The organism is Halorubrum pallidum (genome assembly GCF_055380345.1).
This window is the reverse complement of record NZ_AP043945.1, coordinates 1885395-1941717: the sequence shown is the minus strand read 5'-3', so window position 1 is coordinate 1941717 and position 56323 is coordinate 1885395. Positions and strand designations below refer to the sequence as shown.

At 62.4% G+C, this 56323-nt stretch carries 54 protein-coding genes, 1 tRNA gene and 1 pseudogene (2 of these 56 only partly in view); 24 read left to right on the top strand and 32 right to left on the bottom strand.

Annotation, left to right across the window (positions count from 1 at the left end; all coding sequences use genetic code 11):
- The 12 genes from ACZ45C_RS11540 to ACZ45C_RS11485 form a co-directional block, all read right to left on the bottom strand.
- A protein-coding gene (locus ACZ45C_RS11540) for an IS5 family transposase (protein WP_464374304.1) crosses the window boundary here: on the bottom strand, positions 1-735 show its 5' portion. 81 nt of this gene lie to the left of the window's left edge; only the first 735 of its 816 coding nucleotides appear in the window; the start codon lies at positions 733-735; its stop codon lies beyond the left edge, outside the window.
- A gap of 433 nt (positions 736-1168) precedes the next feature.
- Entirely contained in the window at positions 1169-1537 is a 369-nt protein-coding gene (locus ACZ45C_RS11535; protein WP_460561829.1) for a hypothetical protein, read from the bottom strand.
- Positions 1538-1703: 166 nt separating this feature from the next.
- Complete coding sequence (locus ACZ45C_RS11530) at positions 1704-2519, bottom strand: IS5 family transposase (protein ID WP_128906796.1); 816 nt, start codon at positions 2517-2519, stop codon at positions 1704-1706.
- A gap of 72 nt (positions 2520-2591) precedes the next feature.
- Entirely contained in the window at positions 2592-4160 is a 1569-nt protein-coding gene (locus tag ACZ45C_RS11525) for a sulfatase-like hydrolase/transferase (protein WP_460561892.1), read from the bottom strand.
- A gap of 370 nt (positions 4161-4530) precedes the next feature.
- Entirely contained in the window at positions 4531-5544 is a 1014-nt protein-coding gene (locus tag ACZ45C_RS11520) for a hypothetical protein (RefSeq protein ID WP_460561890.1), read from the bottom strand.
- A 15-nt stretch (positions 5545-5559) separates the two neighbouring features.
- Complete coding sequence (locus ACZ45C_RS11515; protein WP_464374320.1) at positions 5560-6327, bottom strand: FkbM family methyltransferase; 768 nt, start codon at positions 6325-6327, stop codon at positions 5560-5562.
- A gap of 118 nt (positions 6328-6445) precedes the next feature.
- Positions 6446-7474, bottom strand: a complete 1029-nt coding sequence (locus ACZ45C_RS11510) for an alkaline phosphatase family protein (protein WP_460561885.1) — start codon at positions 7472-7474, stop codon at positions 6446-6448.
- A gap of 64 nt (positions 7475-7538) precedes the next feature.
- Entirely contained in the window at positions 7539-8288 is a 750-nt protein-coding gene (locus tag ACZ45C_RS11505) for a 3-deoxy-manno-octulosonate cytidylyltransferase (protein WP_460561883.1), read from the bottom strand.
- Positions 8289-8361: 73 nt separating this feature from the next.
- The gene (locus ACZ45C_RS11500; RefSeq protein WP_460561881.1) at positions 8362-9360 is read right to left on the bottom strand and encodes a C-terminal binding protein; all 999 of its coding nucleotides are present in this window, start codon (positions 9358-9360) and stop codon (positions 8362-8364) included.
- 87 nt (positions 9361-9447) lie between these two features.
- On the bottom strand, positions 9448-10722 hold the full coding sequence (locus tag ACZ45C_RS11495; protein ID WP_010890432.1) for an IS4-like element ISH8B family transposase: 1275 nt from the start codon (positions 10720-10722) through the stop codon (positions 9448-9450).
- A 147-nt stretch (positions 10723-10869) separates the two neighbouring features.
- Positions 10870-11679 carry an SDR family NAD(P)-dependent oxidoreductase gene (locus tag ACZ45C_RS11490; RefSeq protein WP_460562509.1) on the bottom strand — a complete coding sequence of 270 codons (810 nt, stop codon included), beginning with the start codon at positions 11677-11679 and terminating at the stop codon, positions 10870-10872.
- Between the two features lie 463 nt (positions 11680-12142).
- Positions 12143-13939, bottom strand: coding sequence for an ABC transporter ATP-binding protein (locus ACZ45C_RS11485; protein ID WP_460562512.1), 1797 nt, complete (start codon positions 13937-13939; stop codon positions 12143-12145).
- Positions 13940-14049: 110 nt separating this feature from the next.
- Here ACZ45C_RS11485 and aglF point away from each other — a divergent pair, with 110 nt between their 5' ends.
- Complete coding sequence (gene aglF / locus ACZ45C_RS11480) at positions 14050-14805, top strand: UTP--glucose-1-phosphate uridylyltransferase AglF (RefSeq protein ID WP_460562514.1); 756 nt, start codon at positions 14050-14052, stop codon at positions 14803-14805.
- 9 nt (positions 14806-14814) lie between these two features.
- Here aglF and glmS read toward each other — a convergent pair whose 3' ends face one another.
- The 3 genes from glmS to glmU all read right to left on the bottom strand — a co-directional run bounded on the left by glmS (position 14815) and on the right by glmU (position 19213).
- The gene (glmS, locus tag ACZ45C_RS11475) at positions 14815-16713 is read right to left on the bottom strand and encodes a glutamine--fructose-6-phosphate transaminase (isomerizing) (RefSeq protein WP_460562516.1); all 1899 of its coding nucleotides are present in this window, start codon (positions 16711-16713) and stop codon (positions 14815-14817) included.
- 2 nt (positions 16714-16715) lie between these two features.
- The gene (locus ACZ45C_RS11470) at positions 16716-17891 is read right to left on the bottom strand and encodes a sugar phosphate nucleotidyltransferase (RefSeq protein ID WP_460562518.1); all 1176 of its coding nucleotides are present in this window, start codon (positions 17889-17891) and stop codon (positions 16716-16718) included.
- 113 nt (positions 17892-18004) lie between these two features.
- Positions 18005-19213 (bottom strand): bifunctional sugar-1-phosphate nucleotidylyltransferase/acetyltransferase, encoded by a 1209-nt coding sequence (gene glmU, locus ACZ45C_RS11465; RefSeq protein ID WP_460562520.1) that lies wholly within the window; start codon positions 19211-19213, stop codon positions 18005-18007.
- Between the two features lie 585 nt (positions 19214-19798).
- Between glmU and ACZ45C_RS11460 the strand changes: the two genes are divergently transcribed.
- The 6 genes from ACZ45C_RS11460 to ACZ45C_RS11435 are packed head-to-tail and all read left to right on the top strand — an operon-like array spanning position 19799 to position 26323.
- Positions 19799-20983, top strand: coding sequence for a substrate-binding domain-containing protein (locus ACZ45C_RS11460; protein WP_460562522.1), 1185 nt, complete (start codon positions 19799-19801; stop codon positions 20981-20983).
- A gap of 43 nt (positions 20984-21026) precedes the next feature.
- Positions 21027-22151 (top strand): phosphate ABC transporter permease subunit PstC, encoded by a 1125-nt coding sequence (gene pstC / locus ACZ45C_RS11455; RefSeq protein WP_460562524.1) that lies wholly within the window; start codon positions 21027-21029, stop codon positions 22149-22151.
- Positions 22148-23716, top strand: coding sequence for a phosphate ABC transporter permease PstA (pstA, locus tag ACZ45C_RS11450; protein WP_460562526.1), 1569 nt, complete (start codon positions 22148-22150; stop codon positions 23714-23716). The genes pstC and pstA overlap by 4 nt, the downstream gene beginning before the upstream one ends.
- A complete protein-coding gene (pstB, locus tag ACZ45C_RS11445; protein ID WP_460562528.1) occupies positions 23713-24627 on the top strand; it encodes a phosphate ABC transporter ATP-binding protein PstB in 915 nt (304 codons plus the stop codon). Before pstA ends, pstB begins: the two co-directional genes overlap by 4 nt.
- A 5-nt stretch (positions 24628-24632) precedes the next feature.
- Positions 24633-25301 carry a phosphate signaling complex protein PhoU gene (phoU, locus tag ACZ45C_RS11440; RefSeq protein WP_460562530.1) on the top strand — a complete coding sequence of 223 codons (669 nt, stop codon included), beginning with the start codon at positions 24633-24635 and terminating at the stop codon, positions 25299-25301.
- 2 nt (positions 25302-25303) lie between these two features.
- Positions 25304-26323 (top strand): AbrB/MazE/SpoVT family DNA-binding domain-containing protein, encoded by a 1020-nt coding sequence (locus tag ACZ45C_RS11435; RefSeq protein WP_460562532.1) that lies wholly within the window; start codon positions 25304-25306, stop codon positions 26321-26323.
- 127 nt (positions 26324-26450) lie between these two features.
- On the opposite strand, the gene ACZ45C_RS11430 is transcribed toward ACZ45C_RS11435, so the two are convergent.
- Entirely contained in the window at positions 26451-27401 is a 951-nt protein-coding gene (locus ACZ45C_RS11430) for a halo transducer protein (RefSeq protein WP_460562534.1), read from the bottom strand.
- Positions 27402-28042: 641 nt separating this feature from the next.
- Positions 28043-29368, bottom strand: a complete 1326-nt coding sequence (glmM, locus tag ACZ45C_RS11425; RefSeq protein ID WP_460562536.1) for a phosphoglucosamine mutase — start codon at positions 29366-29368, stop codon at positions 28043-28045.
- Between the two features lie 714 nt (positions 29369-30082).
- On the opposite strand from glmM, the gene ACZ45C_RS11420 reads away from it, so the two are divergent.
- The gene (locus tag ACZ45C_RS11420) at positions 30083-31282 is read left to right on the top strand and encodes an orc1/cdc6 family replication initiation protein (RefSeq protein WP_460562538.1); all 1200 of its coding nucleotides are present in this window, start codon (positions 30083-30085) and stop codon (positions 31280-31282) included.
- Between the two features lie 323 nt (positions 31283-31605).
- Here ACZ45C_RS11420 and ACZ45C_RS11415 read toward each other — a convergent pair whose 3' ends face one another.
- Positions 31606-32100, bottom strand: a complete 495-nt coding sequence (locus ACZ45C_RS11415; RefSeq protein ID WP_460562540.1) for an NUDIX domain-containing protein — start codon at positions 32098-32100, stop codon at positions 31606-31608.
- A gap of 262 nt (positions 32101-32362) precedes the next feature.
- On the opposite strand from ACZ45C_RS11415, the gene ACZ45C_RS11410 reads away from it, so the two are divergent.
- Entirely contained in the window at positions 32363-33682 is a 1320-nt protein-coding gene (locus ACZ45C_RS11410) for an RNA-guided endonuclease InsQ/TnpB family protein (RefSeq protein ID WP_460562704.1), read from the top strand.
- 59 nt (positions 33683-33741) lie between these two features.
- On the opposite strand, the gene ACZ45C_RS11405 is transcribed toward ACZ45C_RS11410, so the two are convergent.
- Positions 33742-33993 carry a HalOD1 output domain-containing protein gene (locus tag ACZ45C_RS11405; RefSeq protein WP_460562542.1) on the bottom strand — a complete coding sequence of 84 codons (252 nt, stop codon included), beginning with the start codon at positions 33991-33993 and terminating at the stop codon, positions 33742-33744.
- 79 nt (positions 33994-34072) lie between these two features.
- Positions 34073-34561 carry an Lrp/AsnC family transcriptional regulator gene (locus tag ACZ45C_RS11400; protein WP_460562544.1) on the bottom strand — a complete coding sequence of 163 codons (489 nt, stop codon included), beginning with the start codon at positions 34559-34561 and terminating at the stop codon, positions 34073-34075.
- Between the two features lie 211 nt (positions 34562-34772).
- On the opposite strand from ACZ45C_RS11400, the gene ACZ45C_RS11395 reads away from it, so the two are divergent.
- Entirely contained in the window at positions 34773-35204 is a 432-nt protein-coding gene (locus tag ACZ45C_RS11395) for a hypothetical protein (protein WP_460562546.1), read from the top strand.
- Between the two features lie 220 nt (positions 35205-35424).
- Here ACZ45C_RS11395 and ACZ45C_RS11390 read toward each other — a convergent pair whose 3' ends face one another.
- Entirely contained in the window at positions 35425-37146 is a 1722-nt protein-coding gene (locus tag ACZ45C_RS11390; RefSeq protein WP_460562548.1) for a tRNA uridine(34) 5-carboxymethylaminomethyl modification radical SAM/GNAT enzyme Elp3, read from the bottom strand.
- A gap of 87 nt (positions 37147-37233) precedes the next feature.
- Here ACZ45C_RS11390 and ACZ45C_RS11385 point away from each other — a divergent pair, with 87 nt between their 5' ends.
- A complete protein-coding gene (locus tag ACZ45C_RS11385) occupies positions 37234-38751 on the top strand; it encodes a DUF790 family protein (protein ID WP_460562550.1) in 1518 nt (505 codons plus the stop codon).
- A 158-nt stretch (positions 38752-38909) separates the two neighbouring features.
- Here ACZ45C_RS11385 and ACZ45C_RS11380 read toward each other — a convergent pair whose 3' ends face one another.
- Entirely contained in the window at positions 38910-39506 is a 597-nt protein-coding gene (locus ACZ45C_RS11380; RefSeq protein WP_460562705.1) for an NUDIX hydrolase, read from the bottom strand.
- Between the two features lie 186 nt (positions 39507-39692).
- On the opposite strand from ACZ45C_RS11380, the gene proS reads away from it, so the two are divergent.
- From proS to ACZ45C_RS11365, 3 genes are all read left to right on the top strand, one after another.
- The gene (proS, locus tag ACZ45C_RS11375; RefSeq protein WP_460562552.1) at positions 39693-41168 is read left to right on the top strand and encodes a proline--tRNA ligase; all 1476 of its coding nucleotides are present in this window, start codon (positions 39693-39695) and stop codon (positions 41166-41168) included.
- A 112-nt stretch (positions 41169-41280) separates the two neighbouring features.
- A complete protein-coding gene (locus ACZ45C_RS11370) occupies positions 41281-42543 on the top strand; it encodes a DUF7096 domain-containing protein (RefSeq protein ID WP_460562554.1) in 1263 nt (420 codons plus the stop codon).
- A 114-nt stretch (positions 42544-42657) separates the two neighbouring features.
- On the top strand, positions 42658-43923 hold the full coding sequence (locus tag ACZ45C_RS11365; protein ID WP_460562556.1) for a DUF7345 domain-containing protein: 1266 nt from the start codon (positions 42658-42660) through the stop codon (positions 43921-43923).
- Positions 43924-43933: 10 nt separating this feature from the next.
- Here the strand turns inward: ACZ45C_RS11365 and ACZ45C_RS11360 are convergent, their stop codons facing one another.
- On the bottom strand, positions 43934-44068 hold the full coding sequence (locus ACZ45C_RS11360; protein WP_464374319.1) for a rubrerythrin-like domain-containing protein: 135 nt from the start codon (positions 44066-44068) through the stop codon (positions 43934-43936).
- Between the two features lie 184 nt (positions 44069-44252).
- On the opposite strand from ACZ45C_RS11360, the gene ACZ45C_RS11355 reads away from it, so the two are divergent.
- The 3 genes from ACZ45C_RS11355 (at position 44253) to ACZ45C_RS11345 (ending at position 46526) form a co-directional block, all read left to right on the top strand.
- Positions 44253-44813: a pyruvoyl-dependent arginine decarboxylase gene (locus ACZ45C_RS11355; protein ID WP_460562560.1), complete on the top strand. Its 561-nt coding sequence runs from the start codon at positions 44253-44255 to the stop codon at positions 44811-44813.
- 134 nt (positions 44814-44947) lie between these two features.
- Positions 44948-46099 carry a methionine synthase gene (locus tag ACZ45C_RS11350; protein WP_460562562.1) on the top strand — a complete coding sequence of 384 codons (1152 nt, stop codon included), beginning with the start codon at positions 44948-44950 and terminating at the stop codon, positions 46097-46099.
- A 49-nt stretch (positions 46100-46148) separates the two neighbouring features.
- Positions 46149-46526: a DUF5811 family protein gene (locus ACZ45C_RS11345; protein ID WP_460562706.1), complete on the top strand. Its 378-nt coding sequence runs from the start codon at positions 46149-46151 to the stop codon at positions 46524-46526.
- 17 nt (positions 46527-46543) lie between these two features.
- Here ACZ45C_RS11345 and ACZ45C_RS11340 read toward each other — a convergent pair whose 3' ends face one another.
- Positions 46544-47458, bottom strand: a complete 915-nt coding sequence (locus ACZ45C_RS11340) for a M14 family metallopeptidase (protein ID WP_460562564.1) — start codon at positions 47456-47458, stop codon at positions 46544-46546.
- A gap of 111 nt (positions 47459-47569) precedes the next feature.
- On the opposite strand from ACZ45C_RS11340, the gene ACZ45C_RS11335 reads away from it, so the two are divergent.
- Positions 47570-47773 carry a hypothetical protein gene (locus ACZ45C_RS11335; RefSeq protein WP_460562566.1) on the top strand — a complete coding sequence of 68 codons (204 nt, stop codon included), beginning with the start codon at positions 47570-47572 and terminating at the stop codon, positions 47771-47773.
- 15 nt (positions 47774-47788) lie between these two features.
- On the opposite strand, the gene ACZ45C_RS11330 is transcribed toward ACZ45C_RS11335, so the two are convergent.
- Both ACZ45C_RS11330 and ACZ45C_RS11325 read right to left on the bottom strand, forming a co-directional pair.
- Positions 47789-48208 (bottom strand): universal stress protein, encoded by a 420-nt coding sequence (locus ACZ45C_RS11330; RefSeq protein WP_460562568.1) that lies wholly within the window; start codon positions 48206-48208, stop codon positions 47789-47791.
- 73 nt (positions 48209-48281) lie between these two features.
- The gene (locus tag ACZ45C_RS11325; protein WP_460562570.1) at positions 48282-48803 is read right to left on the bottom strand and encodes a CinA family protein; all 522 of its coding nucleotides are present in this window, start codon (positions 48801-48803) and stop codon (positions 48282-48284) included.
- Positions 48804-48861: 58 nt separating this feature from the next.
- Between ACZ45C_RS11325 and ACZ45C_RS11320 the strand changes: the two genes are divergently transcribed.
- The 3 genes from ACZ45C_RS11320 (at position 48862) to ACZ45C_RS11310 (ending at position 50074) form a co-directional block, all read left to right on the top strand.
- Positions 48862-49509, top strand: coding sequence for a transcriptional regulator FilR1 domain-containing protein (locus tag ACZ45C_RS11320; protein ID WP_460562572.1), 648 nt, complete (start codon positions 48862-48864; stop codon positions 49507-49509).
- Between the two features lie 40 nt (positions 49510-49549).
- Positions 49550-49810: a DUF6199 family natural product biosynthesis protein gene (locus ACZ45C_RS11315; protein ID WP_460562574.1), complete on the top strand. Its 261-nt coding sequence runs from the start codon at positions 49550-49552 to the stop codon at positions 49808-49810.
- A gap of 69 nt (positions 49811-49879) precedes the next feature.
- Positions 49880-50074, top strand: a complete 195-nt coding sequence (locus ACZ45C_RS11310; protein ID WP_460562576.1) for a hypothetical protein — start codon at positions 49880-49882, stop codon at positions 50072-50074.
- Positions 50075-50147: 73 nt separating this feature from the next.
- Here ACZ45C_RS11310 and ACZ45C_RS11305 read toward each other — a convergent pair whose 3' ends face one another.
- The 3 genes from ACZ45C_RS11305 to ACZ45C_RS11295 form a co-directional block, all read right to left on the bottom strand.
- A complete protein-coding gene (locus ACZ45C_RS11305) occupies positions 50148-50609 on the bottom strand; it encodes an HVO_A0114 family putative DNA-binding protein (protein WP_460562578.1) in 462 nt (153 codons plus the stop codon).
- Entirely contained in the window at positions 50602-50904 is a 303-nt protein-coding gene (locus ACZ45C_RS11300; RefSeq protein WP_460562580.1) for a toxin-antitoxin system TumE family protein, read from the bottom strand. The genes ACZ45C_RS11305 and ACZ45C_RS11300 overlap by 8 nt, the downstream gene beginning before the upstream one ends.
- Before the next feature lie 163 nt (positions 50905-51067).
- Positions 51068-51141: transfer RNA gene (locus tag ACZ45C_RS11295), tRNA-Lys, on the bottom strand.
- Between the two features lie 207 nt (positions 51142-51348).
- Between ACZ45C_RS11295 and ACZ45C_RS11290 the strand changes: the two genes are divergently transcribed.
- Both ACZ45C_RS11290 and ACZ45C_RS11285 read left to right on the top strand, forming a co-directional pair.
- A complete protein-coding gene (locus ACZ45C_RS11290) occupies positions 51349-52812 on the top strand; it encodes a DHH family phosphoesterase (protein WP_460562582.1) in 1464 nt (487 codons plus the stop codon).
- Positions 52813-52982: 170 nt separating this feature from the next.
- A complete protein-coding gene (locus tag ACZ45C_RS11285) occupies positions 52983-53195 on the top strand; it encodes a hypothetical protein (protein ID WP_460562584.1) in 213 nt (70 codons plus the stop codon).
- Here the strand turns inward: ACZ45C_RS11285 and ACZ45C_RS11280 are convergent.
- Together ACZ45C_RS11280 and ACZ45C_RS11275 are read right to left on the bottom strand one after the other, a co-directional pair.
- The gene (locus ACZ45C_RS11280) at positions 53192-54166 is read right to left on the bottom strand and encodes a sugar phosphate nucleotidyltransferase (protein WP_460562586.1); all 975 of its coding nucleotides are present in this window, start codon (positions 54164-54166) and stop codon (positions 53192-53194) included. The two genes, ACZ45C_RS11285 and ACZ45C_RS11280, sit on opposite strands and share 4 nt — an antisense overlap.
- 78 nt (positions 54167-54244) lie before the next feature.
- Positions 54245-54538 (bottom strand): annotated as a pseudogene (locus tag ACZ45C_RS11275) (DUF5779 family protein); the annotation flags it as partial.
- A gap of 79 nt (positions 54539-54617) precedes the next feature.
- Here ACZ45C_RS11275 and ACZ45C_RS11270 point away from each other — a divergent pair.
- The gene (locus tag ACZ45C_RS11270; RefSeq protein WP_460562588.1) at positions 54618-55328 is read left to right on the top strand and encodes a DsbA family protein; all 711 of its coding nucleotides are present in this window, start codon (positions 54618-54620) and stop codon (positions 55326-55328) included.
- A gap of 51 nt (positions 55329-55379) precedes the next feature.
- Here ACZ45C_RS11270 and truA read toward each other — a convergent pair whose 3' ends face one another.
- Positions 55380-56323: the 3' portion of a tRNA pseudouridine(38-40) synthase TruA gene (gene truA / locus ACZ45C_RS11265; RefSeq protein WP_460562590.1), read on the bottom strand. It continues 16 nt past the right edge of the window; the window shows 944 of its 960 coding nt (coding positions 17-960); its start codon lies off the right edge, out of view; its stop codon occupies positions 55380-55382.

The following is a 56323-nucleotide window of genomic DNA, read 5'->3' as shown; positions in this document are numbered from 1 at the left end:
TAGCTTCTCGCCGTCGTCTTCCTTCAACTGCGAGAAGCCCGTTTCACTCATCCAGCGCTGGTTGTAATCCTCATTCATCCGGGCGTTGTGAGCCTTCTGTAGCGGTGTTTGCTCTCTGTGCTTGATCAGTGGTCGCGTTGAGTTGGAGCGACACTCCTCACGGAGATCGCTCCATGAGTAGTTTGCGTCGGCAGATAACACGCGCAGGTCTTCCGCGTTCCGGCGGAAGACCTGCATCCCAATATGACCGTCCCATGCCTTCTGCGTCGTGAAATGAACGTCCTTGATCGCTAGCGAATTCACGTCGATCAAAATCGTCGTCTTCATCGACTGAAACGAGAAGTCTGCGCGGTCGCGGTAGTGGTAGCTGGTTTGATCGCGTTGAAAGCCGCTTGCGTCAATTGCGGCTTCACCACTCCAGCCCGCCTGCTCCGCCGAAGCGCGGAGCAGGCGGCGGAGTTCACGCATTCGGTACTCCTTTTCCCACCGACAAAACGAGCTGTAGTGCGGTGCGTCGTCAAGATCAAACACGGCGAGGACGCCGGGCATTTCGTTGAGGTAGTCTTCGGTCTCACGGAGACTCTTCTCCAGTTCGACGCGGTACAGGATCAACGCGATCTGCACCCACTCGGCGTACCCGTCCGCGCCGTCCGGCGCGGCGGGTACGTCCGGATCATCAACATGCTGTTTGGCAAGATCTCGACACATCCAAGCAAGCCGTCTGAGCGATGCCATATCGCCAGACGGCGTCCATTTCCGGGTTAATCTAACGGAATATTACAGTAAGAGCGTCTGAGAACGTCGTCACTAGGCGGCAAAACAAGGCATGTTAACAGCTAACCGCACATTAATCGTGGCGCGCATGAGACATCTCCCGGGGAAGACACTAGAGGGTCCCTTCGTAGGGAGTCAGCTGCTACTGAACTCTAGAAGGCTTTGTGACACGATCAAGAATCGTACGCCGAAGTTGATCCCGACGACACCGATATGATCGAAACCGTCGGGCTAATTGATGAACTAACTGACAACCCGGAAACGAAAGAAGCCCTATTAGACGAAGTAGCTGATCGAGTCGCTGATCGGATCGCCGACAACGGATAGCTGGTCAAATCAGGTTAGCGGACTCATCGACTTCCATCTCCGGAACGACATTTTGATTGGAAAATATTCATTTGTAACCAAGCGCTTCTAAACGTTCTAATTCCTCGTCCGTAATTTGTCTTCTGTCGTCTATTTCCGTCTTGCTGGACACAGTATTATTTTCAAGAAAATGAGCAGTTTGAGTCCACAACTTATTCTTCATATCCTTAGAAATATCATCACTTCTCTCATTATAGTTCCCATTCCGAACCTCCTTTATTATATAGTATTCAGTGAAGTCTGGGTCAGAAATAACTCCGTTATTAATCGGCCTTTGTGGCTTTTCAATTTTAAAATGATAAATAGCCTTAATACCCTTGATTTCTACCGAAATCCGGTACCAATCAGCGTGCCTTGTTGAACGCAAGACTGCGTCGGGGTAGGGTCGATAACTCACGGTTTCACGATGTCAGAGACTGGTTCTTACACTCAGAAGATGTAGTAGCCGCCGCTGGCGGTGGTCGTCAAAGGGTCAAAACTATGGTATCTTACTTCCTTGATCAGGTGACGACGGCGATGCCTCTCCCAAATACGTCCGGAGAAGGGAGAGCAGGCGGCGAGCCCTAACTCGCCGCCTGCGTCAGGTTATGGATGATGCACTTCCGCGTGAGCTCCCGGAACTGGCCGTGCCAGCTCCGGGAGCGGAGCTTCTCGCCGTCGTCTTCCTTCAACTGCGAGAAGCCGGTTTCACTCATCCAGCGCTGGTTGTAATCCTCGTTCATCCGGGCGTTGTGAGCCTTCTGTAGCGGTGTTTGCTCTCTGTGCTTGATCAGTGGTCGCGTTGAGTTGGAGCGACACTCCTCACGGAGTTCGCTCCATGAGTAGTTCGCGTCGGCAGATAACACACGCAGGTCTTCCGCGTTCCGGCGGAAGACCTGCATCCCAATGTGGCCGTCCCACGCCTTCTGCGTCGTGAAATGAACGTCCTTGATCGCTAGCGAATTCACGTCGATCAAGATCGTCGTCTTCATCGACTGAAACGAGAAGTCTGCGCGATCGCGGTAGTGGTAGCTGGTTTGGTCGCGTTGAAAGCCGCTTGCGTCAATTGCGGCTTCACCACTCCAGCCCGCCTGCTCCGCCGAAGTGCGGAGCAGGCGGCGGAGTTCACGCATCCGATACTCGTTTTCCCACCGACAAAACGAACTGTAGTGCGGTGCGTCGTCGAGATCAAACACGGCGAGGACGCCGGGCATCTCGTTGAGGTAGTCTTCGGTCTCACGGAGACTCTTTTCGAGTTCGACGCGATACAGGATCAACGCGATCTGTACCCACTCAGCGTACCCGTCCGCGCCGTCCGGCGCGGCGGGTACGTCCGGATCATCAACATGCTGTTTGGCAAGATCTCGACACATCCAAGCAAGCCGTCTGAGCGATGCCATATCGCCAGACGGCGTCCATTTCCGGGTTAATCTGGCGGAATATTACAGTAAAAGCGTCCCAGACCGTCGTCACTAGGCGGCAAAACAAGGCAAATCAGCGGCAAGTCTTTCAGTAATCCGCTGTGTTGATTTTTCTTTTTCTTGAAGCGGAATCCCTTGCACATTCGGTGATATATCTGCATTTATCGATTTAGCGATAGTCGGGAACAAATCAATCGTATCTACTTCATCAGGAATATCCCACGTTTCGCCTTCTGGTGGTTTAATCAACATGAACGGGCGGATGTTTTGATCATATAAACTACCATGAGTACCATAGGCCCTTTCACAGAATTCCTCTCCGTGATCACCAGTGATAATTATATATGATTCTTGGTAAATGTCTTTATGCTTCAGATGCTCTATAAATCTGTCAAGTTGATTTGCAGTATATTCAACTGACCTTTTATAGTACTGCTTGATTTGTTCAATTCGTTCAATTCCAAATTTTTCACGTCGTTTTTCAAAAGTACTAGGATCTATCTTTTCACCATCACTGAGCGGGCCCACAGGATGAATAGAATCACCCCAACTATGATACCATTCATCATATTCCTTGATTAGTTCCAGATCGACATTTTCGATCTCGTCATCCGGAAGTGGAGGCAAATATGGAAAATGAGGATCAAATAAATGGGTGAAATAAAATAAGTTCTTTGACCCGGACATCGTATCTTCATCCACCCATTTAATCAACTCATTTATATTATCTCTTGCGTCGTTTTTACGATTTAACCAATCACTCATTTCCTTCGTATGATACCGGTGAAATCCACGACCAAATCCATATTTTGGCCGTAAAGCCGAATGACTAACAATGGCGGAACACTTGTATTGGTTTTCCATCAGTACTTCTGGAAGAGTAGTTAGGGAGCTGTTGATGGGTCGATTGTTTTCTAGTAGATTACTATTCACGTAATGGTGATCAGCAGGATGGAACCCAGTAAACATTGAAGCATGAGAGGAAGGAGTCCAAGTCCCTTGTGTACGCGGTTCTTCTGGAACGACACCATTATCAACTGTATCAATAAGCGGCTTCATCAAATCACGACAATAGAAAGGAAGACTATCAATTGAAAAGAAAAAAATTGGAGTTGCAGATTTATAATTTGGGCTGGGAACCCCAAGAGATAACGAATTATCCGATTCGGACTTCCCCTTAGAAAACGCAGTTATTTGCGCTTTTTCGGTTGATTCTTCAAGATCAATAGCGATTGGCATGTAGGCCTGTGAACTATTCCCCGAGACAAAATTGAAACTCTTTTTATTCTCTTCCCCAGAAGATGAATTATACGATATTTCAACAATGAAATCATCTAAACCTGTTTTTTGATATAAACCTAAATCAATGCTATCAAAATCATTCGGTGGCGTGATTTCTGTTTTAGCAGCGCCTGAAAGGATGTTATAGTATGGTTCTTCTCCAACATCAGGTGTAGCTAAAAGAGGACTGCTACTTTGTTCAATCCAGCTAGGTATAGATACATCAGAACTGATGCTATTCGAATTGTCTACTGTGTGATCATAAGTATACTTGATTATTTTGCTAAAGTCCCTATTATACAGGCATTTAATTCCTTCATAGAAAATCGATTTGTCCATATCAATTAACATATGGCCAATTTAAAAAACATTAACGGTGTGTATTTAATCTCAGTCTTAATATCATGTAATAAAACATTCAAACTAGAATCAACAGTAGCACATATTACAACTACCGAGGATTTCATCTCCACCAATTTTGTGGCGCTAAGAATTGAACGTCCCCGTCGTGCGTACAGTATGCGATGCTGGTTCGCTATCGACGAAGACATCGACGAACCATTTGTATCGTCGATCGAAGCTGTCGGATCAATCAACGAACTGCTCCAACAATCAACGAAAACAGCAATGAGCTGTGACCTCTCAACTGAGAGCACTAAAGGCAAAATCTAGAAAACTTTGCGACGCAACCAACTCAATACAGCAGTAGTCAGGTTCGTTTCTGTGCGAGAAGGAGCCCCTGTCTCGTGGATTCCTCTACCAGTATTATTTCCCAGTTCGGATCATTCAGTAGTGTTGCACCGACAACGAAGTTCTTCATCGATTTCGGGAAGAAGATATCGTGGAATGCAGCGATTCCGCCGGGGTTGATATGCGACTTCAGTTGTTTCCACTCCACCATCGAAGACACCTCACCGGAATCAAACCATATCAAATCCCACCCGTTGCCCATGTTCGTCAGGTCTTCTATTACATTTGTCTGCTCGACATCACCTAACATCTCCACGAGTTCGTCGAATGAATCTGTACCTTTCACGTAGTAATTAAGGAATTTTTTCGGAAAGCGGAGTTTCTCATCGGAGACGATGACATCCGAAGCCGACCACGCCCGACGAGAAACCAGACTCCTGTTGAGATCCACGTGTCTGGCAGGACAGCCCGCTGCTCTCGCGAACTGGTCCAGATCTGATGCAATTGCTGTCACAGGGATATCTGCGTACTCTGTGTGGGAGTTCGCATAGAACTGTCTGAGCTCTTCGGGGTCGATGCTCACACCCTCTTTGGTCTGCACGTGGTCCGTGATTGCCCGTTCGTGACGGGTGCCCGCGATCCATCGGTCAAACCGGTCGAAATCTGCGTCGATAGACGTTACACTCGCTCCAGTCCGCTCAGAAAAATCCGCCCAGATAGCTGTTGAGAGACCCGCACCGATTTCGAGCACTGACTCACATCCAAGGTAGTTCGCGAGATCACACACTTTCAGATACGTTCTGAACGCCGTGCGGTCCTGATCGTTCAGTTTGAGGTCGCCGAAAACCGTTTCACGGATGCTGTGGTGAACGTCCGTCTGTGGTTGCCAGTCCCCTGAATCACGGTAAATAGACGCTCCACGACTACGTATGTATCTGTGATAGTTGGAGAGAAACTTGGTGCGGTACACCCACTGGAAGTAGGTCGGTATCTTGGACGGATCTCGAACAGCTTTCTGTATTTTTTGTATCATATCTGGTGGGTCGAGTTATTCCGGTTTCTTTGCTTTGAGGTGATTTTTCGACTCGTCAGTGAATTTTTCACATTCGAAACCGAGTTCTTCGAGGAGTCTTATCACGGAGCCTTCGACATCCTCTTGTGGCGCAAGCGTCGGATGAAGTTCACAGTAAACGAGACGGCAGTCTTCACTTTCTAGGTTGGTTCGCAGCCCCTCTAGAACGTTCAACTCCATACCTTCAGTGTCAATTTTGATTACTGTCGGTCGAGGCAGCTCCTGTTCGGTGATGTACTGATCACCGTTGACAGTCTCTATTTTGATTCCATCTGCGTTGTTACCCAACCGTGCTCGGGGCTCACTCGTCTCCCCGATCGTTTCGGTCCCATTTTTGTCAGACAATGCAATCTGACAGGCTCGGATGTCGGCGTCGATCGCGTCGACGACCTCACAGAGTTGTTGGTGAGACATAGGATGTGGCTCGAAAGCGACGACATCACTGTCGGGAGCAGCCGTGGCTGCAGTAACAGCGTGCCAGCCATGGTACGCACCTACATCATAGAAGACATCGTCCGGGCGCATCTCCGCCATCATATCCTCCAGTATATGAATCTCTCCGAGGTGATAGAAACGGTCATGTTGCCAGTCCGTTTTAATAGGGTAGGTCACTTTGACCCCAGAAATGTTGTGTGTGATCGTCGCGGGCCCGTACCGCTTATGAAGGTCAAGATACAGAGACCGAACTCTGTCGAACAACCGAGAGATGGTATCGTGAATTCCCAGCCATTCCGTGACTGGCATCAACAACCGCTTGTACAGAGATATTGTTGCGTTAATCATGACACGAGCAGTGTGTACTCAGAATTAAATAGGGAGATAAGTATTACTTTGGCGTTTCGTACTGCACTCTGCATTCTGGTCAAGCGTAGCCGAGAGCTTCCAGTTGCTGTTCGACCTCGTCAGCAGCAAATCGCTCCGATTCGACAGGGGGTTCGGATGTCACTTCTCGACGATCGCCTTGCTCAACGACGAGCCATGGAACGTCCCGGAGTTCGGGTCGGGCGACACGGAAGTGACCGTAGGTCTTCGCCCTCCACGTTTCCGACTCGGCCAACCGGACCGTTTCTCCGAGGAACTCGCCGTGATCGGCCGTCACTACCGTTTTCCCGGAGAGGACAGCTAACAATTCTTCCACGTGTTTCAACACGATATCGATATTCTCTCTGTACGCCGTTTTGAGCGTTTCGTCGCTTATATCGATGGCACCGTTGTTCATAATCTGAGAGACTGTGAGATTGAGATTTCCGTTTGCTCCTCGGCCCATTTTCACCGTCAGATCGCCGCGCGATTCGTGTAGATTACTATATGTTTCTGCTCCCGTTTCACCAAGATAGGGGGTGTGTGGTGTCATGAAATGGACCACGAGTCGCTTGTCGGGGAAGTTCTCATAGGCCTGTTTTGCCCTCTCAACGACATCTTCGGGCCTCACTGCCCTGCTGTTGGGGGGAAACCCCTCGTAGGCTGGCGGTTCAAGCGGTTCGACAGGGACGGTAAACATTGCGTGAAAGGTCTCCTCGTCCAATTTCGCCGTGTGCGGATTGCCGGTGACGTAGACAGTGTCGTGAAGCCGTTTGCTCTGGAAATTCTCCTCCATAAACTCGATACTCTGTGACCCTCTCGAGATACGCGACTGGAGGGATCCATCGAGATCAGACTGTCGAGCAAATTCGTCGTATCGACACGCATCGAGAATAATGAGAGTATCCCAGTCTTCCTCGATAAAATCAGTTCCTGGACCGTACCGGTGGTTGAAAAGCAACCGGCGTCCGTATTCGGGGATTGGATAGAATCTCTGGGCATGTCGATGAGCTTCGTCTAGAAATTTCGCAGGGTTCCGGACCGCCTGTATGAAATTTGAAAGATTATACTGCTCTGGGACGAGAGCCATACTCCACTGATAGCCTATGCCTATATATACATTTCTGTCCAGTTAGTTCTGTATTCAGTTGTATTTATTTGTACTCGTTGAAAAGCGGATCATCTTCTATCATCTCGTTTACTTTCTCGTGATCTTCCGGAGTATCAACCGCATACACGTTTCGCTCAGTCTCAGCCAGCCGAACGCCGTAGCCGTTTTCGAGCAGTCGCAGCATATCGATCGACTCGATCTTTTCGAGTGTCGTCTCCTCCATCGAGGTGAACTCGAAGAGGAACTCCCGTTCGAACGGAATTACACACACCTGTTTGTAGGCATCAATCTCATTGAACACAGCATCGTGGAGGTTCGGAATCGGCTCACGGGAGAAGTACAGTGCATCCCAGTTGTCGTCGACGACGACCTTGACGTTGTTTGGATCCCGAAAGGACTCTTCGGTCTCGATACTCTTGGCGAGATTCGTACACCGCACCTCATCTTCCTCGATGATCGGTTTGACCGCGTCATCAATCATCTCGGGGTAGACGAGTGGTTCGTCGCCCTGCATGACGATCACGATATCGCTGTCAAGACCTTCAGCGGCTTCAGCAACCCGGTCTGTCGCTCGGGGATGTTGACCGGTCATGATCGCCTCGCCACCGAACGACTCGACCTCCTCACGAATCTCCTCGTCGGGCGTCGCAACGTAGGTGTTGTCGACCGACTCGCTCATCTCGGTCCGGCGATAGACGTGTTCGATCATCGTCAGCCCGTGGATGTCACAGAGCGGTTTGCCCGGATACCGAGTCGACCCCATTCGGGCCGGAATGACTGCGTCGATTTGCATATCAGAGGGTACCGAGAGCCGATACTTACGAGTGTCGTTCGAAACGTCGATCGGCAGAGAAGAGAACAGTCGGCTACTCGCGGTACTGGTAGACTTCCTGATTGACGATGTTATGTAACGGTTTCCCCTTCAGCACCCGTTCAAGTTCCTCCCGAACGATCCGGATCTTGTTTTGCTTCGCGTCGGGAGAACCCCCTGCATGGTGTGGCGAACAGACGATATTTTCCGAGCCGAGCACTGGCGAGTCGGTCGGCGGCTCCTCCTCATAGACATCGAGTCCCGCTGCACGAATTTCGCCACTTTCGACCGCATCGACGAGTGCGTCTTCATCAACGAGCGGTCCCCGAGCGACATTGACCAAGATCGCGGTCTCTTTCATTTGTACGAACTCATCGTTTGAAAACAGGTGATGTGTTTCCTTATTGAGTGGGGCGTGAAGCACGATGCAGTCCGAGCGCTCAAGCATCTCCTCAAAGGACACTTTCTTGACATCCAACTGTTCGAAAATGTCGTCATCAAGCAGTGGATCGAACGCGATCACATCCATCCCGAGACCACGAGCCATCGGGACCGCCCGACGGCCGATGCGACCGAGGCCCACGATGCCGTAGGTACCGCCCTGAATCGGATGGATCACACGGTTGGAACCCCAGCCAGACTGCTCGCGGAGACCGCGGTCACCGTTGACCACGTCGTGGCTGGCCGCCAGTGCAAGCGCGATCCCGTGGCTGGCGACATCGGCCGATCCGTAGTCTGGTGCGTTCGAGACTGGAATCCCACGGACGGTCGCCGCCTGAACGTCGATGTTGTCGTAGCCCGCACCCTGTCGGATGATGAGTTTGACGTCATCGGTGGCTTCCAGCACACGGTCGGAGATCGGGGCGATAAATGTGATAATTACATCAGCATCCCGGCAGGCCTCGATGGTCGCCTCTTCAGTTGTACACTCCGCATACACGATCTCATCTTCGGTCGGATCGATGGCATCGCCATACAGATCGTCGATTTCGTCGAGAAGCCCTTCATATGGGTTCGGTTCTGGAAACGGACGGTCTGTCACTACGACACGCATAGGGTAGCATATCAACGCTCATAATAAATACACTGTCATTCGGATATATTCAGATACCCCACCGGTTCGATACTCATTCGTCTTTAGTTAAGACTCACACCTCGGTTGTGTAGCGGTAGCGAGCGTCTCTTGTAAGATCGGTCGTTGCTTGTGGATCTTCTGTGCGTCCTCGATCAGCCGCTCCAACAGCGGCGGTGGCGAATAACCGAGGTGCTCACCGAGTTCGTGGAGGATGAGCTGGGCGTGCGACCGGAAGGTCGCCGCCCAGCGTTCCGGTGGAAACACGAGCTCATCATCCGCCTGCTCGGTGACCAGATCCAACAGATCACGGCTCACAAGCAGTGACAGCAACGCTGCGTACAGCAAGATCTTCACCACGTGCTCGTTGCTCGTGTCGAACTCGTCCAGGTCGTACTGCGTCTTCAACTCACGGAACAGCAACTCCACTTCCCACCGACACCGGTAGATCTGCGCTAAATCCGCCGGAAAGAACTCCTCTCGCGACAGATTTGTCACGTATAGATGGTAGTCGTCGGCGTCCTCGTCGCGGACGCCGACGACGCGGAACCGCTTCGTATCCAGCGACCGCGTCCCGTTGTACGGCCCGCGCTTGAACTCGACTTCGACTTCCACATCGATGTACGTCCGGTCGAGATCGTCGAGCACATCACGGAGTTGCTTGCCCTCCAAGGGAATGGCGCGGCCGCGCCATTCCCGTAATTCATCCGTAATCACCGGATTCGCGTTCTGTTTCAGCCGGCTCACGAAGGAGCCGCCGTTCTCGTCGATCCGCGCAAACCGTCGGTACTTGAAGTACGCGAGGTCGAACAATACGAGGCGGTTCTCAAGCCACGACCCTGTCTTGAACAGCGTGCTGTCGTGTGCTTTCTCGTCGGTAACGTCGATCCGTTCAATCGTCTGTTCAGTGGCATTGTGGAGCAGGTGGAGCTTCGCTCCAGCCTGCTCCTCGTGGCGGGCTTCGAACTGATCAGCGAGAAACTCGTGTAACCGCAACACCGTTCCATCAGCGATCATTACATCACTGAATCGGTCGATGTCAACGTCAACAGTGTCGGGAACAGCGACCTCGTCGAGACCGTGCTCGACGAGGTCGCGGAAGTACTCCGCGAGCGTCGGCGTCAACCGCTGATAGAACCCACCCGGTGAGATCGGCTCGTCAGCTGTGGAGTTGTAGCTGCGTCGAAACCCTGCGAGTGTTCGGCGTTCGCCTGCGGCGAAGCCGAACACGAATGCCCAGACGAAGACGGGAATCTGGAGCTTGCGGTCGCGTTCGACCACGCCGAGTTCCTCGGCGTGCTCTTCGAGGAATTCGGAGGGAAACAGTGTAGTGAGCCGACGCATAATCCGTGATGAGGAGGTTTCGTTGTGCACACTCGACACCTCCTCATTCCTTCCGAAAAGTAGCCTCGATAAGCCGCCACTGTCACGCGGTTCGTCTCCTAACTAAAGACGGATGGTTCGATACTATACTACGATTAGACAGAGGTCTCAATCGTCTAAAGAAAGTCCGTGATCGTTCAGATAGAGGTCGTCTTGGAGCACGGAGGTTCGACCACCGTCGACAACGAGGCTCTCACCGGTCACAAAACCCGAGAGTTCGCTAACCAGATACAGCACGGCATTCCCAACATCCTCGGGATTTCCGATCCGGCCCAGTGGGTGAACTCGGTCGAGATATGCTAACTCCTCGTCGGTCAACGACTCTGTGATCCGTTCGACCTTCGTCCAACCGGGGTTTACGCTGTTGACTCGAATTCCATCGATACCCCAAGCAACCGCCATTGACTGGGTCATGTTGTCGATTCCTGCTTTGACGACATTGTACGGAAACTTTTTAGGCTGTGTCTGAAGCGAGTGGTTCGAACTCACATTAACGACCGCTGCATAGTCGCTCTCAACGAGGTAGGGGTAAGCGTATTTCGCCGCAAGCCAGTACGCTCGAAGATCAGTGTCAATGATCGCATCCCAAGTTTCAATATCCACCTCATCAGGAGCCGTATCTGTCTCGAAGCCAGCATTATTTACGAGAATATCGAGCCCTCCGAACTCCGCGACAGTTGTCTCGATGAGTGCCTGTATGTCGTCCGGAGTCCGCATATCAGTCTGTATGAACTTCGCGGTTCCGCCCGCCGAAGTAATTGAGTCGACGACTTCCGTACCGTCAGACTCTGTTCTCCCACTGACAACGACTGAAGCACCTGCTTCGGCCAACCGTTTTGCAACTGCTTCACCGATACCACGCGTACTGCCAGTTACAATCGCTACAGTACCTGCAATTGAAAGTATGTTCTGTGACATTATTTATTCCAACTCTTCGGCGGGTTCTTCGGTTGCTTGTTGAACTGCCGCAGTGCTCTGTTTGGCGGGGGTCCCCCCGGGTGCAGAGAGGGTTTCGATTGCCAAGTGTATTTGTGGAACATCGCCTGTCCATCTCCGTTCACAACAGTATACTCGTGCTCAGTGTTGACTCTAAGAACATCAGAAACAATATCGCCAACCGTGTTTCCCGTTGTCGTTGTCGCCCTTTTGAGATTAAACGTATGCATTGGATTGTCCGGTGCTGCTCCGGGTGGATGTTCGATAGACTGACATATTTTGGCCACGCAGTCGGACACACGAAAGTATGACATTTCTTGTTTTCTGTTGGCCTTTATCGGAGTATCTGTGATTTTCATACATTCTCAATCCGCGGAATATAAGCGTTTGTTGCGGTTTGTTAGGTGACTACTCTGGCCACATTTTATTACTAATATTTTGTGAGTTACGCCTGTGATTGGATCGTATACAATTCAGCGTAATCTCCCTCTTTTGCGAGCAGTTCCTGATGTGTCCCCGACTCGATTATTTCACCCTCGTCAACAGTATAGATCCGATCCGCGTTCTGTACCGTCGATAGCCGATGTGCAATTGCTATCATCCCGTAATCTCGATCCATCGCCTCGATCGACGCCTGCACTTCCTTCTCCAGACTGGAATCAAGATCACTCGTCGCCTCGTCTAACACGAGGAAGTCGGCGTCGGTCAACAGCGCTCGCGCCAGCGCAACCCGCTGTCGCTGCCCACCAGACAGGCGAACACCGTCATCGCCCAACTCGGAGTCGTATCCGTTCGGGAGATCGTCGACGAACTCGTCCACCTTTGCGATTTCACAGACGCGTTCCACTTCGTCGCGCGACGCGTTCCGGTTTCCAACCGTGACATTGCCCGTTAACGTGTCATTGAAAATAAACGGTTTTTGTCGGACTACCGCGATCCGGTCGCGCCACGCTCGCAGGTCGAACTCGTCGATCGACGTTCCGTTCGCCGTGATCCTGCCCTCATCTGGATCGTAGAACCGTGTCAGAAGCGAAACGATCGTCGATTTCCCAGCGCCGGATTGCCCGACGAACGCAACAAAATCGCCGCGATCAACGGAGAACGAAATTCCGTTGAGCACCTGCTCGTCGTCGGTGTACGAGAAACGCACGTCGTCGAAATCGATCGTCGAGACGCGACCGGGGTCAGCACCGCCGTCAGACTCACGCCGCCCGTCGAGTTCCTCCACGAACGTCTGTGTCCGAACGAGATGTGAGAGGTTCCCTTCGAGGCTATACACGTTGCTGTTCAGACGACTCACCAGCGGCGCGAGTCGGAACATGGCGAGGAAGAAGATACCGAGCGCGCCGAGCGCTAGCCCACTGTACGTGAAACCGACGTAGATGAGCGCGAACAGGGTTAGCGCCGCCGCGAGATCGTAAAAATTTTGAATAGCTGCTTTGTTACGTTGAAGGTCAATCGATGACTCTCGATACTTCCCGATCCACTCGTCGAAAACGTCGAATACCTCATCTGTGAGCCCGAACAGCTTCACGTCACGAATTCCCTGCGTCCCGGCCTGCACAGCTTCTTGGACACGCTCGTTCGATGTAGCGACACGAGATCCTACCGTGTAGGCGGGCTCGATGACTTCTCGCAGCAGGTAAGTAATCCCGCCGAGCAGCACCAGCGCGCCGAGTGCCATCCGCGGCGCGATGTAGAACATCACTGAGAGATACACGAGTGCGAGAAATGTCGTCTCAAGGGCTTCCACGCCAGACTTGATCACACGACCCGAGTACCGTGTTTCGGTGATGATCGCGTTCAGGATGTCGTCGGATCCCTCCTCGTCGAAGTAGCTCACTCGGGCGTCGAGCGCGGAATCGAACGCTCGCGTCCGAAGCATCTCTTCGTACGCCATCTGGACGATCGACCGTAGCCACGCCACGAGAAACGACGACGTGAACCGCACGGTCATTGCCAGCGCAACACCTATAATTAGGTACTCAAGCTGAAACGGAATCCCGACGAACTGGTACGCTCTGAGGAAAACCCCGAGAAACCCCTCGGCCTGCGTGATCGGTTCGTCTGCCTGTGCGACTTCGAGGATCGGCCAGATAAAGCTGAGACCGATCCCCTCCAAAAACGCGGTGGCCCCACCGAGAACCACGATCACGGCCATGATATTCGGTCGGAACTGGGCCACCCGACGCAACGCCTGGGCTTTCTCTTTCCACGTAATGTTCTCGCTGGCGTCCGTCATTCGAGTGCGCGACCCTTCCCGTGCTCGATTGATAAGATTGCTGTTTGGCGGAGCGAGGTATCCGAAGCGTGCTCACAAAGTATTTCCCGTCACCTCGACATCCACGAGCCATGCAAGCAGTCGTACTCGCCGCGGGCAAGGGCACGCGCCTCCGCCCACTCACCGACGACAAACCCAAAGTGCTCGTCGAGGTCAACGGCACACCCCTCATCGAGGACGTCTTCGACAATCTGATCGACGCGGGCGCGACCGAGCTGGTCGTCGTCGTCGGCTACAAGGCCGAACAGATCATCGACCGCTACGGCGACGCCTACCGCGACGTCCCCATCACGTACACGCACCAGCGCGAACAATTAGGACTCGCCCACGCCATCCTTCAGGCGGAGCCGCACGTCGACGGCGACTTCATGCTAATGCTCGGCGACAACGTGTTCCGCGGGAACCTCACCGACGTGACCAACCGCCAGCAGGAGGACCGCGCCGACGCCGCGTTCCTCGTCGAGGAGGTGCCCTACGAGGAGGCCTCCCGCTACGGCGTCTTGGACACCAACGAGTACGGCGAGGTCGTCGAAGTCGTCGAGAAGCCCGACGACCCGCCGAGCAACCTCGTGATGACCGGCTTCTACACGTTCACGCCGGCGATCTTCCACGCGTGTCACCTCGTGCAGCCCTCCGACCGCGGCGAGTACGAGCTCCCCGACGCGATCGATCTTCTCATCCAATCGGGCCGCACCATCGACGCGATCCGACTGGACGGCTGGCGGATCGACGTGGGGTATCCCGAGGATCGCGACCGCGCCGAAGAGCGGCTGGACAATGGCGATGTCGACGAAGAGTCGGAAGACGACGCTCTCGCGGAGACCTAGGTCCGCTATCTACTCCACGGTCACGCTCTTCGCCAGGTTCCGCGGCTTGTCGATCGGCCGACCCTTCTCGTTGGCGACATGATACGCGAACAGTTGCAGATACACATTGGCCACCAGCGGCTCGACGATCCCCACGTCCGGCACCTCGAACGCGGCGTCGAGCGTCCGGTACTCCTCGCCGGCCGACACGCACCCCAGCGCGGGCGCACCGCGCGTCTGCGCCTCGGTGACGTTGTTCATCGTCTCGTCGGCGCGCGCGCCGTCGGTCAACACGGCGAGCACGGGCGTGTCGGGCGTCACGAGCGCGAGCGGACCGTGTTTCAACTCGCCCGCGGCGAATCCCTCGGCGTGGTCGTACGAGATCTCTTTGAGCTTCAGCGCGCCCTCCAGCGCCACGGGCACGCCCAACGCTCGCCCGACAAAGAAGAACGCCTCGCTGTCTTGGTACTCGCGGGCGGCCTCGCGAACCGCTCCCTCCTCGTCTAACACCTGCTGGACCGCGCCCGGGAGTCCCTGCAGATCCTCCAACACCGAGCGCGCGTCGGCGGCTGCGAGTGCCCCGCGATCACGCCCGATCGCTACGCCGAGCATCGCGAGCGTCGCCACCTGCGAGGCGAACGTCTTCGTCGCCGCCACGCCGATCTCCGGGCCGGCCCGGATGAACGCCGTGTCGTCGACCTCGCGCGTCACCGTGCTTCCGAGGGTGTTTGTCACAGCGAACGTCCGCGCGCCCGCGGCGTTCGCGTGTCGAACTGCACCCAGCGTGTCGGCCGTCTCGCCGCTCTGCGTCACGGCGACGACCAGCGTCCGGTCGGGGGTGCGCCCGGCCCCGAACTCGTACTCGCTGGCGATCTCGACGGTCGCGCGCACTCCCGCGAGGTCCTCGAACAGCCGCGCCGCGTACCGGCCCGCGTAGTAGGAGGTGCCGCAGGCGACGATTCGGATCTCCTCCAGATCCGCGAGAAAGCCCGGCGGGAACGACACGTCCAGATCCACGTTTCCGCCATCCACGTCCAGCCGTCCGGCGAGGGTCTGGCGGAGCGCCGTGGGCTGCTCGTGGATCTCCTTGCGCATGTAGTGTTCGTACCCGCCCTTCTCGGCGGCGTCGGCCTCCCACGTCACCGTCTCGATCGGGCGGTCGACCGGCTCGCCGTCGGCGAATACCTCGACACCGCCAGACGACAGCGCCGCCACGTCGCCGTCTTCGAGATACGTCACGTCGCGGGTGTGCTCCAAGAAGGCCGTCACGTCGCTGGCGACGAACGACGCGTCCGCGCCGCGGCCCAACACGAGGGGGCTCCCGCGGCGCGCGACGACGATCCGGTCGTCCCCCCCGCGGACCGCACAGATCGCGTAGCTTCCTTCGAGCCGGTCTTCGACGCTCCGGACCGCACTGAGGAGGTCGTCATCCTCGTCCTCGCTCTCGTCACCGGTGCCACCGGCGAGCGCCTCCTCGATCAGGTGCGGGATGACTTCGGTGTCGGTGTCGCTGGTGAACGTGTGGTCGGCCAGCTCTCGCTTGAGTTCTTCGTGGTTCTCGACGATCCCGTTGTGCACGACCGCGACGTCTCCCGCACAGTCCGTGTGCGGGTGCGCGTTCGCGTCCGTCGGCGGCCCGTGCGTGCTCCAGCGCGTGTGACCCACGCCGTGGGTGGCGTCCGGCACGTCCGGAACGGTCAGCCCGTCGACCTCACCCGAGCGCTTGGCCACCGTGAGCCCGCTCGACTCGCCCACGAGCGCGACCCCCGCAGAGTCGTAGCCGCGGTACTCCAGGTTGCGGAGCCCCTCGTGGACGATCCCGCCCACGCCGTCGGCCGCACCGCCGTCGCCGGAGGCATCGCCGTTGCTGGCCGCGTCGTCGCCGCCTTCGGCGACACCGGTGCCGACGTAGCCGATGATTCCGCACACGATTACCCCCTCCGGACGACCGCACCGGACTCGATGCGCCCGTCGATCACGACCCCCGCATCGGTCCGAACGTCGTCGCCGACGACCGCGCCGTCGGTGAGCGTCGCACCGCCCCCGACGACCGCGTTGTCGCCGACCACGCCGCCGAGGTCGACGTCGTGGTGGACCGCGTCGCCGACGACGACGGTCGCGGACCCTCCGGCGATCGTCGCGTTCGGCCCGACCTGCGCGTTCCCGGCGACGATCGCGTCGCGGACGACGGCCCCGGCTCCGATCACGGCGTCTGAGAAGATCACCGCGTTCTCGACGACCGCCCCCGCCTCGATCGTCGCGTTGCTCCCGATCGCGGTGCCGCCGCCGATCGTGACGTTCGGGGCGACGTGGACGTTGCCCGCGAGCGCGACGTCGTCGGCGACCGCCACCGACCCTCCGACGCCGGGATCGCTCGTCGCCGTCCGCTCTGACTCGCCGATCAGCGCGGCGTTGACCGTGAGCAGGTCCCAGAGGTTCGACACGTCGAGCCAGCGGCCGTCGTACCTGACTGCGGTCAGCCCCTCTGTCGTCGCTCGTTCGGTGAGCGTCGTCGTGATCGCCAACTCGCCCGTCGCGTGCGTCTCGCGGATCGCGTCGAACACGATCGGCGAAAAGGCGTAGACGCCGGCGTTGATCAGGTTCGTCTCGACCGTCCCCTCGGGCTTCTCTTCGATTTCCGTCACGCGGTCGCCGTCGAGGTGTACCACGCCGTACTCGCGCGGGTGTTCCGCGGTCGTGACCGCCATCGCCGGGGATTCGTCGTCGCGTGCGAGGTCACGGACCCGTGAGACGATCGCAGGGTCGACGATTCGGTCACCGTTGAGCACCACGAATGGACCGTCAACGACCGGCTCGGCCTGTAACACGGCGTGGCCGGTCCCCAGTTGCGTGGGTTGTTCGACGTACTCGATCGTCACGTCCCAGTCGTCGCCGTCGCCGAAGTGGTTCCGGATGCGCTCCTGCCGGTAGCCGACGACGAGGACGATCCGATCCACGCCCGCCGCGGCGACGGCCTCGACGACGTGTTCCAACAGCGGCCGGTTCGCCACGGGCACCATCGGCTTCGGCCGCCGATTAGTCAGCGGTTCGAGCCGTTGACCCTCCCCCGCGGCGAGGATCACCGCGGTCACGGGTTCGTCGCTCATGCAACAGCCGTCGCCCGCCCGCGGTTTAAATCGCTCGCGGTCGGTCACCTTTCGGAAGCGATCGGCACGACGTCACCACAGTCACACTGCGCTGTAGTCACACGGCGCCGCCGCTACTCCGACAGCCGGTCCCGCGTCAGAACCTCTCCCGGATTTGTCGTCTCGCCCGCGCCAAGTTTGACGCCGGCGTTGATCGACGTGTTGATCCCGGTCTTCGCGCCGCCGCCGACGATCGCGCCGAGCTTCCGCCGGCCGGTGTCGACGGACTCGCCTTTCACCTGCAGGCGGACGTTCTCGTCGTCGTGCCGGAGGTTGGCGACGTTCGTCCCCGCACCGACGTTCACGCCGCGGCCGAGGACGCTGTCGCCGACGTACGAGAGGTGCCCGACCGACGCGTCGGCCATCAGCACCGAGTTCTTCACCTCGACCGAGTGCCCGACGTGGGCGTTCTGCCCCACCACGGTCGATCCGCGGACGTACGCGTTCGGTCCGACCTCCGCACCCGCACGGATCAGCGCCGGCCCCTCGACGTACGCCCCGGACTGGACCCTCGCCCCGGCCTCGACGACGACCGGCCCGTCGAGGTGAACGCCCTCCTCGACGGTGCCGTGGTTCTCGACGCCGCCGTCCAGGTCTCCGAGCGCCAGTTCGTTCGCCGCCAGAAGCTCCCACGGGCGGCCGACGTCGAGCCACGTGCCCTCGTAGGGCGCCACGTCGATCCGGTGTCCGTCGTCGAGCAGGAGTTCGATCGTCGTCGTGATCTCGTACTCGCCGCGCTCGCTCTCGGGGGTCCGGTCGATGTACTCGAACACCACGGGCTCGAACGCGTAGCAGCCGACGTTCGCGAGGGTCGTCGGCGGGTCGTCGGGCTTCTCGACGATGGTCGCGAGCGAGCCGTCCTCGGCGGTCGAGATGACGCCGTACGCCCGCGGGTCGGAGACTTCGGTCGCCGCGACGGCGGTGCCGTCCGCGTCGGCGAGCGCTCGCGGCAGCGACGGGTCGACGACCACGTCGCCGTTGAGCACGAGAAAGTCGTCGTCGACGACGGGTTCGGCCTGCGCCACGGCGTGGGCCGTCCCAAGTGCCTCCGCCTGCTCGACGTAGTGAACCGGATGACTCCGATACGCCTCGCCGACTGTCTCGCGAATTGCCTCACCGCGATAGCCGGTGACGACCACGAACTCGTCGACCACGTCGACTGCGGTGTCGAACACGCGTTCGAGCAGCGAGCGATCACCGACCGGGAGGAGCGGTTTCGGGCGACGGTCCGTCAGCGGTCGCATCCGAGTTCCGCGACCGGCCGCGAGCACGACTCCGTACATATCTGGAGCCGACGACGGGGCGGGGCTTATCGGCTGCGGTCGCGGGTAACAGACGGGAGCTGTTTTATCTCAGTGAAAATCGGGTGGATATCCGAGTCACGCGGCCGGTGGAACATCGTGTCGGAAACGGGTATCGGTGCTCATCGGAGAATCACCCGACGATGGTGGTGGTCACTGGAGGGCCAGCGAGCGAATTCCGTCCGGGAGAGAGAATACCATCGAAGACGGAGGCTACCGCAACCCGTCGTTCGCAACGACGGGCGGGATCTACGTCACGGACCGCACAAACGAATAGGAATGCAGCGCGCTCTTGTGTAGAACATTGTTGGTGGACTGCAGTCTTGCGATTTCGGTTTCGTGAATTAAATCGCGAGTCCACGGGAGAGGTGCTCAAAAATCAATTGGCGTCCCTACTCAACTAGCGGCGACTGTCTCAACGATCTCCTACAGCATGGCGTACTGCTATATATCATCCACTATCGGTCACATCCGATACTCCTCGATACAGACAACACGATGGTGGACGGGATCGGTATACCTGCCTATTATAAACCTGTTTAATAGGCTCTCGCTTGCACTTACCTGATGTCACGTGATTCGGGGCGTCAGGCGGACGCGGTATCACGCCGAAAGTATCTGCTCACGTCGGCCGCCGTCGGGGCGGCCGGCCTCGCCGGGTGCAGCGGGAACAGCGGTACCGGCGGCGACGGTGCCGACGACGAGAGCGGAAGTGACGAAAGCGGAAGTGACGAAAGCAGCAACACGATGGACTCCGGCTCGTCGGGTCCGTCAACGGTGACGGCCGAGGGGTCGTCGACCGTCTATCCCATCTCGAACAAGGGGAGTTCCTACTGGAACTCGAACTCGCCGGCGAGCGACGGCGAGTACTGGGGCTCGAACGACGACACGTCGGTCCCCGGCTGGGATCAGATCGAGACCGACCAGAACATCGCCGACTACTTCGCCGGCCTGTACGGCTTCGAGGCGACCGGCGAACGATCGAACCCACCGTTCGCGACCCGCGTCGCGCTGAGCCACTCGGGGACCGGCTGTGAGGCGGTTCGGGACGGGCTCGTCGACATCGGGAACTCCTCCGGGCCGATCACTGCCGAGCTCGACATCAGCGAGGACGAGCGCGACGAGAACTACGTCGACCACGTCGTCGGCCGCGACGGCCAGCCGGTGTTCGTCAGCCAGGCGATCTACGACGCCGGCGTCGAACAGCTCACCGGCGAGCAGATCCGCGGCATCTACCAGGGCGACATCACCAACTGGAGCGAGGTCGGCGGCCCGGATCAGGAGATCTACGTGGTCGGCCGCGCCGAGGGGTCCGGCACCGACACCTCGTTCCGGCTGAACATGCTCGGTGACGCCAACGCGCCGATGGACGTCGACACCCGCTTCGGCCAGAACCAGCAGGTCCAACAGGTCCTCCAAGACAACGACAACGCCATCGGCTACATGGCGCTGGCGTTCTCCGGGTCGGGCATCCAGGCGATCGCGATCGACTTCGAGGGCACCGTCTACCGCCCGGATCCCGACGCCGAGAACACCATCTTCGACTCGGAATACCCGCTGAACCGAGACCTGCACATGTACACCCGGATCAACGAGGAGACGCCCGAGGGCACGGACATGCGTGAGGCCGCGTTCCTCAACATGTTCCTGACCGACTTCGGCCAGCAGGTGTTCGTCGAGGACGTCAACTACATCACGCTGCCGACCTCGGACATCGAGGCCGAACGCGAGAAGCTCCCCGATCAGGCGTAACCCTGCGGTCGCAGGGACTCGCTTCGCGGCCCGACCCCAGTATATGTCACTCACTCCCCAAACTGATTGGCGCACGAGCATCGAACGACGGCTGACTAGGACGCGAGAGTTCGTCGACGAGACCGATCCCGAGGCGCTGGCAGTCGTCCTCGTGTCGATGGGGTCGCTTCTGGCCGCCTTCGTCGGGTTCCTACTCGCGTCGCCGTGGACGGCCGTTCCGTTCGGCTCGTTCCTGGCGGTTACCGGTTACGGCTGGGCGCGCCATCAGGCGCTCGTCGCCCGCGCGGTCACCTTCGCGATGACGACGGTGACGCTCGTCACGCTCGGGCTCATCGTCGTGTTCATCTTCGCTGAATCGATCCCGGCGTTCCAGTACGAGACTGCGAGCGTCTTCGGCGTTTCCGTGCCGGGAGCGGGAATGTTCGTCCAGACCCGTTGGGACGCCGTCTCGGATCCCGTCCGTTACTCGCTGCTTCCGATGATCCACGGGACGGTGATGGTGACGACCATCGCGACGCTCGTGGCGGCCCCGCTCGGCGTTGCCGCAGCGCTGTTCATCGCCGAGATCGCGCCGCCGCGGGTCCGCGAACTCGTCAAGCCGGGTATCGAGGTGCTGGCCGGCATCCCGTCGATCGTCTACGGGTTCATCGGCTTCACCGTGATCAACCCGTGGGCCAGCGGGGCGTTCGCCCTCAACGGCGGCTCGACGTACCTGTTCGTGGGAATGGTCGTCGGGCTGATGGCGCTGCCGACCGTCGTCTCCGTGGCCGAGGACGCGCTCACGAGCGTTCCCGACACGATGAAAGACGGCTCGCTCGCGCTCGGGGCGACCGACTGGCAGTCGATGACCTCGATCACGCTTCCCGCGGCGTTCTCGGGCGTCTCGGCGGCCGTCCTCCTCGGCGTCGGGCGGGCGATCGGTGAGACCATGGCCGCGACGGTGATGCTGGCCGGAATCCCCCGGATCAGCGAGCCGCTCGTGAACGTCTTCTACGGCTACGAGACGCTCACCTCACTCATTGCACGCGGCTACGGCAGCGCGAACGGCGTCCACGAGAGCGCGCTGTTTGCCGCCGGCGTCGTCCTGTTCGTCACCGTGTTGTGTCTGAGTATCGGCTCACAGTACATCGAGGCGCGGATGCGCCGCCGCCTCGGGGGTGTCGAATGAGCCGCGCCACCCGGACCGCGCTCGTCCGCGACGACCGCACGCTGTACGAGGCGTCCGCCGGCGTCGCCGTCGGACTCTCCGGGGTCGCGTTCGTCGCGGGCTTGGCGGCGCTGCTGGGCGTCGTCGCGATCGACGCCCCCGTCGCCGGAGTCGAGCTGTCTGTCGCGTTCGGCGTGGCCCTCGTCGCGCTCGGGACGTCGGTTATCGGCTTCGGCGCGGCCTCGCGGTTCGGGTACGTCGACGCGGCGCCCCAGCCCAGTGCGGGGCTTATCGCCGCGGCCGCGTTCACGGCGATCTGGCTCGCCGTGGGCGCGGCTGTGTCCGGAGCAATGGGACTCGGACTGGGCGGCCGTCTCGGCGTCGGATTGGTCTTTGGCGGAATTGCGTTCGCGATGACCGCGCTCCCCCGCGAAGATATCGGATCGACGGCTCCCGCGGGCGCACTCGCGGTTCTCTGTGGCCTCTCGCTCGTGGCCGGCGTCGTTGGCCCCGGCTGGGAACGCGCGCTCGTCGGGTACAACGCGACGCTGTTCGGCGACACGGCCGTCCCCGTGATCGTGCTGTTCGCCTCGTTAGTGAGCGGCTGGAGCGCCGCGAAGGCGTACGGCGGGTTCGGCGCTCGCGGGCGAAACGTCGGCGCGTACGTACTCGTCTACCTCGTTGTCGGCTCGATACTGGCCGTGCTGGTCGGCCTCGTCGCGTTCGTCACGGCGAAGGGTCTCCCCGGGCTGTTCAACGGGTTCGGAGTTGGGGGTGCAGGCCTCATCACGTGGCCGTTCCTCACCAACGGTGCGGGCCTGACAGCCGACATCGCCGGCGTGTTCCCCGCCCTCTTCGGAACGGTCTGGCTGGTTATCGGGGCCGTCCTCTTTGCCGTCCCGACCGGCGTCGGTGCGGCCGTGTTTCTCAGCGAATACGCCGAACAGGGCCGGTTTACGGGGGCCGTCGAGGTGGCGACTAACGGGCTCTGGAGCACGCCGAGCATCGTGTTCGGGCTGTTCGGCGCCGCCTTCCTGATCCCCCGCTTTGGCAACCAGAAGTCGCTGATAGCCGGGATGTTGACGCTCGGGTTCATGCTGCTGCCGTTGGTGTTGATCACGAGTCGGGAGGCGATACTCGCGGTGCCCGACGAGTACCGCGACGCCAGCGCGGCGCTCGGCGTCTCCAAGTGGCAGACGATCCGCAGCGTCGTCCTCCCCGCCGCGATCCCGGGAGTCACGACCGGCGTCATCCTCGGCGTCGGGCGCATCGCCGGCGAGACCGCCCCGATACTGTTAACGATGGGCGGCGGCGTCCTCCCGGCGAAATCGGCCGCCCCCGACGTGTTGGGGAGCTTCCGACTGAGCGCGTCGCCGCCGTTCGTTAGCAACCCCTCGTTGTTGGAGGCGACGAGCGCGCTCCCGTACCAGCTGTACGCGCTCATCACGGCGGGACTGAGCGGAAACATCCAGAACCCACAGGAGTACGCGTGGGGACTAGCGCTGACGCTGCTTCTCGTCGTGTTAGTCTTCTACGCGATCGGCATTACGACGCGCTACTACTTCAGACAGAAACTTCACCAATGAGTCAGACAGACACCGCAGAGACCACGGCGAACCGCACCGACGGCCAGGGAGTCTCAACGACTGCTGGCGAAACCGTTGAAGAGACACGTTCGGAGTGGACGAACTACGAGGCCGGCGGCGAGACGAAATTCGCGGTCGAGAATCTCGACGTTCACTACGGCGACGACCACGCACTAAAGGGCGTCTCGATGGACATCCCCGAGGAGAGTGTGACGGCGCTTATCGGCCCGTCCGGATGCGGAAAGTCGACGTTTCTCAGGTGTCTCAATCGGATGAATGACCGGATCCGCGCCGCCGACGTCGACGGGACGGTCGAGCTTGACGGCGAAGACGTCTACCAGGACGGCGTCGATCTCGTCGAGCTACGCAAGCGGGTCGGAATGGTGTTTCAGAGCCCCAACCCCTTCCCCAAGTCGATCCGTGAAAACGTCTCGTACGGACCGCGGAAACACGGCGACATCGAGACCGGGTTGCTCGCCCGACTCACCGGGCGCGCGGAGCCCCGCCGCGAGGAGGCGCTCGTCGAGCGGTCGCTCGAACGGGCCGCGCTGTGGAAGGAGGTGAACGACCGGCTGGACGACAACGCGCTCGGGTTGTCTGGCGGCCAGCAACAGCGCCTCTGTATCGCTCGGTGTCTCGCCGTCGATCCGGAGGTCATCCTGATGGACGAGCCGGCGTCGGCCCTTGACCCGATCGCCACCTCGAAGATCGAAGACCTCATCGAAGACCTCGCACAGGACTACACGGTTATCGTCGTCACCCACAGCATGCAACAGGCGGCCCGCGTCTCCGACCAGACCGCGGTGTTCCTGACCGGCGGCGAGCTCGTCGAGTACGACGACACGGAGAAGATCTTCGAGAACCCGGAGAGCCAGCGCGTCGAGGATTACATCAGCGGAAAGTTCGGGTGATCGTCGTGCCCCGAGAAGAGTATCGCGAGTCGCTGGACGAGCTGCGGGCCGACGTCGAGTCGATGGCGAAGACCGTGCTCGATCAGCTCTCGCAGGCGCTTGACGCACTCGAACGCGACGACCACGGATCGGCCCGCGAGGTGATCGACGGCGACGAGCGCGTCAACCAGCGATACCTCGACCTCGAGGGCGACTGCATCGACCTGATCGCGCTCCAACAGCCCGTCGCCTCGGACCTGCGCTTCGTCGCCGCGTCGTTCAAGATCCTCACCGATCTGGAGCGGATCGGTGACCTCGCGACGAATCTGGCCGGATATACGCTCGCCGGTAGCTCAGAAGTCATCTCCGAGGGCCGGATCCAAAACATCGGCGAGACCGCCTACAATCAGGTTCGAGAAGCTATCGACGCGTACGTCGACGCCGATCCCGAGACGTGTCGGGCGATCGCCGAACGTGACGACGAGCTCGACGCGTTGTGTCAGAACGCCAGCGAAGCCGTCGTCCGCGAGCTGATCGCCAGCGAGTCCGACCGCTGGGAGATCGAGCAGCTGCTCGATGACGTGTCGCGGATACTGCTCACGATCCGTGATCTCGAACGGGTCGGCGATCACGCCGTCAACATCGCTGCACGCACGCTTTACATGAACGACAGCGATCCCGAGCTGATCTACTGACGATGGAGACCAGAAAGTTGCAGGAGGTCGGCGGCGGCACCTTCACTGTCTCAATTCCGAAGGGGTGGGCAACCAATCACGGCTTCGAGGTCGGCATGGAGCTACACCTGTACACACATCGTGACGGATCGATCCTCATCCGATCGACGGACGCCGACCTCAGCTGTCTGGACGACGCAACGGTTGATGTTGACGGCGGCGGCACTGACGCTGTCAAGCGAGCCGTTCGAACGGCGCATGCGATTGGGTTCGAGACGATCACGCTGCGTCGGGTCGGCACGTTTTCCGATGCGGAGCGCAAAGCCGCCCGGTCGACTGTTCGAGATCTCATCGGGACGAACATTCTTAGCGAGTCAGACGCAGAGATTACGATCAGACACCTCTTGGACACCTCATCTGTCTCCGTCCGCCAGTCGATCGTGCAGCTGCAGTACGTGGTCGTCTCCCTTCTCCGCGACGCGACCGAGGCGTTCGTCGACGCCGCGAACGCACGTCCGAGCATTCGCGACCGCGCCGACGAGGCACGCCGCTCCGCGGAGATGGTCTCGCGACATTTCTCACGGTCGCTGGTCTCACACGCCGAACTCGATGCCTTGGATGTTTCTCGGCCTGATTTATTCACCTACTATGCGATCGCCTGTCACCTCGAAACGGTGTCCGATCAGGCCGTTCGAATTGCGCGCACCGGCGAAAAGGTCTCCGAGCCGCCCGCGGATACGGCAGCCACAGACGTGTGTTCCGTGGCCGACGACGTTGCGTGCGCCGTCGACGACGCGGTCACCGCTGTCCTTGAGAGCGATACTGAGAACGTCCACCAGGCGAGAGATCGGTGTGATGATGCCATAGACGGTATTGCGACGGTCGAAAACCGGCTGTACGACGGGTCGATGTCGGGAGAGATTCCCGCGGCAGTCGCGCTGTCGACCACACTCTGTCACCTACGGCGAACGGCTGAGTGCGGTCTATCTATAGCCGATGTTGCCGCGAGATCCGCGATCCGCGCCGATAATATCGATGGCTGACTGCCCGAGCTACCGTGAACGCACCACGGGGTCAAGCCCCGTGGCTTCCTACTTTTACGACGCGCTTTGCATCCACGACCCCTCGGTGAGGCGTTCACCGTCGACGTCGGTTTCGAGCCAGCGTTCGCTACGTCCCTTCGGAACGGTGTTCTGTCGTGATGGCTTCAACCTCGTCCCACGCAACCGGCGGTTCCATGCTGTCGAGCGCCTCGTCGAGCGCGGTCAACTGGTCGCCATACTGCGCGGTCCACTTGGGGTTGGCATGCGCAGTGAGTCGTTCGCCGACGGCTTCATGGCTGGTCTCAATCTCGTCGAGTCGGGGTTCGATCGCTGAAGGCGGCCGACTACTCTCACGCTCGGCCCACCTTCGAAGGGCCGCCGACTCCGCTCGGAGATCCACTATCATCAACGACACGACCCGGTGGCGGATCATCGCTGCGATCCACGTCTGTGCCTTCTCACTCTCGGAGTCGCCGTCGGCACCGGCAAGCGCTTCGGCGACGGTGTCAAGTTCGTTTATCGACTCTGCGACCGCTTCGACGTCATCTACGAGTTCATCGGCTCGTCTGTCAGCGTTGGTGAGCCACCCCTCGAACGATTCAAGCTCCAACTGAAGGTCATCGGCGGCTCGCTGGGTCTCGGTCGCAGCGTTTGTAACCCGCCTGATCCGTCGTGCGATCTCGTAGAGATCGCCGTCCGTTTTCATCGAAAGTATCTCTTGGATGGCCTCACCGAGAGTGTCCGCTCGGTCTTCGATAGCGTGGAGACGCTCCTCGAAGGAGGTGATGCGTGCCGACACGAGGTCCAAATCCGAGACCGGGACTGCCGTTTTCCGCGCGCTGTCCAGTTTTCCCGCGGCGAGTTCGACTCGTGTCTCCGCAGTCGTCACCACCATCGACGCGTTCGCCACTGCGTCGTCGACGGCCGACCGGCGGATCGTCCCGTCCTGCGCGAGGATCGCGAGGGTTTCTCGCATTTCGCTGACTCTTTCCTCGTCATCGGCGATGATGTCGGCCGCTCGTCCGACAGACAGTCCGTCGAGATCCGCTCGTTCGTCGTCGGATTTTACTTCAGTCATGGTTCCCGCCTCTCATGGTCGGTTGCCGATGAGCCGATGCGTTCTACTGGCCGTGTTCGCCGGGAAGGCGGTGGCTGCGACTGCTGTCGGTTGAATCCGAGAGCAGCGGGTACAACGGGTGACGTGGTCGGCAGGCTGTGCCCCACCGGTCGTATCTCGATCTGATCACTCGCCGTACGACGGTCACGCTCGCGCTCGGCGAGCGTCGCCGCCATCTGGATTCGACCCGTGGTCTGAACGCAGACGAACCCACCACAGTGGTCCGTCTGATCGCTCTCGTAGCTCACGATCCGTCATGCGGGAGGTGTCACTATAATCGTTACTTGGAACTGATATTGACTGCTATAGAGCAGTATCAGCGTCTCTTTAGCCTCTGGTGAACGGAGAGATGTCCAAAACACGGTGAGTGTCAGGGTGATTCCGTCGGTCTCGATATCCTCGTCGGGTTGAGACACTCGCTTCGTTCGCGAGGCTCCCGAGGTTGGCTGTGGCCCGTCATTCTCGCGCGCCGCCGGTCATCCCGAGCGACGCGATCGCTATCACGCCGATGACGAATACGAGCATCGCAAGGGCTGTTCGCGGTTCTCAACTGGGTCTCAGCGCGTGTCGAGGCGCTCCACGACGAGACGAAATCGCTCCGTCTAGCGTGTCTTTTCTGCGGCGCGGGCGACCAGATCTCGCGTCGTCTCGAACAGCGCGTCGGCGTCCGTCTCGTCGCGCGCCTCCGCCGTCAGCCGCACCAGCGGTTCGGTACCGCTCGCGCGCACGAGGAACCAGCCAGCGTCGGTCTCGACGCGGATCCCGTCCAGCGTCGAAATATCGGCGAACTCGTCACGTGCGATTTCGGCAACGCGGTCGACGACCGCTCGCTTCGATTCAGTACGCACGGAGTCTCTTCGGATCGGATACGTCGGGAGATCGTCGACCGCGGCGGCCAGCGACCCCTCGGATCCGACCAGCGCGGCCAGCGTGCAGGCCGCGAGCGGTCCGTCCGGACAGGGCGTCTGTTCGGGCCAGATCCACGCCCCGCTCGGCTCGCCGCCGAAGACGACGTCCGCCTGTGTGGTTTCAGCGGCGACGTACGCGTCGCCGACGGGGGTGTACGTCACGTCCGCGCCGACTTCGGCGAGCGTGTCGGCGACGAGCAGGCTGGTGTCGACCGGGACCGCCACGCGGTCGCCCTCGCCGGCCTCGCGGCGGGCGAACAGCGCGAGCAGGGCGTCGCCGGAGACGAACCGCCCGCGCTCGTCGATCGCCATCATCCGGTCCGCGTCGCCGTCGTGGACGACTCCGAAGTCGGCGTCCGTCGCTTCGACGACCGCGCAGGCGGTCTGACAGTTCTCGGCCGTGGGTTCGCTCGGCCGCCCGGGAAATCTCCCGTCCCGTTGAGCGTTGAGCGTCTCCACGTCGCAGCCGGCCGCGTGAAGTGCGTCGGCGGTGACTCGCCCCACGCCGTTCCCGAGGTCGACGACGACGGCGAGGTCGTCCGGGATCGCGACCGACTCCCGGAGCGCGCGCTCGTGGTGGCCCCGCGCCGCGTCACCCGTGCGGTGCTCGCCGAGTTCGTCCCACGCCCCGAGGTCGAACGCCTCCTCGCGGACGATGTCGGCGATCCGACCGTTCGCGTCCTCGCCGAACGCCCTCCCGTCGGCCGCCCAGAGCTTGATCCCGTTGTCGGGCGCCGGGTTGTGCGAGGCGGTGACGACGACGCCGGCGTCTGCGTCCTCGTCGACCACACTCCGCGCGACGGTCGGCGTCGGCTGGACCCCGATGTCGATCACGTCGCCGCCACACTCGGTGACGCCGGCCGAGAGGGCACGGAGCAGCGTGGCCCCGCTCTCGCGAGCGTCGCGGCCGACCACGACCGTGTCGGCACCGTCAGACGCCAGTGCTCGCCCGATGTCGAGCGCGAGATCGGCCGTGACCGTCTCTCCGACCGGTCCGCGCACGCCGCTGGTTCCGAACATACCACGGCTTCACCGCCGGGCGGAAAGACGGTTTGGGTCAGTCGTCTGTCTCCGCCGGTGTCGATTCAACGGCAGAAGGAGAGTCTCTGACAAGCCCACGACCTCAGTCGTGGGGCACTGATAGCGATCAACACCAACTACGGCATCGCCGACGTGCCCGAGGATTCTCTGGATTCGGGATCGACAGGCTCGGGATCACCTCGATGACTCCGCACGAAGGGTCCCGTCGTTGGCGTTTGAGAGAGACGGAGACAGTACGTTTCGTCTGTCTGCGACCGGGGCGTGGGTTGGGAGGTCGTCACTCGGCGTTCCCGAAACGAGTGAGCTGCGTCCGCCGTCGCACCCCCTGTGCCGAGACGCAGACAGTGCGTTTCGTCTGTCTTTCCGCCTACGGATGGCCGATCAACTGTGGTCGCAGCGGGATCGGTTGCGCGAATCCCGTCCGTTCCGTCTGGCACCCACGGCGCGAGAGAGACAGTGTGTTTCGTCTGTCTTTCCGCTGTCGATCGGACTCTGCGGTCGCCCCTCGTGCACATCAGTATGCGTACACACACCAGTGTGCGTACATGTGCGTGATGGACACGATAACTTGACGGGCCGATACGATAATCTGACGGGCCGACAACCATCTGCAGCGACGGGCGGTACACTGTGAGTCAGACGAGACAAACAAAAGCAGGTTTTATATATTATTGTAGTAACTCCAACGTACGTATGGCCGGTCCATTCAGCGACGTCGAGCGATCGATCTTCGTTTCGAAGGGGGTGCTCTCGGAGGACCATCAACCGGACCAGATCCTCGAACGCGACGAGGAGATCGACCAGTATCGCCACGCGCTCCAAGACGTCCTCTTCGGCCGTACTCCGCAGAACGTCATGCTGTACGGGAAAGCCGGGCTCGGAAAGACGGCCGTCACGACGTACATGATGGAGGCGCTTCAAGAGGAAGTCACGAAGCGATCGGACGCCGACGACCTCCACGTTCACGAGTTGAACTGCAACGGGAAGTCACTCTACACGGTCGTACGGACCCTCGTCAACGAGCTGCTCCCCGATCACGCGAGTGACTTTCCGAAGCGCGGACTCGGAACGGCCGACGCGTTCGAGGAACTCTACGCGCAACTCGACCGGATCGGCGGCACGCACCTCGTCGTCTTCGACGAGATCGATCACCTGGACGATGTCGACACGCTCCTTTATGAACTTCCTCGGGCGCGTTCGATAGGCCACATCACCGAGTCGAAGGTCGGCGTCATCGGGATCAGCAACAACTACACCTTCAGGCAGTCGTTGTCGCCGAAGGTGAAGGACACGCTCATGGAGACGGAGATCTCCTTCAGTCCGTACGACGCGAGCGAACTCCGGACCATTCTCGCCGACCGCGCCGATCGGGCGTTCGTCGCGGACGCGTGTGACGACTCGGCCATCGCGAGGGCGGCGGCGATCGCGGCAAAAGACCGCGGTAACGCCCGGCAGGCGATCGACCTCCTCCGCGTCGGCGGAGAGGTCGCCACGCGATGTGACGACGAGTGCGTCGACGACTCACACATCGTCAAAGCGCAGGAACTCGTCCAGCGAGGCCGACTGCGGAACCGCATTCGAGATCAGACGCAACACGCACAGCTTCTGCTCGAAACCGTTGCGTACATCGAACAGCAGGACGATTCGCCCGCCCGGTCGCGAACGATCAAAGATCGGTACGAATCGGTCGCCGACTCGCACGCCGTGGACCCTCTCACGACGCTCAAGAGCATCCAGAATCACCTCTCCGATCTGCACATGCTCGGATTCTTACAACGCCGGGACCGAAACCACGGCGAAGGCGGCGGACGATACTACGAGTACGAACTCGATCTCGACCCGCAGATCGTCCTCGACATCCGACGAGAGGCTGAATCGGAGCCCGCACCCTGAGATCCACTTCGAGACGCTGCACCACCGAGGCGCCCCACCTCTGAGACGCCCCACCTCTGAGACGCTCCACCTCCGGGACTCCCGACGTCTCTGGCACTCCCGCTATCAACCCCAAGACAGACGAAACGTACTCTCTCACTCCACGAAAGTCGCACGATCCAGACAGTACGTTTCGTCTGTCTTTCCGCAGGCACTCCCTTCGCGTGTCACCGTGCGGAGATCGCGGGGACCGAGGGTGAGTACGTTTCGTCTGTCTCGATGGTTCCACGTCGCGACGCTGTCCCGCTGTCGCGTTCCGAGGTTCGGGTCCGCCTCGACGACGGCTACACCGACCACGCGTCCACGGTCGCGGCGGCCTCGACATAGGCGCGGACGTACTCGTGACATGGCTCCGGCAGCGACCGGAACACGCGGAATGCGTCGTGTTGGTCGTCCGCCGTCAGTGCGTCATTGTCGTTGACGCCGTCGGTACCAACTCCCCCTACGACGTCGACGACGTACCCGTTCGCGAGGTAGTGCTTCGAGTCGACGCCGTCGACATCTGCAGTCTCGTACTGATGTTCGAACGCCCCGAGCGACTCGACGATCTCGACGTCGATCCCGAGTTCCTCGCTCGCGACTCGGTGGACCGCCTCGCGGCGCGTCTCGCCTTTCCGCACGCGACCGCCCGGCACGAACCAGTGGCCTTTCACGGGCTCGTTCGTCCGCCGGCCGAGGAGCACGCCGCCCTCGCGTCGAATGACGAGGTCGACCGAGACGATCGGGACGTTCGCGACGATCGTCCGCCAGTCTTCGTCGGGAATCCAGCCGTCGTCCATGCCCGAGTGAGAGGCTACAGAGAGATGGCTCTGTTGAAATCCTTCGCAAGTGATATATTTTGACGCGATTGCGGTCAGTACAGAACGTGTATACAACAAAGTGTTATACAAAATCGAGGTGAATACCTGACCCTTTAGAGTCAGGATGAATCCGACAACGCCTCCACAATCCACCATCGATGGCAGGGTCGGATATTCCACCGTTCTCAACCCGGACCTTTTAATGAAATACGAGTATAAATGATTATACAGTCGTTTCAGAATATTGGAAGTCCACCGCACCCACAAAGCGAAAATCCTCAACCACAGTCAGGTAGAGGGGTCGCTTGACCGCCACGGGTGGAGTGCCAGTAAACTCTGGAACGTCGCTAACTACCACACCCGGCAAGTCTGGGAGGAGACGGGTGAGATACCCGATCACGGCTCTCTCAAAGACGAGTTGAAAGGTCACACCAACTACAAGGGACTGCATTCGCAGTCCAGTCAGCGCGTTCTGGAGGAACTCGCTGAAGCCTTCAACTCGTGGTACGAAAAGAGGAAGTCTGACAATCGGGCGAATCCGCCCGGCTACCGCAAGGAAAACTACTACGACGACCACGGCAACCGCGTTCACGAAGAACACCCGCGTTCGACGGTGACGTGGAAGCAAAACGGCATCAAACACGATTCGAAGAACAACCGAGTCAGGCTCTCGAAGGGCGCGAATCACAAGGACCACCCGAAAGCGTGGGAATACATCCTTGTCGAATACGAAACCCGCCCCGGCGTCACGGTCGAGAACCTGCAACAGGTTCGTGCCGTCTACGACAACTCAAAAGGCCGGTGGGAACTACACCTCGTCTGCAAAGACGAAGTTGAGACACCCGACGCCCCTGGCACCGAGACAGCGGGAATCGACCTCGGTATCTGTAACTTCGCAGCAGTTGCGTACAGTACCGAGGAAGCCGACCTGTATCCCGGCAATCGCTTGAAACAGGACGGCTACTACTTTCCAAAAGAGATCGCCAAGTGCGACGACTCGGGTGGCGAAGAAGCCACTCGTCTACACGCGAAGTGGTCGGAGCGCCGCACCCACTTCTTTCATGGTCTCGCTAAGCATATCGTCGAGAACTGTGTCGAGCGGGGTGTTGGTCGTCTCAATGTCGGCGATTTAGAGGGCGTCCGCGAGGATGAAGATGGCCAAGCGAAAAACTGGGGAAAGCACGGCAACCTCGACCTGCACGGGTGGGCGTTCGACCGCTTCACCGATATCCTCGAATACAAGGCCAAGATCGAGGGCATCGAAGTTGTGGAAGTTTCAGAGCGCGACACGAGCAAGACGTGTTGCGTCTGTGGTAGGGAAGATGACAGCCAGCGCGTCGAACGCGGTCTGTACGTGTGCGAGACGTGTGATGCGGCGTTCAACGCTGATGTGAACCGGGCGGAGAACATCCGTCTCGACATGAACCAAAGTAACTCCGAGTCTTCTGGACAGTTGTCCGGGGATAGGAGTACCGGCTGGTTGGCACAGCCTGACGTCTACCTGTATGACTTGTCCAGCGGATTCCAACCGCAGGAACAAGTGGTAGACTGCAAACCGTAATATCCCAATCCAGCGGTACGGTACCGTGGGATTCCCGCGTCTTCAGGCGCGGGAGGATGTCAAGTATCGCGCGATTTGACCGAAACATACCCATCAGAGAAAACACTCACCTCGTAGCCGGCGTAATTGAAAATAACCTTCCCAAGTCCTCGGTCCTTGGCAAATAAGCTCTCCAAGGCGTCGGGGTCGATTACTTCATTGAGCGGGGGAGTAACTTCGAGAGGGTCAACGTCCTCTACTTCGGATACTCGTTTAACTACTTCATAGGTTACATTATCGGCGTGCGCCGTTGCAGCCTTTGATTGGACCATAGACCACTATAGACACTCACCCCTCTTGAACCTATTGGGTATTTGATAATTTCTAAAGCGACTTAAGAGGGGCTGGAAATTATCCAGTGTCTGCCTCATTCGTAAACTCTTCCCCGAAGTGGTTGTACGGGTTGGTTCGTTCCTGCTTCATCATCTCCATCCGTTCAATATCGACGCCGAGTGCATCCAACGCTTCAAGAGTATCCTCAATGTCTTCAGACGTCCGGCCCACGACTTCCATTGACAAGTTTTCATTGTTCGTCAATAGCTCACGGATGCTTATGACGCCGGACATCTCCATGATGTCGTCTAACATCTTCTCTCGGTCCTGTAGGGGAACTGTCGCGGTCACGAGGAGGTGGTGACCTAACCCCGTTTCACTGTACTTGATGATGGGATGATAACTGAGAATGACACCACGCTCCTCAAGACTGTTGATTCGATTAGCAACCGTACTGGACGAAACACCGACTTTCTCAGCCATGTCCTCGGTCGTATTACGTCGGGCATCCTGCTGAAGAAGGTACAGTATGGCTTTATCTACGTTGTCGAGTTCCTTGGAAACCATCTTTAGAACGTAGGGGTCACAACGGGAAATTGTTTTCCGCAGTACCCATCAGCTCACCTCCTTGAACTGGCCGTGCTGTTGGTAGTCAATACGCAGCCCACATCGACCGGCTGTTTCAGGTGAGAATCTGTCTGAAGAATAGGATCTCAACAGAGCCGAGAAATGTCAAGACGCCCAAAGAATTACTCCGATTCGATCAGAATCAGATAGTATGGACCGAAGAAAATTCGTTTCTGGCCCTCTAGTTGGTGGCGCAATCATCTCAGCCGGCTGTACTGGATTGTTGCCATGGAATCCGACTATTGACGGGGAGGAATTGACACTTTCACCCGGTGAGAAATCAATGATCACCATAGAGGTGACTGATATTGGCGGATTTTCGTTTCAACCAGCGCCAGAAGGGATAACGATCGTGACAACTCGATCTGAAATTGATGTGACACCGCCGCCGGATTCTGGAGGTGACTCAGATCCACCTCAATGGTTCTGGTCGTCACGTACCGACGTAACTGTCGAGGCCCCCATTGCCATTTCCGATTCCGTGGAACCCGGCGAGTACCAGTATGGAGTTACAGTCTGGCGAAAAAATCAGCATAGTGATGAAGTCCAAGCACGGTTTGATCTAACGATCACCAGTGACTGAGACAGAAGTCGCCCCAATTTTGTCTTCGCAATGAGCTGCTTCTAGGACCTGTATTGACCGCAGCCGGGGCAGAATACATTACCTGTTGAGGATTTCAACAGAGCCAGAGAGATAATACTGGTCACGTCGGACCCGCCGGACGCCCGACACCCGACACCTCGGTGCAGAAACGAGGAACGATGGGGGCGCCCGACCCACCTGCCTCGATGGGATCGAGGCGTCACAGCCGCTTCGAGACGTACGGTCCGTCTTGGTGGTAGCCGAGCTTACTCCGGTAGTACTCGCGCGCGCCGATCCCGGATATGATCGCGAGTTTCCGGTATCCCGCGTCGCGAGCGAGTTCCTCGGCGCGCTCTAAGAGGCGTTTTCCGTACCCCTTGTGTTGCCAGTCGCCGTCGCCGCCGATGGCGACTTCGCTCCCGTACACGTGCAGCTCGCGGAGCAGGGCGGCGTCGTCGAGTTCGGGTCGGACCGCGTCGCTCTCGGTTCCCGGCGCGCCGGGCTGGTCGGGCGAAAATGAGGGGAACCGCAGCCGACAGAAGCCGACGAGCAGGTCGCGGACGGGGTCCTCGAAAGAGATGAAGTGCTCCGTTCCGCCGCCGGCCTCGTAGGTCATCACGTCGAGTTCGACGTCGTCGGGATCGGGATCGGCGTCGTTGTGGCCGACCTCGCGGGCGCGGATGTCCCGCTGGACGATCCCCTTCTCTTCGGCGCGCTGGCTCGCGAGCTGCCGGAGGTTCGACTTCCAGACGCCGCCCTCGATGAAGTCCGCGGGGATGTCGCGCTGGACGCGCTGGAGACGGGTGTACTTGGGGATGCAGTCCATGGCCTCGGCGACGATGTCCGCGGCCTCCTCGTTCGAGAGCGGCTCGAAGTCGTCGCGACGCCAGCGGTCGTACACGCGGGTCCCCTCGACGACGAGCGTCGGGTAGATCTTCAGGTAGTCGGGCCGCCACGCCGGATCCTCGAACAGCTGCCGGAAGTCCTCGACGCACATCTCCGTCGTCATCCCCGGCTGGCCCGGCATCATGTGGAAGCCGACCTTGAACGCGGCGTCGCGCAGCCGGCGGTTCGCGTTGCGGGAGGCCTCGTTGCCGTGGCCGCGGTGCATCTCGCGGTTGATCCGCTCGTAGGTGGTCTGGACGCCCACCTCGACTTTCGTCCCGCCGAGATCGAGCATGCGGTCGATCTGTTCGGGGTCACACCAGTCGGGCTTCGTCTCGAAGGTGGTGCCGATGTTGCGGATCGCGTTCGTCTCGTTTTCCGCGATCACGTCTTCGAGGTACTCGAACTCGGTCTCCTCGGGGTCGGGTGCGAACGACTCGCCTTCGGCGGGCTCCGGTTCTGTGTCCAGATCATAGTCGTTCATCGCCTGCAGCGCACGCTTCACGAACCACTCCTGGTAGTCGTGCGAGCGTGCCGTCATCGTCCCGCCCATCAGGATGAGCTCGACCTTGTCGACCGGGTGGCCGATCTTCCGGAGCTGCTCAAGCCGGAGGGTGACCTGCCCGTACGGGTCGTAGTCGTTCTGCTCGCCGCGGGCGGCGGCGGGCTCGTGACCGGTGTACGACTGCGCCGAGGAGAACTCCGAGGCGGGGCCGCCGGGACAGTAGAGGCACTTCCCGTGGGGACACAGCTCCGGCGAGGTCATGATCGCCACGGGCGAGACGCCCGAGGCGGTCCGCACCGGTTTGCGCTGGACGACCTCGATCACGTCGTCGCGGGCCTCCGGCGGCGCGTGGTCGAGGATCGCGGTGTTCTTCGGGACCTTCGGCGAGGAGAACCGCGAGCAGGCGTCGAGCTTGGCGGACTCCAGGTCGTCGCGGTCGATCTCGCCGGCGAGGATGCGGTCGACGAGGTGTTCGCAGGCGCGGACGAACGCCTCCGGTTCGTCGCCGTCGCCCCCGGTGTCGTCGCCCTCACTCGCCGCGTCGGTACTCATTACGCGCTGATCGACGGGTTTCGGAGTTAAGGGTGTCGCACCGAGAGAACCGCCCGGTTTTAGACGACTCCTCGCGTATTCGGCCACGTGCTCCGGAAGGACCTCCTGCGCGTCTCGCGGGCCGGCGGCGGCTACCGGCCGCGCTTTACCGCCCGCGAACACCGGCCGCTCGCCGCGCGCGTGCTCGGGACGTTCGAGGCGCACGTCGGCGAGCGCCGCGGCGACCTCGACGACGCGCTGGAGGCGTTAGAGGCCGACGCCGCGGAGACCGGCGGCGACTTCAAGCTCGTCCGCGGGCTCGCGGCGCTCGTCGAACGCGCCTGCACCTTCGAGACGCGTGCACCGGTTCCCCCGCGTCGCGTCCGGCGGGCGACGTTCGAGGCCGCGGAGGCGGTCGGCGTCGCGAGCGAGGCGGAGCGCGAGACGGCGATCGACCGCGCCGCCGACGCCCTCGGGATCGATCCCGAGGACGTGGAGGCGTCGCTGTACGCCGACCGCGACGGCAACGAGATCCTCGTCGACGCCGACGTGCGCTGGGACCCCGATGCGCTGCTGGAGCAGTACGACCTCTCTCTGGCGCAGACGGCGCTTTTCGACGCCACCGAGGTCCGAATCCGGTCGAACGACCCGAAGCGGCTCGTCTCGGCGGTCAAACGCCTGCGGCTGATGTACGAGGTGGAACGGACCCCGCAGGGGCGAGAGCTGGTCGTCACCGGACCCGACGCGCTCTTCTCGCGCACGCGGCGGTACGGCACCTCGTTCGCGCGGCTGCTCCGCACCGTCGCCGGGGCCGCGGAGTGGGAACTGGAGGCGACGATTGACGACCGCGGCCGCGAGCGCACGCTGCGGCTCGACGCGGACGACGTGACCGTTCCCGGCGTCGAGCCGGTCGCAGAGCCCGACTTCGACAGCGGCGTCGAGGCCGACTTCGCCGGCCGGTTCCGCGCGCTCGACCTCGACTGGACGCTCGTGCGCGAGCCGGAACCGTTAGAAACCGGCACGAGCGTCATGATCCCGGACTTCGCGTTCGACTACGACCACGCCGATTTTCGATTGTTTTTCGAGGTGATGGGGTTTTGGACGCCCGAGTACGTCGAAAAGAAGCTCGGCCAGCTCGCGGACGTCGAGGACGTGGATCTGCTCGTCGCCGTCGACGAGAGCCTCGGCGTCGGCGAGGCGATCGCCGCGCGCGACCACCGCGTGGTCACCTACTCCGGGACCGTTCGCGTGAAGGACGTGGTCGACGTGCTCCGCGAGTACGAGGCCGAGTTCGTCGCCGCCGCCGCCGCCGACCTCCCCGACGCCCTCTCGCCCGATGCCGACGCGATCCGACTGGCCGATCTGGCGGCCGACCGGGGCGTCGGCGTCGAGGCGATCGCGGACAAGTCCTTCCCCGACCACGAACTCGTGGGGCGGACGCTGGTGCGTCCCGCGGTACTCGAAGAGGTGGCAGACGAGATCGACGCGGGGATGGCGCTGTCGGCCGCGGAAGCGGTCCTTGACGACCACGGCATCGACGACGCGAGCGCTGCCCTCTCGCGGCTCGGCTACCGCGTCGCGTGGGAGGGACTGGGCGGCGGGACGCTCCGCGAAAAGGACGCGTAGCAGCGTCTGCGAACGGCGGCACTCACCGTGACGGCGACATTCACCGCGACGGCGGCACTCACCGTGACGGCGACATTCACCTCGACGGCGGCACTCACCGTGACGGCGACATTCACCGCGACGGCGACACTCACCGCGACGGCAGGCCCTATTCGCTCTCAGACCGGGAGTTCGGCGTCCGGTTCGACCACGCGGTCGACCTCCTCGGGCGCGCGCCAGTCCGTGGTCCGCTCTAACAGTTGGACGACCATTCGACCGGTCGCGCCCCACACCGTGTAGCCGTCGACGTGGAAGAAGTGGATTCGGTGTCGGCCGTACGTCGGGTGGTCGCGCCGCTCCGACTCGTAGTTCGCGGGGTCGGTCAGTCCGCTCACGGGGAGGACGACCACCTCCGCGACCTCCGACTCGTCGGGGACGTACTCGCGGTCGGGCGCGACGCCGACGAACGGTCGAATTCGATACTCACTCGACGTGCGCGTGTCGTCGATCCGCCCCAGCACGTCGACTTCCTCGGGACGCATTCCGACCTCCTCGTTCGCCTCGCGCAGCGCGGTGTCGGTCAGCGTCCGGTCGAACGGCTCGCGGCCGCCCCCGGGAAAGCTCATCTGCCCGGGGTGCTCGCCGAGGTGGTCGGCGCGCTTGGTGAAAAGCAGGTGGGGCTCGTCCCGCGCGATGACCGGAGCCAGCACGGCCGCCTCGCGGCGCGCTCCGGCGATCGTCCCCGGCGTGTACCGACGCAGCCCCGACAGGTCCATGCTCGGTGGTAGGTCGCCGAACGGGGTTAACGTTTCTCCGTTTCCGGCGATATGGAACGGGTCGCCGCAGCCTCGCTCGACGTGATTCTCGTCCTTGCTCGTCACGGCTCCGCCGCCGTCAGCCGCGCCGCGGTCGGCCGGTCGGCTTCGGACGTTTTAAGCCCGCGACCGCCCCCTCTGTGCGTAATGAGCGACGACGATCAGGAGCTCGGGATCACCGAGTCCAAGTCACACAACACCGGCGAGTGGTACGCCGAGGTCGTACAGAAGGCGGGGCTCGCCGACTACGGCCCCGATGGGATGAGCGGGTTCATCGTCACCCGCCCGCGAGCGTACGCCCTCTGGGAGCGACTACAGGGCTTCCTCGACGCGAAATTCAAAGAGACCGGCGTCCAGAACGCCTACTTCCCCCTGTTCATCCCCGAGTCCTACCTCGAACGCGAGAAGGACATCGTCGAGGGGTTCGACCCCGAGGTCGCGTGGGTGACCGAAGCCGGCACCAACGAGCTTGAAGAGCGCCTCGCCGTCCGTCCGACCTCCGAGTCGATCATCACCCCGTACATCAGTCAGTGGGTCCGGAGCCACCGCGACCTCCCGCTGCGCGTGAACCAGTGGTGCTCGGTCGTGCGCTGGGAGGCCACGGAGACGAAGCCGTTCTTCCGCACGAAGGAGTTCCTCTGGCAGGAGGGTCACACCGCGCACGCGACCCGCGAGGACGCGTGGGACGAGACGATGACGCGGCTCGACCAGTACGAGTCCGTCTACGAGGACCTACTGGCGATTCCGGTATTGAAGGGACAAAAGCCCGCCCACGACAAGTTCCCCGGCGCGGACACGACGACGACCGTCGAGGCGCTGATGCCGGACGGCAAATCCGTTCAGGGCGCGACCTCACACCACCTCGGGCAGTCGTTCGCGGAGGCGTTCGACATCACGTACTCGGACGATACGGAAGAGAAGAGAACCGCCCACACCACCTCGTGGGGACTCTCGTGGCGCGCACTCGGCGCGCTTATCATGACTCACTCCGACGAGCAGGGGCTCGTCGTTCCCCCGACGGTCGCGCCAGAGCAGGTCGTCGTCGTCCCGATCTGGCAGGAGGACACCAAAGACGAGGTGCTGGCGTACGCCGAAGGCGTGGTCGACGACCTCGACGACGCGGGCGTCCGCGTCGAACTCGACGACCGCGACGAGCGCAACCCCGGGTTCAAGTTCAACGAACACGAGCTGAACGGCGTCCCGCTTCGGATCGAGATCGGCCCCCACGAGGTCGAAGACGACGAGCTCACGCTCGTCCACCGCCCCGACGGCGAGAGCGTCGTCGAAGATCGGATCGACGTCGCGGAGACCGTCCGCGACCACTTCGAGACGATCTACGCGAAGCTGTACGCGGCCGCCGAGGAGACGCTCGACGGCGCGGTGCGCGAGGCGGACGACCGCGCCGAGATACTCGGCACGCTCGGTCAACACGGCGGGTACGTGAAGACCCCGTGGTGCGGCGACGAAGACTGCGAGGAGCCGATCAAAGAGCCGATGGCCGCCGAGATCGTGATGGTTCCCTTCGAGGACGACGACCCGCTCGTCAACGGCGACCACGACGAGACCTGCGCGATCTGTGGCGACGACGCCGAGCGGACGGCGTACTTCGCGAAGTCGTACTAAGACGAACCTCACATCTCGGTGACCGCACGCCCGAACCCCACCGTCTTAATCCGCGTTTATCCGACTTAACGGAGTAGTGTTTATATACGGATCCGCCGCGTACCGGCAGGTGATGAATCGAGGGACCGCACCAGTCGTCGCCGTCGTCGTCGCCGTCGCGGTCGTCGGACTGATCGGCGTGGCAGCGGCCGGACCGGTCGGCGTCGCCGTTGCCCAAGACGACCCGGGAACGACCGAGACGGGTGGCGGAGACGACGCAACGACGGACACGAACGAGACGGCGGCCGGATCGGGTGCCGAGAGCGACGCCGCCGCAGACGTCAGCCCCGGTGAGCGCTTCTCGGGCGTGGTCGGTGTTCAGCAGGCCGAGATCGACGGCGAGGTGGCGTCCCGATCGTTCGAGGTCGCACTCGATCGGACCGACTCCGACGCCGAACGAGCCGCGATCGTCGCCGAGCGGCTGAACCGGACCGAAGAGCGCCTCGCGGCAATCGAGAGCCGCCAGCGGGAGCTTCGAGAGCGCCGCGACGCCGGCGAACTGAGCCAGGGAGCGTTCGCCGCGCGGATGGCCGAGACGAGCGCTCGGGCTGAGAGCGCGCGACGAGAGACCAACCGGAGCGCCGACGTCGCCGAGAGCCTCCCCGCGTCGGCTCGGGCTCAGCGCGGCCTCGACGAGGAGCGGGTGAACGCGGTTCGCGAGCGGGCGAGCGACCTGAGCGGTCCGGAGGTCGCCGCGATCGCCCGCGGAATCGCCGGCAACGAGACGGGAAGCCCCCTCGCCGCGGATCGACGCGGACCGCCCGACCGTCGCGGCCCCCCGGACCGGATCGCTAACGGCAGCGACAGCGACCGGGAGCGCCCCGGAGCAGCCGATCGATCGGACACCGGCCGACCCACTACCGCCGCCGGTCCAGCCAACGAGAGCGGTACCGTCGGCGGTGGAAACGGGACGAGCGCGACCGGCGCCGGTCCACCCGCCAGTGGCCCGGCGAACACGAGCGGAGGCGCGCGCGGTTCGGTCTCGAACGGCGCGTCCGCACCGACGAACGTGTCGGTCACTGACTCCTCCGGTCGCTCTTCCGACTCGGACGGGGCGAACGGTCACTCGCGGAACGGGTCCACAGACGACGAACCGGGGGATGGTGACGCCCCCGGAAACGACGGCGCAGAACGCGACAGTACCCCCGGAAACGGTAACTCGGACGGGACGGATGGCGAAGCAAGTCCCGGCGACGCTACCTCGGGCGGAACCGCAGGCGGCGGTGCCAGCCCCGGCGGCGACGGGGCGTCTGGCGGAAACAGACCAGCCGTCGGAGCCGTCGCCGCTGCCGGGTCTCACCTCCGGAACGCGTGGAGCTACGTCGCCGCGGCGTGACCGGATTGCTTCCGCGTCCGACGGCGGTCGTCCCGTCGATCCACGGGCTCGTGACCGGCAGTCGAAGCCGCCCAGATGAGAAACAATTTATTCGCCCCGCCTGAGTTCCTCTCTATGCAGCGAACGGCCCCGCTTCTCGTTTTCGCCGCAGTCGTCGTCGCCCTCGGGGTCGCGGCGAGCGGTACCGCGGGCGTGCCCGGAGACGCCGCTGGCACGTCCGGCGTCGCACCCGTCGGATTCGAGCAGACGGAGGTCGATCCGGACGACGTTCTGATCGAGGCGACGGTCGACGCCGACGGCAACGCGACTTGGGAGGTCCAGTATCGCGTGCGGCTGACGACCGACGAAGAGGAGCAGGCGTTCACCGAACTCCGCACGGACGTCGAGTCGAACACGACCGCGTACACCGATCGGTTCAGCGAACGGATGGCCTCGACCGCCGCCGCCGCCGAGAGCGCGACCGGTCGCGACATGGCGGTTTCGAACGTCACCGTGACCGCCGAGCGGCGCGAACTCCCGCAGTCGTACGGCGTTCTCACCTACCGGTTCGAGTGGCGGAACTTCGCGGCCGTCGACGGCGATCGGATCGTCGTCGGCGACGCCGTCGACGAGTTGTTCCTCGACGACGGGTCCTCGTTCGTCGTCTCGTGGCCGGAGGAGTATCGCGCGGTCGAAACCACGCCCGCGCCCACGGAGACCCGCGACGGATCCGTCGTCTGGCAGGGGCCGAGGGACTTCACCGAGGGCGAGCCTCGCGTCTCGCTCGAACCGACCGGAATCGCGGGCGGTACGGGCCTCTTACCGCTCCTCGGTGTCCTCGCTGTCGTCGTCCTCGTCGCGGTCGCCGCAGCGCTTCTCGCGCGGCGCAGTCGCTTCGGCGGTGACTTCGCCGTGCTCGGTCGCGGCGACGACGACGAAACGCCCGGATCCGCGGCCGAACGCGACGGGCCGATCGATTCGACTGCTCCGGCGGACGCGCCCGAGTCAGCCGAACCGGACCGCGAGTCAGACGACTCCAGTGGGTCCGACGGCGCTGCCGACGCGCCCCCGGTCGACGAGGAGCTGTTGAGTAACGAAGAGCAGGTGCTTCGGCTCCTCGAGGCCAACGGCGGCCGAATGAAACAAAAGCAGGTCGTCGAGGAACTCGACTGGACGGCGGCCAAGACCAGTCAGGTCGTGACCGGTCTCCGCGACGCCGACGACCTCGACGGATTCCGGCTGGGGCGCGAGAACGTCCTGTCGCTACCCGGCTACGAGGCGACCGGAGACGGCGAGGCGACGGACGGAGCGGAGACGGACGAAGCATCGACGGACGGCGCGGCGACCGACGATAAGAGTGTGAGCGATGACTCGACGGACGACACGGCAGGGGACGCGTGACCCGAACGGCTCACAGGTCGCGCGACCGCCCCAAGTGACGCAGTTCGCCGTCGCACGTCGGACACGTCCCGCCGGACTCACACCGGAACCCGCAATCAAAACACTCGTACAGTTCTTCGCCACCTGTGTTGCACTCTGGCCTCATATTATTCCAAATGATGCCGATATACATAGATAGTGCCCTATTATTGTTTAAAACATATAATCGGCTGTTTCAGTCGATCTGACGAACGATCGGATCGGCGGCGTCGTCCGGAGATTCGATCCGGAAGTCACCGTCGACACGAACTCCGTAACCCCTTAGCGGTCCGGCGGTCGATCAGGGACCGATGAACACCATCCACGTCGCCGGCGGCGTCGGCGTCGCCGACACGGCGATGGCCTCCTACGACGCCGCGCTCGCGGACGCTAACCTCCACAACTACAACCTCGTCGCCGTCTCATCCGTCGTTCCCGCGGAGGCGACCGTCGTCGCGGTCGAGGAGGCACCGGATCTCGGTCCCGCCGGCAACCGCCTCACCGTCGTGGAGGCCCGGCGGACAGTGGGGCCGAAAGACGAGGTCGACTTCCGGGAGGGCGGCCGCGCCGGCGCGGAGGACGCGGAGTCGAAGCGCGCGCCCCGTCGTCACCCCGACGTGGCGGCCGGTCTCGGGTGGGCGACCGGCCCCGGTCCCGGGCTCTTTTACGAGGTGACCGGCGAGGACAGCGAGGACGTTCGCACGCGGATCAGGTCGGGACTGGACGCGGGCGGCGACCTCCGCGACTGGGACCTGCCGGACCGAGAGTTCCACGTCGAGAGCGCGGCCGCCGAGCCGAACCGGTACACCACGGCCGTCGTGATCGCCGCGTACGGCGAGTCGGAGCCGATTCTCTCTGCGACAGACGAGTAACTTCGACCGCTCGGCGACGAACGAGTGGGAGCGAACCGGACCGGCTGGATCGAACCGGGCCGACTGGAGCGAACCGGACCAGATTGTTCGTTTCGCGACCTTTAGGCGACGCGAGCGGCGAGAGGCGAGTACCGATGACGGCCAACCAGATTCAGACGACGCACATCGGCAGCCTCCCGCGGCCGCCCGAACTCCTCGATCTCCTCACGAAGCGACAGGGCGGCGACCCCGTCGATGAGGACGACTGGGACGCGACCGTCGCGGACGCCACGCGTGACGTGGTCGACCGACAGGCCGAAGCGGGCGTCGACGTCGCCAACAACGGCGAACAGTCGCGCGTCTCGTTCAATTGGTACGTCGCAGACCGGCTCAGCGGCATCGAGGGGACACGCGAACAGGAGCTGTGGGCGGACCTCCAGGAGTTCCCGAGCTACGCCGAGGAGACGTTCAAGACCGACGTCATCGACCTCTCCGAACACCCAGTCGTGACCGGTCCCGTCGAATACACCGGCCGCGACGAGGCCGAGGCCGAACTGGCAGCGTTCCGCGACGCGCTCGACGCGGCCGGCGCGGACTTCGCGGACACGTTCGTCACAGCGGCGTCTCCGAGCGTCGTCACCGCCACGCACGTCGACGACCACTACGGCGACTACGAGGAGTACCTCTTCGCCGTCGCCGACGCCATGGCCGAGGAGTACGAGACCGTCGCCGACGCGGGATTCACGCTTCAGATCGACGCGCCGGAACTCCTGACGGTCGGCCACACGGCGGCGTACGCCGACGAGCCGCTCGCGGAGGTCAAGGGGGCCACGCGACTCCACGTACAGGCGCTCAACGAGGCGCTCTCGGGGATCCCCGAAGAGCAGGTCCGGCTCCACACCTGCTGGGGAAGCTACGAGGGCCCTCACCACCTCGACACGGATCTGGCGGACATGCTCCCGGAGATCTACGAGGCCGACATCTCCGGACTCAGCGTCGAGCAGGCGAACCCCCGCCACCAGCACGAGTACCGCGCGTTCGCCGAGCACCCGGTTCCGGACGGCTGGACGCTGATCCCCGGTGTCGTCGACGTGAAGACGAACATCATCGACCACCCGGAGACGATCGCGGACCGGTTGGAACGCGTCGCCGACGCGGTCGCTGACGGAACGCCGCTGGTCGCCGCGCCCGACTGCGGGTTCGGGACGCAGGCCGGGATCGGCATGGTCGATCCTGAGATCGCGTGGGCGAAGCTGGAGGCCCTAGACGAGGGGGCCGCGATCGCGACCGAGCGGATCTACGGCTAGCGTCGCCGACGCCTTTTTGAGTGGGCTCCGCGTACTCGGTGTGTCTTCGATGAACGGCAACAACCCGTATGCCGGGGCACCGGGCGTGACGAACGCGGGCGAACCCGCGGCCGTCGACCTCACCCCCGACCAAGAACGGCGTCTCCGGCGCGCGGTAGCCGGAATCGTCTCGCGAACCGAGTCGTATCTCCCGAACAGCTACGCCGTCGGCTCCGAGCTGTCCGTCGGGTCGAACGGACCGCAGGCGACCGTCGCCGTCAACCCGCCGGCCGGCCACCCGGTCTCGGCCGGGTTCACGCCCGATCCCGACGATCTGGACGCCGGGATCGCCGACGCCGACACCGACGAGGTCGCGCGTGGCCTCGCCGCGAGCGCCGCGATGCAGGTGATGGACGCCGTCGGCGACGTGACGCCGACCGCGAAGTAAATCCGGACTCTCCCGTCTCAGACCGACCGGTCGCCTTTCGGTTCGTCTGTGCTTAGTTCTCCTCCGCTCGTTTCCCCCTCCGATCCGGCCGCCGGATCCCCGATTTGCCCCCGATCGTCTACGGATCCCGGCGGTAATATAGTACCTTGGACGCGACCGTAGATGCCGAATATCTCCTCGTATCCGCGTTCGCTCGCGAGAATTGGAACGATCCCCTCCTCGTCGACGCGGTGCGTGTACACGTCGTCCTCCGCGAACACGGCACCGCGGGGGATCGACTCGAAGTTCGCGAAATGGACGTGCGGCTCGCCGCCGCCTTTCGGAACCTCCTCGTCACCAGCCACGACCGTCGTCTCCGTGAACGTCGGTGGCTCGTCGTCGAGCGCGCCGTGTGCTCGCAGGAACGCGAGACAGGCATCGTAGCCGAACTCGACGGCGTCCTCGCTCCCCTGTCGTCCGACCTCGATCGAGACGGCGTGCGGGACGACGGAGTCGAGCGTGGTCGACCGGAGGTTCCCCGAGTCGAGGACGTACTCGATCGGCATACCGGTCACGCTCCGGCGCACCGACGGCGTCAACTCGCTGTAGATCGCGAACGGCGGCGGAGCGCTGTGTGAGGTGTGGAGCGCGAGCACCGCGTCCATTCCGTCGAGCGCCGCCGCGAGCCGGGGCGCGAGCGCGCGCTCGTACTCGTCGCTCTCGCGGTCGCCCGGGAACGCTCGGTTCAGGTCCGTGTCCGTGTAGCGCGTCCCGGCCGCCAGCGCCGGGTCGTTGGCGACGATTAGTCGGACGCTACCGGTTCCCGTTCCCTCCTCGTCGAGCGTCGCAGCGAGTCGCCTGACGATCCGCTCGCCCGCGGGCTCGTCGCCGTGGATCCCGCCGACGATCGCGACGCGGGACGGTCCCGCTGACCCGCGTTCGATCGTTTCCATACGCCGAGTACGCGGCGCTCGCGTGAAAAGGTGCCCGTTCCGATCCCGACGATCGAACCGACGGCCCGACGCGCTGATCCATTTATCTGGTCTCCGAACGCACCCGATCGTATGGACTCGACCGATTCAGCGCTCCTCGGCGTCGCCGGCGTCGTCGCCGCGCTCGTGCTAGCGGCCGCGCTGGCGGCCGGCGTGCTGTTCGGATTCGACGAGTCGGTCGCCCGTCCGATCCGGCTGCTCGCGGTCGAACCGCTGTCGTGGATCGTCGTCGCCGCGCTGCTCGTCGCCGTCGTCGGCCACGCGTACATCGAGTGACCCTCGCCGTTCGCGTCAGCGCACGACGGTCACCGGGACCGGCGATCGGCGGAAAACCGTCTGAGCCACGTTGCCGACGAGCAGCCTATCGGCGAGCGACCCGCCGTGCGTCCCCATCACGATCGCGTCGAACGACTCGGCCCGGTCGAGAATTCGCCGTGCCGGCGGACCGACCTCGATCTCCCCGTCGACGGTCACGTCGTACTCGTCCGCGATCTCGCGAGCGCGGTCCAGCACGTCTGCCGCGAGTTCGCGAATCGTCTCCTCGCTGTTGTCGGCGAGGGCGATTCCCGTCGCCGCCCCCATCATCCGCGAGGGCTCGCCCACGACGTGTAAGACGGTTATCTGCGCGCCCTCGTGAACGTCGAGCGCGTACCGTAGCGCCCGCTCGGACAGCTCGGAGTCGTCCATCGGCACCAGCACGCGGTCGATCATACTTCGTGTACACGGGGTGACTAGATAAACGCTCGCGAGCCGTGACGAGCACTCTCGCCCGTGACTCGCCCCGCTACCTCCCGCTTTCGGTCTCGCGGATCACGCGGACGAGCACGTCTAGGGCCGCGTCTGCCGACTGCCGTTTCACCGCGGCGCGGTCGCCGTCGAACTGAAAGCGCTCGCTCCGGACGAACGAGGCCTCGGTCCCCCACGGCGCGGCGTGCGCGACGCCGACGTACACCAGTCCGACCGGCTTCTCCGCGGTTCCGCCGCCCGGTCCGGCGACGCCGGTCGTCGACACCGCCCACGTCGTCCCGGCGCGGTCGCGTGCGCCGGCCGCCATCTCCTCCGCCACGGCCGCACTCACCGCGCCCTCCGCGTCGAGCGACTCGCGAGACACGCCGAGCAGTTCGCGCTTCGCGTCGTACGCGTACGTGACGAACCCGCGGTCGAAGTACGCGCTCGCGCCCGGAACGTCCGTCACCTGCGACCCGACGAGCCCGCCGGTCAGCGATTCGGCGACCGCTAGCGTCTCCTCTCGTTCGGTGAGCAGGTCGCCGACCGCCGCCGCTCCGTCCGCGTCGCGTTCGGTCATATCGCTCCCTCGGCGCGACGGCCCTTGGGTTTACCCCTGCGGGGACGATACCCGCCGTATGACAGATCGCGGCCCCGGTGCCGTTCTCCGCTCGCTCGTCGACCGCGCCGTCGACGCGGACGGGGTGGCCGACAGCGCCGATGCGGGGAGCGACGACAGTCAGGTCGTCGTCGCAGAGCGGGATGGCGACCCGGACCCGGCGGACCTCCTCTCGACGGCCGTGAGCGGTGGGACAGCCGCGAGCGGCGGCGCGGAGGTGAGATTGGACGACGACTGCGGCGACTCCGAATCTGACGCAGCCGAGGGGAGATCGGGTTCGGCGTCGATCGTCGGCGTCGTCCCGCAGATCGAGATGTCGACGGTCCGGCGGCTGCGCGACGCGATCGACGGACCCGGCGCCGAACAGACGGTTCGGCTCGTGTTCACCGGGACCGCCGCCGCGCGGTTGTCGGGCGGATCGGGGGCCGTGCTCCGCTCCGCGCTCGCGCGCCACGGGATCGAGGCGGCGGTCCACGACGGCGACTCGCCGATCGCGGTGCTGCTCGTCGGCGAGCGTGCGGTCGTCGGACTGTTCGACGGCGACGGCCTCGCCGCGCTCCTCTGTTCGGACGCGCCCGCGATCCGGTCGTGGGCGGCCGGCGTCTACCGACGGTACGCCGCGGCCGTCGGCGACACCGACGGCGCGACGACCGACGACTCCTCGTAGCCGCCGCATCGCTTTTGGTCACACCGGGCGAAGGTCGGCTATGAAAGCCCTGCTGCTGTTGGCGACCGGAGTCGTCGGACTGATCGAAACCGTCGCCCCGCGCCCCGTCGTCCGCGGGTGGATCCGCGTCGCGTTTCGGAACCCCGGCGACGTCGAACCGCGCGAGTGGGTGTACGCCGCTGCTCGCGCCGAAGGCGCGGTCGTCGTCGCCGGCGCGCTCCTCGGACTGTACCGGCTCGCCGACGCGGACGACCTTGACGACCCACACGCAGACCGAGCCGCTTCCTCTGCGGATGTCTGAGCGATTCCGATTCGGGACGCTTCGCTCGGAGAGGAAGTGTCTCGCAGAAAGCGAGTCGGTCGAGATGGGATGATCCTACTCGACGATCGAATCTTCGAACTGTTAGCCTCCGACGGTGCAGCGACTTCGTGGGAGATAGGATTCGAATTTATAGGTACCGTGAGCCCCGGTCGAATCACCAAGCGCTGTAAGGTGTTGCTCGACGCCGGGCTCGTCGATCGCTACGAACGCGAGATCGTCGAGGAAGTAGTCAACGACAATTGAGTCGGGAGATCCATCTTCTGGTTGCCGGCATGGGTGTGGCTGAAGATATCGACAACAGCAGGAGAGTGGAACCTCACGCCGCTGCGGGCTCCTCACCAGAGTCGCTCACGGTAAGTTCGACATCGAGGCGGATGCGTTCGTACGGGAGGTACGGACGCTTCGAGCGGTCGTCGTCCTCGACGATGAACACGATCCCGTAGTCCGTCAGCAGCGTGACATCGTCGTGGACCGTCCTGTAGTCGCGATCGAGCGCCTCCGCGAGCGCGCTGATGCTCTCGGCGGCGCCGTCGGTGTCCATCAGTGTCTGGAGTAGTTCGATCCGTCGGTCGGTGAGGATCTTCCGCAGCTCGCCGACCGTCGCGAACGACACCACCGCGGGCTGTGGTTCGCCGGCGGCGGCCGCGTCGACCGCGGTGAGCGTGTCCTCGAACGCCTCGTCGAACGACTCGACGGTGATGCGAAGGACATCGGGGTGCGGCCGGTCGCGTGGGTCACTGTACTTGTCGGGCCAGCCGCCGTGGTCGGGTTCAGTCATTGGTGGTCTCCGTGTCCGCCAGCGTCGCGATTTCGTTCAGGAACCGAGTCACGTGAGCCGCGAGCCCGTGAAACTCGATCTCCGTGTCGTCGCCGAATCGAACGTGCCGGTGATGCCAACCGAGATCGTCGTCGTCATGCGCGTCGTCGTATCGGAGTAGTTCGCCGGTCTCGGGATGGTAGTACTGAAACCGGTAGAACCACCCGTCCGGATACTCCTCGTCGCGGATCGCGAATATCTCCACGCGTCCACCGGGGACGGCGCGGTTCAACTCGATCGGGTGGTGCTCCGGCATCCTGCTGTACTATAACCTATGACCCAATAGAACATAAGTTTACTCACGAATCCCGCATTCCGATCAGACGAGCGCTCGCTTCGCTCGCGCTGCGACTTCTCTACTTCAAATCGCTTCCGTCCGGTTCCTTCACCGCATCGCTGTCGCTCTGCGGTTCAGTGTACGGGCCGGGCGCGATTTGAACACGCGACCGACGGATTAAGAGTCCGTCGCTCTCCCTAACTGAGCTACCGGCCCTCATCGAAACGTATCGCAGTCGCGGTAAAAGGCCTTTTCATTCGTCGGTGGGGTATCTCGCGGGACGCGGCTCGACAGCCCGGAATTGCCACCGGCGGCGACGCTCGATTTTCGCCGCGTTCTCCGCCGTACCGACCGACGTGAACGGGTCGGTACGGCGTGAGAGAGAACACACTCGTTAAGTGTCGTCCCGCGGAAACACCGCCAATGAGTGGGTCATCCGGATCGGCGCGGACGCGGTATGCCATCCTCGGCTGTGGAAGCGTCGGGCACGCCGTCGCGGAGGAACTCACGGGTCGCGGCAAGGACGTGCTCATCCTCGATCGAGACGAGAGCCGCGTCGAGGCGCTCCGCGATCAGGATCTCAACGCTCGCGTACAGGATATCGCCGACCCCGACGTGGTCGACGAGCTGGCCGACCGCGACATCGTGTTGATCCTTGCAAGCGACGTCGAAGCGAACAAGGCGGCGGTCTCGGCGGTACGAGACACCGGCGGCGACCACTACGTGGTCGTTCGGGCGTCCGACCCGGTGAGCGAGGACGAACTCCGCGAGCGCGGCGCTGACGTGGTGATCAACCCCTCGACGGTGATCGCAGACAGCGCGCTCCAGTCGCTCGAAACCGGCGAACTGGAGTACATGGCCCGCCAGCTCGCAGAGATCATCGAGGCGGGCGACGGACGGATGGCGATCCTGACACACGACAACCCGGAACCGGACTCCATCGCGTCCGCGACCGCGCTACAGGCCATTGCGGACGCGTTCGGCGTCGAAGCGGACATCCTGTACACCGGTGACGTCGGCCATCAAGAGAACCGAGCCTTCGTCAATCTCCTCGGGATCGATCTCGTGGCGCGGTCGGAGGCTCCCGACCTCGCCGAGTACGGAACGATCGCCGCGGTCGACCTCGCGAAGTCCGCAGACGACGGGTTCGACTTCGACACCGAGATCGACGTCTACATCGATCACCTAGAGGCCGACGTGCCCTTCGACGCGCGGTTCGTCGACGTGCGCACGAACGTCTCCTCGACGTCGACGATCCTCACGAAATATCTCCAGGAGTTCGACCAGTCGCCGTCGGAGGCGGTCGCGACCGCGCTGTTGTACGGAATCCGCGCCGAGACGCTGGATTTCAAGCGAGACACGACGCCAGCGGACCTGACGGCGGCTGCGTATCTCCACCCGTTCGCGAACCACGACACGCTCGAACAGGTGGAGTCGCCGTCGATGAGCCCGGAGACGCTCGACGTGCTCGCCGAAGCGATTCAGAACCGCGAGGTACAGGGGAGCCACCTGTTCTCGACCGCGGGGTTCATCCGCGACCGCGAGGCGCTCGCGCAGGCCGCCCAGCACCTCCTCAACCTAGAGGGAATCACGACCACGGCCGTGTTGGGGATCGCGGACGACACCATCTACCTCGCGGCTCGGTCGAAGGATATCCGGCTGAACATCGGGAACGTCCTCGACGAGGCGTTCTCGGAGATGGGAGATGCCGCCGGGCACTCGACGCAGGGATCACTGGAGATACCGCTCGGGATCTTCACGGGTATCGAGGCGAGCGGGGACAACCGCGACACGCTACTCGAACTCACCGAGGAGGCCGTTCGACGGAAACTGTTCGACGCGCTCGGCGTCGAGGGCGGAAGCAGCGAGAGCGGCAACGGCTCGTAGGACAGATCCACCGGAACGGTCGCCCACGCCCCCGGTGTGACTGCCCCGTGGATGGCTCTGTCTCGGTGTCGCTCCGTGCAAAACAGTTCTCACTTGGAAAAATCACTCGCGCGCGGCGGATCGGTTTTGCCCGTTCGGACCCGAGTGAGACGCGCGAACCGACGCCCACCATGCACGTCCCAGCGGATCCGCCCGATACCTGTCCCGCCTGCGGCGACCCATACGAGTCCGTGTCGCGTCACGCCGACGGATTCGTCGTCAACCTGCTCGACAACGAGCGGTACCGCCGGGTGTGTTTCGACCCGATCGACGCCGAGGACGGCCCCGAACTCGACTGTTATCACCACACGCACGGGCAGGCTGACGGCCCGTCGAAATCCTAGAAGCCGTCGCCGTCGGTGATCGTCGTGTACGCGCCGATCAGCGCGCCGGAGAGATCGACGCCCGTCAGCGTCGCGCCCTCGTCGATCACGGAGTTGCGGATCGACGAGTCGGCGATTGTGGCGTCCGGGAAGACGACCGTCCGGTCGAGCGTCGAGTCGGTCACCGTCGCGCCGTCCATCACGTGGACTACGTCCCCGATCTCGGAGTCTTCGACCGTCGCGTCGTCCGCGACGAGACTCCCACCGTCGAGCGCGTACGCGACCGCGTCGAGGTAGCTGTCCGCGGTCCCGATGTCGAACCACGCGCCGTCGAACGTGAACGCGTGAACCGGGCCGCGCTCTTGGAGCCACTGCAGGAACCAGCCGGGCTCGTCCGGGTTGTTCCCGTCTTCGAGATACGTCGAGAGGTCGGGTAGCGTCTCGGCCGGGAACGCGTAACAGGCGATCGAGACGAGCGTCGTCTTCGGATCGTCGGGTTTCTCTTGGAAGTCGATCACCTCGTCGCCGTCGAGGTCGACGAGCCCGTACGACTTGGCGCGCTCGCGGTCGCCGACGTCGTAGGCGGCCAGCGTCGGCGTCCCCTTCTCCTCGAAGAAGTCGGCGAACTCGCCCAGATCGAAGCTGATCATGTTGTCACCGGCGACGACGATCAGGTCGTCGTCGACGTTCTCGCGGTCGACGAGCTGTTCGAGCGCGCCAACGACGCCGAACTTCTCGTCTTCCTCGACGGTCTCTTCGACCGAGAGCGTCGGCTTCTCGAAGGGGCTCTCGGCGAGGTACTCCGCGAACGTCTCGGCGAATCGCTCGTTCGTCGAGACGAACACCTCGTCGACGCGGTCGTCGGCCTCCAAGTCCTCGAATATCTCGTCGATGACGGTGTTTTCGCCGACCGGAAGGAACATCTTCGGTCGGTGGTGAGTGATGGGCCAGAGTCTGGTCGCGTATCCCCCCGCGAGTACGACGGCTTTCATGAAGGGCTCCTCTCACTGAAGCGGCATACTTCTTGTGCTACTGTCATTGTTCAGAAACACCGACGACGCCGGCTGTCAGTCGCTCAACCGGTCGGTATCGATGGCGACGCCGGGCGGGGTGACGACGAGGAAGCCACGGAAGTGCATCAGTTCGCCGTCCATATCCTTGATGTCTCGTGCGAAGCCGGCGGCGAGTTCGTTGAGGTCGCCGTCGATGGTCAACACGAGGGTGTTGCCGTAGTCGACGCTGCGTACCCACTCGTCGGGATCGGTGGTCCCGTCGAGGACGCCGAGGACGACGTCGCCGCTGGCCGCGAACGCCTCGTCCATCTGCGCTTCGGCGTCTCGAAGGTCGAGATCCCAGTCGGTCATACTACAGGGTCACGAGGCGACGGCAAAAACGTTCGGACCGTCGCGGTGTGGTTAAGTGCGTTCCGACCGGATCCGGCGTATGGAGTACACGCGACGGTCCCTGCTCGCGGGCGCTATCACTACCGGTGTCGTCGGCGCGGCCGGATGTCTTGGCGGCGACGGAAGTGACGGAAGCGACGGAAGTGGCGGAAGCGGCGACGGCGAGGCCGCTGTCGGCCTCGACACCGGCGAGTACGACTGCGACCTGACCGAGCCCGCCGACCCGGACCTCGAATACCGACCGACGCTCGGGGATCCGGAGGCCGACGTGCTCGTGCAGGCGTTCGAGGACTTCACGTGTCCTCACTGTGCGAGCTACAAGCTGGAGGAGTTCCCGACGATCCGCGAGGAGTACCTCGCGCCGGGCGACGTCCGGTATGAACACTGGGACTTCCCCATCCCGGTCAACGAGGCGTGGGCGGTCCCCGTCGCGAGTGCGGCCCGCGGCGTCGGTGCCCGCGGCGGTGACGAGGCGTTCTTCGACTTCTCGACGGCGGTCTACGAGTCCCAGGGAAGCTACAGCGGAGAAGCGATCGGCGCGGCCGCCGAGACCGCAGGAGGGGACCCCTGTGCGGCCATGGCCGACGCCGAGTTCACCGCCTACGAGTCGGCGTCGATGGCCGATCGCAGCGAGGGCGAGTCGATCGGCGTCTCCGGAACCCCGGCTATCTTCGTGAACGGCGACCCGGTCGAGGGATACGGCGCGGACGCTATCTCAGCCGCCATCGACGCCGCCCTCTCCGGCGACTGAGTCCCGGTTCACCCTGCTGGCTGTCCGGCCCGCGTTCTCGCCGACTATCCCTTACCGATCGGCACGGTCCGGCTCGCTCCCCGCGATCCGATCGCGTATCGCTCCCGTCGCCGCGGCCGCGTGGCGGGCGTCGCGGTGGCGCTCGTCGAATGCGACGCGCGCGCTAGCCGCGGCCTCTTTGTCGACCGCGAACGTCAGACCGTCGTACGCGACGTCCCAGAGTACCAGCGGTTCGGGCGGCGCTGGCCCGACGCCGAGTTCGCCGGGAATGGGATCGTCTGCGAGCAGCCGGTCGGCGTACGCGAGGTCTGCGGTACCGCGGCCGATTGCTCGGACTGCGGCCACGAGACGCCGGACGAGCGCCCGCGGGAAGCCGTCGGCCGACACGTCGATGACGAGCGCGTCTCCGTCCCGCGTCGCCGTCGCGTCGAGGTCGCGGACGGTCCCCGTCTCGTCGCTCGTCAGGTTGTGGAAGTCGTGCTCGCCGGAGAACCGTGCGAGCGCGTCGTGGACGCGCCCGTCGTCGATGCGGCCCGTGCCGGCGGATCGGTCGCCACCCGCACCCGACACTTCTTCGCTGTCACGTTCGACCGGCGCGTAGAGGTGATACCGGTAGGTCCGCCGAACCGCGTGATGGGTCGCGTGGAAGCCGTCCGGTGCGTCGGCGGCGGCCCACACCCGAATCGATCCGGGGAGATAGCCGTTGAACGCCCGTGGTGCGAGCCAGTCCGGAGCCGCGAACGCCACCGTCTGTGCCACCGCGGAGACCCCGGAGTCGGTTCGCCCTGCGGCGGCGTAACTCGGCGGCGTCGCGTGCGTCGGACCGCTGCCGCGGTCGAGGATATCGTGGTCCGCGAGCGCCCGCAACAGCGTCCCCTCGACCGTCGTCGCGTGGGGCTGACGTTGGAACCCCGCGTACTCGCGGCCGTCGTACGCGACCCGAAACGCGCGGACCGATCCCGACGTCTCCGGCGTGTCGCTCGCGCTCGCGGGCT

Coding starts and splice junctions, on each gene's coding strand:
- ACZ45C_RS11530 (WP_128906796.1), bottom strand. CDS start 2,519: ATGGCATCGCTCAGACGGCTTGCTTGGATGTGTCGAGATCTTGCCAAA.
- ACZ45C_RS11525 (WP_460561892.1), bottom strand. CDS start 4,160: ATGGACAAATCGATTTTCTATGAAGGAATTAAATGCCTGTATAATAGG.
- ACZ45C_RS11520 (WP_460561890.1), bottom strand. CDS start 5,544: ATGATACAAAAAATACAGAAAGCTGTTCGAGATCCGTCCAAGATACCG.
- ACZ45C_RS11515 (WP_464374320.1), bottom strand. CDS start 6,327: ATGCCAGTCACGGAATGGCTGGGAATTCACGATACCATCTCTCGGTTG.
- ACZ45C_RS11510 (WP_460561885.1), bottom strand. CDS start 7,474: ATGGCTCTCGTCCCAGAGCAGTATAATCTTTCAAATTTCATACAGGCG.
- ACZ45C_RS11505 (WP_460561883.1), bottom strand. CDS start 8,288: ATGCAAATCGACGCAGTCATTCCGGCCCGAATGGGGTCGACTCGGTAT.
- ACZ45C_RS11500 (WP_460561881.1), bottom strand. CDS start 9,360: ATGCGTGTCGTAGTGACAGACCGTCCGTTTCCAGAACCGAACCCATAT.
- ACZ45C_RS11495 (WP_010890432.1), bottom strand. CDS start 10,722: ATGCGTCGGCTCACTACACTGTTTCCCTCCGAATTCCTCGAAGAGCAC.
- ACZ45C_RS11490 (WP_460562509.1), bottom strand. CDS start 11,679: ATGTCACAGAACATACTTTCAATTGCAGGTACTGTAGCGATTGTAACT.
- ACZ45C_RS11485 (WP_460562512.1), bottom strand. CDS start 13,939: ATGACGGACGCCAGCGAGAACATTACGTGGAAAGAGAAAGCCCAGGCG.
- aglF (WP_460562514.1), top strand. CDS start 14,050: ATGCAAGCAGTCGTACTCGCCGCGGGCAAGGGCACGCGCCTCCGCCCA.
- ACZ45C_RS11470 (WP_460562518.1), bottom strand. CDS start 17,891: ATGAGCGACGAACCCGTGACCGCGGTGATCCTCGCCGCGGGGGAGGGT.
- glmU (WP_460562520.1), bottom strand. CDS start 19,213: ATGTACGGAGTCGTGCTCGCGGCCGGTCGCGGAACTCGGATGCGACCG.
- ACZ45C_RS11460 (WP_460562522.1), top strand. CDS start 19,799: ATGTCACGTGATTCGGGGCGTCAGGCGGACGCGGTATCACGCCGAAAG.
- pstC (WP_460562524.1), top strand. CDS start 21,027: ATGTCACTCACTCCCCAAACTGATTGGCGCACGAGCATCGAACGACGG.
- pstA (WP_460562526.1), top strand. CDS start 22,148: ATGAGCCGCGCCACCCGGACCGCGCTCGTCCGCGACGACCGCACGCTG.
- pstB (WP_460562528.1), top strand. CDS start 23,713: ATGAGTCAGACAGACACCGCAGAGACCACGGCGAACCGCACCGACGGC.
- ACZ45C_RS11435 (WP_460562532.1), top strand. CDS start 25,304: ATGGAGACCAGAAAGTTGCAGGAGGTCGGCGGCGGCACCTTCACTGTC.
- ACZ45C_RS11430 (WP_460562534.1), bottom strand. CDS start 27,401: ATGACTGAAGTAAAATCCGACGACGAACGAGCGGATCTCGACGGACTG.
- glmM (WP_460562536.1), bottom strand. CDS start 29,368: ATGTTCGGAACCAGCGGCGTGCGCGGACCGGTCGGAGAGACGGTCACG.
- ACZ45C_RS11420 (WP_460562538.1), top strand. CDS start 30,083: ATGGCCGGTCCATTCAGCGACGTCGAGCGATCGATCTTCGTTTCGAAG.
- ACZ45C_RS11415 (WP_460562540.1), bottom strand. CDS start 32,100: ATGGACGACGGCTGGATTCCCGACGAAGACTGGCGGACGATCGTCGCG.
- ACZ45C_RS11405 (WP_460562542.1), bottom strand. CDS start 33,993: ATGGTCCAATCAAAGGCTGCAACGGCGCACGCCGATAATGTAACCTAT.
- ACZ45C_RS11400 (WP_460562544.1), bottom strand. CDS start 34,561: ATGGTTTCCAAGGAACTCGACAACGTAGATAAAGCCATACTGTACCTT.
- ACZ45C_RS11395 (WP_460562546.1), top strand. CDS start 34,773: ATGGACCGAAGAAAATTCGTTTCTGGCCCTCTAGTTGGTGGCGCAATC.
- ACZ45C_RS11390 (WP_460562548.1), bottom strand. CDS start 37,146: ATGAGTACCGACGCGGCGAGTGAGGGCGACGACACCGGGGGCGACGGC.
- ACZ45C_RS11380 (WP_460562705.1), bottom strand. CDS start 39,506: ATGGACCTGTCGGGGCTGCGTCGGTACACGCCGGGGACGATCGCCGGA.
- proS (WP_460562552.1), top strand. CDS start 39,693: ATGAGCGACGACGATCAGGAGCTCGGGATCACCGAGTCCAAGTCACAC.
- ACZ45C_RS11370 (WP_460562554.1), top strand. CDS start 41,281: ATGAATCGAGGGACCGCACCAGTCGTCGCCGTCGTCGTCGCCGTCGCG.
- ACZ45C_RS11365 (WP_460562556.1), top strand. CDS start 42,658: ATGCAGCGAACGGCCCCGCTTCTCGTTTTCGCCGCAGTCGTCGTCGCC.
- ACZ45C_RS11360 (WP_464374319.1), bottom strand. CDS start 44,068: ATGAGGCCAGAGTGCAACACAGGTGGCGAAGAACTGTACGAGTGTTTT.
- ACZ45C_RS11355 (WP_460562560.1), top strand. CDS start 44,253: ATGAACACCATCCACGTCGCCGGCGGCGTCGGCGTCGCCGACACGGCG.
- ACZ45C_RS11350 (WP_460562562.1), top strand. CDS start 44,948: ATGACGGCCAACCAGATTCAGACGACGCACATCGGCAGCCTCCCGCGG.
- ACZ45C_RS11345 (WP_460562706.1), top strand. CDS start 46,149: ATGAACGGCAACAACCCGTATGCCGGGGCACCGGGCGTGACGAACGCG.
- ACZ45C_RS11340 (WP_460562564.1), bottom strand. CDS start 47,458: ATGGAAACGATCGAACGCGGGTCAGCGGGACCGTCCCGCGTCGCGATC.
- ACZ45C_RS11335 (WP_460562566.1), top strand. CDS start 47,570: ATGGACTCGACCGATTCAGCGCTCCTCGGCGTCGCCGGCGTCGTCGCC.
- ACZ45C_RS11330 (WP_460562568.1), bottom strand. CDS start 48,208: ATGATCGACCGCGTGCTGGTGCCGATGGACGACTCCGAGCTGTCCGAG.
- ACZ45C_RS11325 (WP_460562570.1), bottom strand. CDS start 48,803: ATGACCGAACGCGACGCGGACGGAGCGGCGGCGGTCGGCGACCTGCTC.
- ACZ45C_RS11320 (WP_460562572.1), top strand. CDS start 48,862: ATGACAGATCGCGGCCCCGGTGCCGTTCTCCGCTCGCTCGTCGACCGC.
- ACZ45C_RS11315 (WP_460562574.1), top strand. CDS start 49,550: ATGAAAGCCCTGCTGCTGTTGGCGACCGGAGTCGTCGGACTGATCGAA.
- ACZ45C_RS11310 (WP_460562576.1), top strand. CDS start 49,880: ATGATCCTACTCGACGATCGAATCTTCGAACTGTTAGCCTCCGACGGT.
- ACZ45C_RS11305 (WP_460562578.1), bottom strand. CDS start 50,609: ATGACTGAACCCGACCACGGCGGCTGGCCCGACAAGTACAGTGACCCA.
- ACZ45C_RS11300 (WP_460562580.1), bottom strand. CDS start 50,904: ATGCCGGAGCACCACCCGATCGAGTTGAACCGCGCCGTCCCCGGTGGA.
- ACZ45C_RS11290 (WP_460562582.1), top strand. CDS start 51,349: ATGAGTGGGTCATCCGGATCGGCGCGGACGCGGTATGCCATCCTCGGC.
- ACZ45C_RS11285 (WP_460562584.1), top strand. CDS start 52,983: ATGCACGTCCCAGCGGATCCGCCCGATACCTGTCCCGCCTGCGGCGAC.
- ACZ45C_RS11280 (WP_460562586.1), bottom strand. CDS start 54,166: ATGAAAGCCGTCGTACTCGCGGGGGGATACGCGACCAGACTCTGGCCC.
- ACZ45C_RS11270 (WP_460562588.1), top strand. CDS start 54,618: ATGGAGTACACGCGACGGTCCCTGCTCGCGGGCGCTATCACTACCGGT.